This window comes from Pseudomonas sp. Fl4BN1 (genome assembly GCF_009908285.1).
GTDB lineage: Bacteria > Pseudomonadota > Gammaproteobacteria > Pseudomonadales > Pseudomonadaceae > Aquipseudomonas.
Window position 1 is genome coordinate 286,230 of record NZ_JAAARM010000004.1, and the last position, 49,782, is coordinate 336,011.

A 49,782-nucleotide genomic window follows, 5' to 3' on the forward strand; every position below is an offset into this window, starting at 1 on the left:
CAGCGCGAATCGCCCGACCGCCGGTGTAGAATGCCGGTCTGCCAAGGAGACCGTGATGGGTTCTATCCTCACCCTGCGCCACTACAGCCACGACCTGATCGCCCACAGCCATGAACACCCGCAATTGGTGTTCGGCCTCTCGGGCCAGCTCGACTTCGAAGTCGAAGGCCAGGGCAGCCAGGTGCAGCAGCAGAGCTTCGTGGTAGTGCCGGCCGGTGCCCGGCATGTCTGCGGCAGCCCCAGGGGCAGTCATTGCCTGGTGCTGGACGTGCCCGGCGAACACTGGCTGAAGCAGTCCCTGGGGGAACATGCCGAAGCCAGTCGACGCCTGCTCGACAGCCCCCTGCGCCGGGCCCTGGAGCCAAGCCAGAGCCGTCTGGTCAACTGGCTGGCAGACAGTCCCGTGGACGACCCATTGATTGCCCAACAAGGGGCCGTACTGCTGTTGGCCAGTCTCAATCATTCGGCGTGCAGCCACCCCGGCGAACGTCGACTGCCCTACGCCGCCCTGAAGGCCTATATCGATCGCCACGCCGCCCACCCATTGCAAGTGGCCGACCTGGCACGGATTGCCGATATTTCCGCTGCTCGCCTGCACGCACGGTTCATTGCCGAATACGGGCGCACACCCATGGATTATGTTCGTCACCGACGCCTGGAGATGGCCTTGGAACTCTTGCGCGGTTCAACACTGCCCATTGGCGAAGTCGCTAGCCGCGTGGGTTACAACTCTCAAAGTGCGTTTGCCGCGGCAATACTGCGTGAGTTCGGCCATTCGCCGCGCCAGCTCAGGCAGAAGGCGAACGCTAATCTCTCGACAAAAAACGCCAGGATCGCGACAGACGACGCTGCCGGCTCGCTCGTAGACTAATACCTTTACCGTCTCGAGCCATCACTGGCCGTCTTGTTGTTAAGGATAAAAATGACTCCGCGTACCGCCCTTGGCGCGCTGCATATCGGCGCCCTGATGTTCGGCCTGACTGGCGTGTTCGGTAAGCTGGCCGCCGCCTCGCCCGCCGTTATCGTGTTCGGTCGCGCCGCCTTTGCCGTACTTGCCCTGGGCTTCTTCGCCCGTCTGGCGAGCAACACGCCCTGGAAGAAACTGGCCACCGGTGACTGGCAGCGCCTGCTGCTCAGCGGCCTGCTCCTGGCCGGTCACTGGGTGAGTTTTTTCATCGCCGTGAAAGTTGCCGGAGTAGCTATCGCCACCTTGGGTTTTGCCAGCTTCCCGGCCTTCACGGTGATTCTCGAAGGGTTGATCTTCCGCGAGCGGATTCGTTTCAACGAGCTGCTACTGGTGGTCCTGGTGAGTATCGGACTGGTATTGGTCACCCCGGACTTCGATCTGGCCAGCCAGGCCACCACCGGCCTGCTGTGGGCCGTGGGCTCAGGCCTGCTGTTCGCCTTGCTGTCATTGAACAATCGCGCCAGTTCCGGACGGATTCCAGCGGTGCAGGCCGCCTTCTGCCAGAACGTCGTGGTAGCCCTGTGCCTGTTGCCAGTGGCGGCGCCAGAGCTTGGGCAGGTGCGGGCCATGGACTGGCTGTGGATCAGCCTGCTGGGGATTTTCTGCACCGGCCTGGCCCATAGCCTGTTCGTCGCCAGCCTGGCGGTGATCAAGGCACGCACCGCCGCGGTGGTCTTTGCCCTGGAACCGGTCTACGGGATTACCGTGGCCTGGCTGCTGTTCGGCGAAAATCCGACCCTGCGCATGTTGCTGGGTGGAGCGCTGATCATTGTCGCGATCGTGGTATCGAGCCGACTGTCCGTGGGCTCAGGCAACAAGACGGCCAGCGTACAGGCCGAGACTCACTGACTCCGGTCGTTGTGACCGAGGTCTCGCTCTGGGTCGATCTGGTCGCGAACCCGCTGCTTCAGGACCTTGGCCTCGGGAAAACCGCCGTCGGCCTTGCGTTCCCAGATCTGGACCCCGTTGCAGGTGATGCGAAAGGTGCCACCGGTAGCGGGCTCCAGGGATACCTTGCCAAGGTCATCGCTGAAGGTGCTCAACAGCTCCTGGGCCAACCAGGCCGCCCGCAGCAGCCACTGGCATTGAGTGCAATAGGTGATGACCACTTCGGGTTTACGTTCAGTCATGGTACATGCCGACTCCTGAGTTCAAGGGCGTCGCTATAATAGCCGGCTTTATCGCCCGCCCCGAGAACCATGATGCGCCGCCTGCTGTCCTGCCTGTTGCTCTGCCTGCTGCCTCTGATCGCTCAATCCGCAGAAACTCCACGACCGAAAATCGGCCTGGTGCTGTCGGGCGGTGCTGCCCGCGGCCTGGCGCATGTCGGTGTGCTCAAGGCCCTGGAAGAACAAGGCATCCGCATTGATGCGATTGCTGGCACCAGCATGGGCGCGGTGATTGGCGGGCTCTACGCCTCTGGCTACAGCATCGACGAGTTGGAAAAACTCGCCCTGGACATCGACTGGAGGCAGGCGCTATCCGACGCACCGCCTCGGGAAGATGTGCCCTTTCGACGCAAGCAGGATGATCGGGATTTTCTGGTCAAACAGAAGCTCAGCTTCCGTGACGATGGCAGCCTGGGCCTGCCCCTGGGGGTGATCCAGGGCCAGAACCTGGCACTGCTGCTGGAGAGCAAGCTCGCCCACGCCAGCGATACCCGGGATTTCGACAAGCTGCCGATTCCTTTTCGGGCCGTGGCCACCGACATCGCCAGCGGTGAAAAAGTAGTGTTTCGCAAGGGCCATCTGCCCCGGGTGATCCGCGCCAGCATGTCGATTCCTGCCGTATTTGCTCCGGTGGAGCTGGACGGCCGGCTGCTGGTGGATGGCGGCATGACCGACAACATTCCTCTGGACGTGGCCCGGGACATGGGCGTCGACATTGCCATCGTGGTGGATATCGGCACCCCACTGCGCTCGCGCAAACAATTGAACACCGTCGTCGACGTGCTGAATCAGTCGATCACCCTGATGACCCGGCGCAACTCAGAAGAGCAGTTGGCAGCACTGCACAAGGACGACGTGCTGGTCCAGCCGTCGCTATCGAGTTTCGGCGTCACCGACTTTGGCCGTGCCCAGGAGATAATCGATGCGGGCTATCGCGCCACACGCCTGCTCGATGCGCGCCTGGCACGCCTGCGTCCGGCCCATCCGCTGGACGCCGGACTGAGTGCCGCGCGCCAACCCAGCCAGCGCACGCCGATCATCAGCGCAATCAAGGTGGAGAACGACTCCAAGGTCAGTGATGACGTGATCCGCTACTACATTCGCCAGCGCATTGGCGAGCCCCTGGACCTCGGTCGCCTGGAAACCGACATGGGCACGCTGTACGGTCTGGATTTCTTCGAGCAGGTGCAGTATCGCGTCAGCCATAAAGGCCAGGACAACACCCTGGTAATCAGCGCACGGGGCAAACGCAGCGGCACTGACTACCTGCGCCTGGGCCTGAACCTGTCCGATGACATGCGTGGCGACAGTGCTTTCAATATCGGCGCCAGCTACCGCATGAACGGCATCAACAGCCTCGGCGCGGAGTGGCTGACGCGGATGCAGATCGGTGACCGACAGGAGCTCTACAGCGAGTTCTACCAGCCATTGGATGCCGGCTCGCGCTACTTCATCGCGCCATTTATCGCGGCCGAGGCGCAGAATGTCGAGGCGGTGCTGGATAACGATCCGATCGCCGAGTACCGCGTGGAACGCTACGGCTTCGGCCTCAACCTGGGCCGGCAGATCGGCAACAGCGGTGAAGTGCGCCTCGGCGTCGGCGAAGCCTGGGGCAAAGCCGATGTGCGTATCGGCGACCACAGCCTGCCCAGTGAGAACTTCAACGAAGGTTACTACCAGTTGCAGTACTCCTTCGACTCCCTGGACAACGTCTACTTCCCCCACTCCGGCGAAGACATCGGCCTGACCCTGCGCCAGTTCGAACCGAGCATGGGTTCGGACAAGCGCTACCGGCAGTGGGAGTTCAAGCTGGACAAGGCACTGAGCAGCGGCCCCAGCACCTTTGTCTTGGGCGGGCGTTATGGGCGGACCCTGGACAATGCCGAAGTGGTCACCTCCAGTTTCCTGCTAGGCGGCGCCCGACAACTGTCCGGTTTCCGTCAGGATGCGCTGTCCGGGCAAAACATCAGCCTGGCCCGCGCCGTGTATTTCCGTCGACTGACGCCTCGCGCCTATCTGCCGCTGGATTTCCCGCTGTATCTGGGTGGATCACTGGAACGTGGGCGGGCATGGAACAACGATAATGCCTTTGACAGCGGCTATATCAACGCGGCGAGTATTTTCCTCGGCTTCGACACGCCGCTGGGGCCGTTGAACTTCAGCTACGGCTTCAACGACGACAACCAGAAAGCCTTGTCGCTGAACCTCGGCCAGACCTTCTGATCAAAGCGCACAGCGCAATCCGCATCGGAGCCAGGGGAACGGGAGAACAGGACGAACCGGGGTCAGGCAACCCCGGCTGATGGCTTCAGGACTTTTCCAGGTTATCCAGGATGCGCCCGTGAACACGCATGCAAACCCGCAGGTCTTCTTCGTCGACGCCAATGAACAGCTCGTGGCGCAAGGCGGTGGCAATGGTCTCGATCTGCTCGATCAATGGTCGAGCGGAGGGACAGAGAACGATCTTCTTCGCCCGGCGATCTTCTAACACCGATTGGCGCTGGACCAGCCCCTGGGTTTCCAGGCTATCCAGCAAGCGGGCCAGGGTCGGGCCTTCTACACCGACGCTTTGCGCCAGCTCGCGCTGGGTCGGCGCCTCTTCGAAACGGGCCAGGTGCAGCAGCACCAGCCAGCGGGCCTGGGACAGGCCGAGTCCGGCCAGGCGGCGGTCCAGTTCGGCACGCCAGCCGCGGGACATATGCGCCAGCTGCATACCAAAACGGTGTTCATCGGTTAACGGCATAAAACACTCATGATCAGACTGAAAATAAAGAGAACCTAATTATTAGTCAGCTAAGCATGCCCCTTGCTCGGAGGCAAGGCCTGTAAGGGACTGAATCGTTACAACATTGATTCACCCCCTTACATTTCAAACTCCGACTGCAATGCCGCGCGTACGCAGTACAACACCCCTTCAGGCACCCGTCCGGCGAAGGCCTGGAGAACCTCGGCTACCGGCGGCAACTCACCCTCGCCGTCGAGGAAAGCGTCCTGGATTTCCCCCAGCAGGTCTTCCGGTAAATCCAGTGCCTGCTCCAGGGACAACTGCTGCTTGCCAATGGCCTCGGCCAGCAGGGTGTAGACGTTCTTTTCCGTGCACTGCAGTTGGCCGGCGATCTGCACCGGGGTCATTCCGGCACGGGCCAGGGTAATCAACTCGTGGCGAACATCGGCGACCACTTTCGGCGCCTCGCCACCGCCCCCCAGCACGTCGAGGAACGCCGCACCGTAACGCTCCAGCTTGCGTGCACCGACGCCACTGACCTCGGCCATCTCCGACATAGAGCAAGGCTGGCTGCGAAGCATCTCCAGCAACGTCGAATCGGGGAAAATGACATAAGGCGGTACCCCATGCTCTTCCGCCAGTTTGCGCCGCAGGGCTCGCAGCGCCTCCCACTGCTCGCGCTCCTCGCCCCGTACCAGCTGGCTGGCCTGGCTGGAGCCGCTCTTGGGAGTGCTTTGCGGCTTGAGGTCGCGGCGCAGCTCCAGGGTCACTTCCCCCTTGAGCAGCGGCCGGCAGCTGTCGCTCAGGCGTAGGCCGCCGTAGCCTTCCAGGTCGATATCCGCCAGCCCACGAGCCACCAACTGTCGGAATAGAGAGCGCCATTCACCTTCACTGCGAGCCTTGCCAACACCGAATACCGACAGGTGCTGATGGCCGAAACTGCGAACCTTCTCCGTATCCTTGCCCAGCAGTACATCCACCAGATGACCGACGCCGTAACGCTGGCCCGTGCGAAAGATCGCCGACAGTGCCTGGCGCGCCGGCTCAGTAGCGTCCCAAGTCTGCACCCCATCGACGCAGTTATCGCAGTGGCCACAAGGTTGCGGCATGTCTTCATCGAAATAGGCCAGCAGGGTCTGGCGGCGGCAGCGGGTTTCCTCGCACAGCGCCAACATTGCGTCGAGCTTGTGCTGCTCGAGACGCTTGTGGCGCTCGTCGCCCTCGGAGTTCTGCAGCATCTGCTTGAGCATCAGCACATCCTGCAGCCCATAGGCCATCCAGGCATCCGCCGGCAGGCCATCACGGCCGGCACGACCGGTTTCCTGGTAATACGCCTCCAGGGACTTGGGCAAATCCATGTGGGCGACAAAACGCACGTTGGGTTTGTCGATACCCATGCCAAAGGCGATGGTGGCCACCATGATCAGGCCCTCCTCGTTGAGGAAGCGCTTCTGGTTATGGGCCCGCAGGTCGCTGGGCAGCCCGGCGTGATAAGACAGCGCGGTGAAACCCTGCTCACACAGGAAGGCCGTGACTTCATCGACCTTCTTGCGCGACAGGCAATAGACGATCCCGGCATCGCTGCGCCGCTCGTTGAGAAAAACCTGCAACTGCTTGCGCGGCTGCTCCTTGGGCACGATGCGGTAGAAGATGTTCGGTCGGTCGAAGCTCGAGAGAAAACGCTCGGCGTCCTGCAGGTGCAGGCGATTGACGATCTCTTCGCGGGTGCGCTTGTCGGCGGTGGCAGTCAGGGCAATGCGCGGTACATTCGGGAACATTTCCGCCAGTTGCCCCAACTGCAGGTACTCGGGACGGAAGTCATGCCCCCACTGGGACACGCAGTGGGCTTCGTCAATGGCGAACAGGGCGATGTCGAGATTCTGCAGGAACGCCAACATACGTGGTTGAACCAGGCGCTCAGGCGCCAGGTAAAGCATTTTCACCTCGCCACGACGGATGCGCGCAGCCAGGTCACGCTGCTGCTCGGCGCTCAGGGTAGAGTTCAGGGCAGCGGCTGCAACCCCCAGCTCCTCCAGCGTTGCAACCTGGTCATCCATCAACGCGATCAGCGGCGACACCACCACCGCAAGACCGTCACGAAGCAAGCCCGGGACCTGGAAGCACAGCGACTTGCCGCCACCGGTGGGCATCAGTACCAAGGCATCGCCGCCACTGGCCACGCGCTCAATGATCGCACCTTGGCGGCCACGGAAACTGTCGTAGCCGAAGATGTCCTTGAGGACGCGTTGAGCCTGTTCGAGCATGAAAAACTCCAAAAATCGCTGAAATCCCTGAACGCAGACTGGCCGAAAAGCCGGCTCGTTTCACCGACATTTGCGTTAGCGGACTTGTCCGGGCTCGCCGCCATGCCTGCAGGGCATCACAAAACGCGCGAGTATACCCGAGCCCTTCCCGACACAGGGCGCCGACTATGGACCGCCGGTAACCTTTAGAACCGCTCAAATCTGCCCCGCGGCTGGCTTGAGCGCTCAAGAAAGCCTAGAATTCAGCATCGTTTATTCCCAAGGTAGCCCGTCAATGTCCTTCGCTGAGCAACTAACCCGCCTGCAAGTCTTCCTCGACGCAGATGATCTGCATGACGAGGCGCTGGACTACGTGGCCGCTCACGGCTACCTGACCGCCCTGTCGATCTGTTCGGAAAGCGTACCCGACCGTGAGTGGATCGATGCGCTGTTCGCCGAAGAGCCTCACTACCGCGACGACGCCGAGCGCGAAGTGATCGAATCGACCCTGCTGGCGCTCAAGGCGCACATCGCCCGCCAACTGGCCTCCGACGAAGAGTTCGAGCTGCCCTGCGACCTCGACTTGGGCGACGTCCCGGACGACTCCGACCTGCGCGGCTGGTGCATCGGTTTCATGGAGGGCGTGTTCCTGCGCGAAGAGGCCTGGTTCGAAACCGCCGAAGATGAAGTCAGCGAAATGCTCCTGCCGATCATGGTGGGGTCCGGCCTGTTCGATGAACAGCCAGAGTTCTCCGATATCGCCAGCGATGCCAACCTGATGGACGACATGATCGTGCAGATTCCAGAAGCACTGACCGCGTTGTACCTGCTGTGCAACGCTCCCGACGAAAAGCCGGCGCTGCTCAAGCCTCGCCACCACTGAGTCGCCGCCTATGGCCAAGCCCATAGGCCAACGCCCCCTGCTATTGCGTTACGTTCTACTGGCCTGCGGCTGGCTGAGCGTAGCGCTGGGGGTACTCGGCATCTTCCTTCCGGTATTGCCCACCACGCCTTTCCTGTTGCTGGCAGCCGCCTGCTTCGCTCGCAGTTCGCCGCGTTTCTATCACTGGCTGGTGCAGCACCCGCGCCTGGGTCCCTGGATCCGCGACTATCTCGACGGCAATGGCATTCCGCTCAAGGGCAAAGTGTATGCCATCGGCCTGATGTGGCTGAGCATCGGTTTCTCCTGCTATCTGGTACCACTGCCCTGGGCACGGGGGTTCATGCTGACCAGTGCCGTGCTGGTGACGGTGTACATCCTGCGGCAGAAAACCTTGCGGCCTGCTTGAAGACAAGGTGCGATAGCGGAAACTCATAGCCGCTGCGCACCCCATCACAGTCTGCGGCAACGGCTACAGATTGCGGGACAGGATCTGGATCAAGGCTTGAGGTGATTGCGCTGGTAAGTGTGTTCACCCATCGCCGCAATCTGCCCTTCGATCAGGGCTTCGAACGGCCGCAACAAAGGCTCGAACGACAACGGAGCTTCCAGTACCTGCAAGGCCTGGACTATGGCTTCCAGGGTGGACAAGGCTCCAGGCCCCGGAGCCTTGCGCAACCGGTAGCGCGACTCCAGCACGGTCGCCAGGGTCACTCGCGGCAAGGCCGCCAGCAGCGGATTGTGGTGCAACAATTTGCGCGCCTTGCGCCAAGTGCCGTCTGGCACCACCAACAGCAGCGGTTCATCCGACGCCGCATAAGCCTGCAACGGCTGGGCATCATCTGCCGGGAACAACAGGCGCGCCTGGTAACCCGGACGGTTGAGCAACGCGGGTAAATCCTCGAACACTTCGCCGACGACCAACTCCGCATTGCTCAGGCCCAAAGCCGCCAGCCGCGCCGTATTCAGCGCGTGGTTGACCTCACTGGGATGCTGCAACAACAGCACTCGGGTACGACTGGACAGCTCCGGGATCAACAGGCAAAGGCAGTGTTTTTCGGGGCGCAGGCAGCGCTCACAGCGAATTCTCGACATAGCGCCTCCTCAGGCCTGATTGAGCTGGGCTTTCAGCAGATCGCGAAAGGTCTGGATCAGCGGCTCACGACTGCGTCCGCGACGCACAATCATCGAGAACGGCGCTTGATAGCCGAAGGTTGCCGGCAACAATACCCGCAAGTCGCCCTTATCGGCCCAGGCCTGGGCGTAATGCTCCGGCAAGTAGCCAATGTAGGCGCCGGAAAGCACCAGAATCAGCTGTGCCTCCATGCTTTCCACCGTTGCCGCGCTGTGCTTGAAGCCATGCCGAGCCAATTCGGCCTGGCTCCAGTAGCCCCGGCCGACCATGCGCTGCTGGGTGATGACCTGCTCGGGAATGCGCCGCTCGTTGTACAGCGAATGCCGATTGCTGCAATACAGCCAGTGCTGCTCGCGGTACAGCGGCATGTACACCAGGCCGCTCATGCGCGTGGAGAAAGCGCCGATGGCCAGATCCAGGCGGTTGTCCTGCACCCCCAGTTGCAGTTCGTGGGGGCTCATCACCGACAGGTGCAAGTGTACCGCCGGATGTTCCTGGCTGTAGGCACCGATAGCTTCGGCGAACGGCAGGGCCTTGTCGCTGACGGTAGAGTCGATCACTCCGAGATTCAGGGTCCCGCGCAACTCGCCCTTGAGGGCTGCGGCGTACTGCTCGAAGCCTTCCAGCTCAGCCAACAGGCGCAGGGTTTCCTGGTGAAACAGCTCGCCCTTGCTGGTCAGGCTGAAACCGCCACGACCACGATGACAGAGCACCAGGCCCAGGGAGGCTTCCAACTGGCTCATGTAGGTGCTGATGGCCGAAGTCGAGAGATTGAGCTCGCGCTGGGCATTGGCGAATCCCTGATGTCGCACCACGCTGACGAAGATGCGTAATAGTTTCAGATCAGGTAAAGCGTTGGCCATGACAGGCTCCGGTAACAGGTGAAAAGACACCATCCCTGTGGCAAGAGCACTGGCTGCAACAGGGCAGCAATACCGTCCTGAGACACCCCAGCATTTTTCCAGCTCGAGCCCACAACCCTGATTGCGCGGGCTGCGCCACTGAGCGGGAGCACGCCCCCCGACCATAAAGGCTTTGGGGAACAGCGCGGGAGTCTAACGCGCCCACGGCCAATAGTTTAGAAAAAACTGAACTAAGTATTTGTTCGTAGCGATTCTTTCCCCGCACTACATTTCGCAGAATCAGCCCCACTCGGTTGGCCGGGCAGGACCTGCTGCGCCGTCGACCCCATAAATATAAAACAACGATGAGGCCTATCCCGTGGACAAGATTCTCCACCAACCACTGGGCGGCAATGAAATGCCGCGCTTCGGCGGCATCGCCACCATGATGCGTCTTCCCCACTTGCAATCCGCTGCCGGCCTGGACGCTGCGTTCATCGGCATTCCCCTGGACATCGGTACCTCGCTGCGCGCCGGCACCCGTTTCGGCCCGCGGGAAATCCGCGCCGAATCGGTGATGATCCGTCCTTACAACATGGCGACCGGCGCGGCACCGTTCGACTCGCTGTCGGTGGCCGACATCGGCGACGTGGCAATCAACACCTTCAACCTGTTGGACGCGGTCCGCATCATCGAAGAAGCCTACGATGGCATTCTCGAACACAACGTGATTCCCCTGACCCTGGGCGGCGACCACACCATCACCTTGCCGATCCTGCGGGCCATCCACAAGAAACACGGCAAGGTCGGGCTGGTGCACATCGATGCCCACGCCGACGTCAACGAGCACATGTTCGGCGAGAAGATCGCCCACGGCACTACCTTCCGCCGTGCCGTGGAAGAAGGCCTGCTGGACTGCGACCGCGTGGTCCAGATCGGCCTGCGTGCCCAGGGCTATACCGCCGAAGACTTCAACTGGAGCCGCAAGCAAGGTTTCCGAGTGGTCCAGGCCGAAGAATGCTGGCACAAATCCCTGGAACCGCTGATGGCCGAAGTCCGCGAGAAAGTTGGCAACGGCCCGGTGTACCTGAGCTTCGACATCGACGGCATCGACCCGGCCTGGGCCCCTGGCACCGGCACCCCGGAAATCGGTGGCCTGACCACGATTCAAGCCATCGAGATCGTCCGTGGCTGCCAGGGCCTGGACCTGGTGGGCTGCGACCTGGTGGAGGTCTCGCCGCCTTACGACACCACCGGCAACACCTCGCTGCTGGGCGCCAACCTGCTGTATGAAATGCTCTGCGTACTGCCCGGCGTGGCCCATCGCTGAGTCCCGGCCATGACCGAGCACGAGCATATGCCTCGCGCCGCCAGGCCGTTTTCGGCACTCAGTGCCGCTACCAGCTTCATCTTTACCCCGTCCTCGGTTGCTGTTGCGCAATGCCCAGAAGGCATTAGCCGGCCCGATGACGGGCTACGGATGGTTCCGAGGTGCTGTGGTGCACCTCGAACAACGCCGTCGTCCGCCCACAAGGGGACGTCGTCGGGTTGACTCATGACGCAGCCACGAAGCTGCGCATGCAAGGGGAGCAAGACTTCAGCCAGGAACGCGAGACCCTTGGGTCTTGCACAAAACAACAAGGCCTCTGGCTGGCCTGTCACAACTATTTGTCCGCTATGCCGGAAGGGCTGCCACCCCCTTAGCCAATGTGATCGGAGCAGATCATGAATAACAACAAAGAAAAAAGCCTCAGCCACATCGCAACCAGCGGGATCGGACCGATCCTCGAGCACAAGCGCGGCACCAGGCCTTGCGACCTGTTTCGCCTGACCTTCGGCCTGCCCAGCACGGCCATCGACACCCTCAAAGCGACGCACTCCAGCATCGCCAGCCGCAGGCTCAGCGGGCTGCTGGCGGGGCGCGCACTGCTGCCCGGATAACCTCCTGGAGCCGCCGGCCCCGCGATAGAGCCCTTGAGTCCTGCAGAGGATTCAACCCCGCCTCCGCTGAGTAGCCAGCCCCTGCATGAACCGTTTGTTTCACATAAAAAAGATAATCGGAGACACGCCACCATGGCTTTAGATCTATTCGTCGTACTCATCTATGCCGCCGGCATGCTCGTGCTCGGCTACTACGGCATGCGCAAGGCCAAGACCCACGAGGACTACCTGGTGGCCGGCCGCAATCTGGGCCCGACCCTGTACATGGGCACCATGGCCGCCACCGTACTGGGTGGTGCGTCCACCGTCGGCACCGTACGCCTGGGCTACGTCCACGGCATCTCCGGGTTCTGGCTCTGCGCCGCGCTGGGCGCGGGGATCATTGCCCTGAACCTGCTGCTGGCCAAGCCGCTGCTCAAGCTGCGCATCTTCACCGTCACCCAGGTCCTGGAAAAGCGCTACAACCCCATGGCTCGCCAGGCCAGTGCGGTGATCATGCTGGCCTACGCACTGATGATCGGAGTGACCTCGATCCTCGCCATCGGCACTGTGCTGCAAGTACTGTTCGGCCTGCCATTCTGGATCTCGGTGTTGCTGGGCGGCGGCGTGGTCGTGGTCTATTCGGCAATCGGCGGCATGTGGTCGCTGACCCTGACCGACATCGTCCAGTTCGTGATCAAGACCGTCGGCCTGATGTTCATCCTGCTGCCGATCTGCCTGTACCGCGTAGGTGGCTGGGATCAACTGGTAGCCAAGCTGCCGGCGTCCAACTTCAGCTTCACCACCATCGGCTGGGACACCATCATCACCTACTTCATGATCTACTTCTTCGGCATCCTGATCGGCCAGGACATCTGGCAGCGGGTGTTCACCGCCAAGACCGAGAAAGTCGCGAAGTATGCCGGCACCCTGGCGGGCGTCTACTGCATCCTCTATGGCCTGGTTTGCGCACTGATCGGCATGGCCGCCCACGTCCTGCTGCCGGACCTGGACAACGTCAACAACGCCTTCGCCGCCATCGTCAAAGCCTCGCTGCCAGACGGCATCCGTGGCCTGGTGATTGCTGCCGCCCTGGCCGCCATGATGTCCACCGCCAGCGCCGGCCTGTTGGCAGCCTCCACCACCCTGACCGAAGACCTGCTGCCAAGACTGCGCGGCGGCAAACAGTCGAGCCTGGGAATCAACCGCCTGTTCACCTTTCTCACCGGCATCGTGGTCCTGGCCATCGCCCTGGTAGTCAACGACGTGATCAGTGCCCTGACCCTGGCCTACAACCTGCTAGTGGGCGGCATGCTGATTCCGCTGATCGGCGCGATCTTCTGGAAGCGCGCCACCACCGCCGGCGCCATCACCAGCATGGGCCTGGGCTTCGTTACCGCTCTGGTGTTCATGTTCAAGGACGGCCTGGACGCCAACACGCCGATCTACTACAGCCTGGCCGTGGGCCTGGTGAGTTTTGTGGTGGTCAGCCTGCTGTCTCGGCGCCCGGCGCCTCTTGCCAATGCGATCTGACCTGAGGTCGGATGCCTGAAGCTTTTCTTCGACGGTTGCGGCGTCGGTGGCCGCAGCCGTTTTTTTTCGTCGGTAGAAAAGTCTCACGGCGCAGTTGACGGGGCCTCCAGCCCCAACCCTGCCACCCTTGAAGGGACGAATGGTCACCGCATGGGGAAAAAACCTGTGCTGTACTCTGTTTCAGCGACGACTGTTCCTGCAGGAGAACAGTACAAGGATCGCTGGCAGCCTCAATGCGCGCTATCGCTTCACCCTTGGACGGGGTCATAAAACAACAAGAACCTCTACCCTGCCCTGAGGTGTTTATGGACCGTTTCGACATCCAACAAAGCATCCGCCACGCCATCGAGGCGCAGATGGCCTTGAAATGGTCGATTCCATCCTGCCAGGCCCTCAGCAACGATACTTACTCACTGGACTTGAAGGCCCTGCTGCATAGCCTGGAATGCGAGTTCAACGTCAGGCTCGACCCCGAGCACGACTTGTACTGGATCAGCTCCATCAACGACCTCAGTCAATTCATCCTGGAAAAAACCCGCCGCCACGAGCCACACCCCTCCCGCCAGACATGACTGCCTGAGCCTGCGGGGCTGGCTGATGAAGCGCACCGAAGCGCGTCAGGCCGTGTACTCACTCATCCGCCAATGGCTGGGTGAGCGCACTTGCCTGGACGACTGCAGCCGCCTGCAAGCGCTAGGACTGGACAAGGGTGATATCGAAGAGATGCTTTGGCGCCTGGAGGACAGGTTTGATCTATGCGTCCCGGCCCTTGAAGAACAACGAGGAATCAGCACCGCGGAGAGTGTCCACGACCTGATCGAATGGCTGCTGGAAATGTCCCGGCAAAACGAGGATTGACCCGATAACCTCGGACCTATGGTCCAGCACCTCGTTGTCAGGAAAGCCAAGCGAGAGCCGGAGTCTGGACTCCGCTCTCGCGTCAGCTCAACGACGGCGTTGCCGACGGCGCCGCAGCTCTTCGTCGGTAGGAATCGGCACCGGTTGCAGCGGTGGCTCGATCAGGCCCAGTGCGACGCCAAGGTCGTGTAGCCAGCTTTGCAGTTTGTCTTTCATAGTGCCCCCTCAGGGTCGTGCCGAGCAGCGATACTGTGCCGCCTTCAGCAGATGATAGCCCTAACTTTTCCACCGCGCAGCCCTGCAATAGCAATGAACTGTTACTGGATTTAGGCAAATCGGCCATGGGTATTCAGCCCATGGCATGCAGCGGCTGCGCGCCGTTCCCGCCAGCGCCCTGCTGCAGCTCGATCCAGGCATTGAGATTGGCCCCGAGCATGCCCTTGCGCCACATCAGCCAGGTAGTGGCATGGGCGAACGGCTCGGCCAGCGCATGCACCGCTACACTCTCGCGACCCGGCAGGCTGTCGAGCATCGACTGGGCCATCAACGCCACCCCGGAGCCGGCGATCACGCAGGCCAGCATGCCCTGATAGGACTCGATCTCCATCGCCCGCCCCATGACCGCATGGTAATGGGCAAACCACGACTCCAGGCGCATGCGATAGGAACAGCCTTGGCGAAAAGTGAACACCGAGCGCCCCTCAACATCCCGGGCGGTGCGCACCGGAGGGTGATCGGCCTCGCTGATCAGCACCAGGGTTTCATCACACAAAGGCACGCCATCCAGCCCCGCCAACTGCAGCGGCCCATCCACCAGGGCCGCGTCCAGGCGACCGGTGAGCAGCCCTTCCAACAGCTCGCCACTGGGCCCGGACTGCACCTGCAGGTTCACCGCCGGATAGGCCCGGTGGTAGCGCGCCAACAGTTCCGGCAAATGAATCGCCGCGGTGCTATACATGGTCCCCAAGACAAAATCCCCCGCTGGCTGACCGCCCTGCACCGCGGCATGGGCCTCGTCGTGCAGGGCAAACAGGCGCCCGGCGTAATCCAGCAACACCTTGCCCGCCGGCGACAACTGCAGGCGCTGGCGCTCGCGCAGGAACAGCTCGACCCCCAGTTGCTCTTCGAGCTGCTTGAGCCGTGTCGAGAGATTCGACGGCACCCGATGCAGCCGCTCAGCAGCCCGGGTGATAGAGCCTTCTTCGGCTACGGCCTGGAAAATGCGCAGTTGGCTGAACTCCATACCATTCTCCAAAACTGAACAAGTTACTCAGTATTATTCATTTTTAAAGAATTTCAATCAGCCCTAGCCTGGCGGTCATTGTCCTTGCCGATGGAAAACCGAGCATGTCTCCCCTACTGCGCTTACTCGCCAGTTTCATTGCCCTGATGATGGCCATGGGTATTGGTCGTTTCGCCCTGACGCCACAACTGCCGCACTTGATCAGCGAAGGCCTGGTCGACCTGACCGCTGCCGGACTGATCGCCGCGGCCAACTACCTGGGCTACCTCATCGGGGCGCTGGACGCCATGTTCGCCCGACGCCCGACCCAGGTGCGCAAGCGCCTGCTGGGAGGCCTGTGGCTATGCGTACTGCTGACCCTGGCCTCGTTCTGGGCCCAGGGCTTCTGGGCACATCTGCTGCTGCGTTTCGGCACTGGGGTGGCCAGTGCCTGGGTGCTGGTGATGATCACTGCCCTGAGCCAGCCCCTGGCCCTGGCTGCTGGTCGGCCACGCCTGGGGGCCCTGGTGTTTGCCGGTCCGGGGCTGGGCATCATGCTCACTGGCCTGCTGGCCTTGGGGGCCAACGCGCTGGGGCAGAGCTCCGCCAACCTGTGGTTGCTGTATGCCGGTGTCGCCTTGCTGATGTTGCTGGTGATCCTGCCGATACTGCCGCAGGCCCAGACAACGCTCAGTCCCACCCGGCAAAACGCCTCACCAAATGAGCAGAGCGTGTGGCGCCTCGGGCTGGTCTATGGCCTGTATGGCGTGGGTTACATCATCCCCGCGACCTTCCTCTCGCAGATGGCCAACGTACGCTTTCAGGGCCAGTGGCAAGCCGATCTGTTCTGGCCCGCCTTCGGCCTGGCCGCTGCCCTGGGTGTCGCCCTGGTCAGCCTGCGCCGAAATACCCCAGGCAGTACCCGCCAATGGTTGATCGCAACCTTGTGGCTACAGGCCCTCGGGGTTTTCGCCTGCCTGCTGGGCAGTGGCCTGGGGCTGGTGCTGGGTGTATTGCTCTGTGGCACGCCATTTCTGGCCTGCATGCAACTGGTCATGCAGCGCTCCCGGGAACTGGCGCCACAATCAGCCCAACGCAATGCCGGCCTGCTCACTGCCTGCTTCGCCGTGGGCCAGTTGAGCGGTCCATTGCTGGCAGCCCTGAGTAGCCACATCAGCGGCAACCTGCAACTGGCCCTGATGCTGGCAGGATGTGGTTTGTTGATCAGTGGCGGATTGCTGTGGCAACAACGGCCAGTGCCGCAGCACTGCGCAGCGCTGCCATGAGTGCATCGGTCGCAGCCCCCCCGCCGAGGAGAACCGCGGCTCGCTACAACCAGCGCTGGATCCGCCGGCGCAGCCATTGCTCGGCGCTGACAAAGGTAATGCCCAACAGCACCAGCATCGCGCCAAACACAAAGTTGAGGCTCAAGGGCTCACCCAGCAATACGACGCCGAAGGTTACGCCGAACATCGGCGTCATGAAGGAAAACACCGCCAGGTTCGCCGCCAGATAACGACGCAGCAGCCAGAACCAGGTCAAGTAGCTGAAAAACGATACCACCAGGCCCTGGAACAACACACTGGCCACGGCCACCGGGGTCAGGCTGACCTGGGTCACCTGGCCGCTGAGCACAGCAATCAACAACAAGCCGACAAAGCCGACAATCAATTGATAGAACAGGGTCAGGGTTGCCGGCGCCTCGGACAATCGCGAAGCACGTACCACCACCGTGGTAGCGCCCCAGGCCAACCCCGCCAAAACCCCCAGCGCGTCGCCCAGGAGCATGCGCCGATCCAGGTTGTCCAGTGAGATCCCCCCGGCAAAAGCAATGCTGATGCCGACAAAGGCAAGGACAATCCCCAGCCACTGCAAAGGGCGCAAGCGCTCACTGGGCAGCAGCCAATTGACCCCGAGTGCGGTAAAGATCGGCGCGGTATAAAGAAACACCGACATGTGCGCCGCACTGGTCAGTTTCAGGCCCTCGGCAATGCACAAGAACTCCAGGCCGAACAGAGCGCCGGCCAACAAGCCACCGCGCCAGGTACTGGAAACCTGGGACCATCCGCCTTTCCAGCACATCAGCAGGGCCACCAGCAGCGCCGAGATCCCGGAACGGGCGGCAGCCTGCATCACCGGCGCAATATCTGCCGCCGCCCATTTGATCATCACCTGCTGCACGCCCCAAATCAGGCACAGCCCCACCATCACCTTCAGGGCAAATCCATCGACGTTGCGTCGCTCGATACTCACCGCCCCTCCTCACATTGATGCAACAACATGCTACTTACCCGATATATAAAGACAGCTCCCCGAGAACCGCCGGGGGCGAATGATGATGAAAAACCGTCAAGCAAGACCGCTTAGCCCCGTGGCCCAGAACCTGCAACGGGCGCCCAACGACCAGCACAATAGACACCGAAACTGCAGGCCAGGGCACTGACCACCAAGCCCCAGGCCATGTCCATTACGGCCAGCGACGCCGACCAGCCCTTCAAGGTCGCCCAGTTGCTCAGGTCATAAGTGCCGTAGGCCACCAGCCCGAGCAGCGCCCCCAGGCGTGCCGCACGCTGCCAGCCGCCCTGAAGCAGGGCAGGCCGCACCGCGAACAACACACAACCCGAGACGTAGAGGAGATAGAACAGCGCCGCTGGCAGCAGCCGCGGCTGTTCAAGCAGCAGTGAACCCAGTTGGGCCCGGTAGGTGGGGCCCATCATCAGCCCCAGCCACAGTGCGTCGAGCAGCAAAAAAGCCAGTAAGGTGGCGAACCAGGCAACCAGCGTGGTTTTCATGAGCGTCGACCGCAGGATGAAATGCGTTTCAGCTTAGCTCGATGCGATCTGCATGAATGACAATCTGGCCCTGTTTGTAGAGCGTGCCGATAGCCTTCTTGAAGTTACCCTTGCTGACCCCGAACAAACTGCTGATCAATGCAGGATCGCTCTTGTCACTGACCGCCAGGGTGCCATTGCTTTCCCGCAACTTGGCGAGGATCTTCGAGTTCAGGCTGGTGGCCGCCTGTTCACCCACCGGTTGCAGGCTGAGGCTGATCTTGCCATCGGTTCGTACTTCCTTGATGAAGCCCTTCTCTTGCATACCGGAACGCAGGAACTTGAACACTTCGTTCTTGTGAATCAGACCCCAGTGCTTGTTGTTGATAATCGCCTTGAAGCCCATGTCGGTGGATTCTGCCACCAACAGGTCGACTTCCTCGCCCGCCTTGTAAGTGGCCGCAGTCTTGTCCAAGTAGCGGTCCAGGCGGGCCGTGGCGGTGATACGGCGGGTGTGCTTGTCCAGGTAGACATGCACCACGCAGTACTCGCCGGCCGTCATCTGGCGCTTTTCCTCGGAGTACGGCAGCAGCAGATCCTTGGGCAGCCCCCAATCCAGGAACACCCCGATGCTGTTAACTTCGACAACTTTAAGACTGGCGAACTCGCCGACTTGAACTTTCGGCTTCTCGGTAGTTGCGATTAACTTGTCAGCACTGTCCAGATAAACAAAAACATTCAACCAGTCTTCATCTTCACTGGGAATATCCTTGGGAATATAACGATTGGGCAGCAATATTTCGCCATCCGCACCACCGTCCAGATACAAACCGAAGTTAGTGTGTTTAACCACTTGCAAACTGTTGTAGCGCCCGACTAAAGCCATTTCCAATACCCTCATTGCGTGGGCGACATTCTACCTGTTTTCCGCGCCGGCGTTGACGCTCCTGAAACGCCAATGGGGAAAATCCATGAGGAGCCTTGATTTTCTGGCCCTCTTGACGAGCCGCTACCCATTCGTCCGGCGGACAAAGGGCTATCATGCCCGTACAAACGCGTTGCAACGCGTACTCCTGGTAAAAGGTCCTTATTTAAAACAGCCACTTAGGAAGATTTCAGCGAGATAAACTTAGGGAAAAAGCATAAAAGCACGCCATCATTCCCAATAATATTTGCCAAGCAATTGTCAAGCATTTCTGATAAGATGCCTGGCCAAATTAATTTTCCCGACAGGTTAAATGGCCGCCATGCGAGTAAAAGCCTCCAACAGCAAAGCAAAACCAGCTCCCGCCGTTGAAACCAGCGAATCGATCAACGAACAAATCGCGGCCTTCCTGAAATCGGGCGGCGAAATCCAGCAAATTGACAAAGGTGTCAGTGGCCAGACTTTCGGCCCATCCAAACAGATCAGCCTCGGCAAAAAGTAACCCCCCGCACTATTCTGGTCCCTTAGCGCTTTGCCCTCAAAGCGCTAGGACTGGCACCTTCATCCCCCCTCCTATCTGTGAACAAATCGACGAACGGCCCTCATCCCCAGGCATTCGCCGGTATTCTTGCGACCTTCTAGATCAATCGTTTCAACCGACTTTCAGGTTGTCACTCCGCGCAGTCCTGGGAGTGCTGCATGCTCAAACCCTCAGTCCTGGTCGTCAGCCTGCTGCTGGCCTCCCCCCTCGCCCAAGGGCAGATTTTCCAGCGTGAACTGGGCGACTTCGACCTCAAGCTGGGCACCAGCCCAAGCCGCAGCATGGCCCAGGGACTGGTCAAACCCTCATCCAGTGGCTCCTTCCATGGCGGCCTCGACCTGAGCCACGACAGCGGCTGGTACTTTGGACAATGGTCCCCGAGCATGGGCCTGAGCCCTTCGAGCAATCTAGAAGTGGACTCCTACCTGGGCTTCAAGCAGCCCTTCGATCAGACCCTGGGCTACGAGTGGGGGATGATCCACTACAACTACCCGCAACTGCACACCCAGGACAGCCAGGAGTTCTACGGCGGCCTGAGCCTGCTGGGCAGCCGCTTCGGCGCGGCCTTCAGCAATGATCCAGACAAACGCAACAGCACCCTGTTCGCCGACCTGGGCGGCAACCCGCCGTTCGGCATAGGCGTCAGCGTCAAATACACCACTCACCAGTTGAACAATGGCGTGTCTGTAGCCAACGGCGGTTATGTCGCCGGCTTCAGCGACTGGTCGATCAAACTCTCGCGGCCCTGGCTGGGGATCGACCTGAACCTGATCTACAGTGACTCCAGCCTCAACGGTACGGACTGCTCCGCCTACTCCGGACACAACGCCGAATGCGACGGCCTGCTCACCTTCAAGGCCGAGCGGGCGTTCTATTAAGCGGCTGAACTGCCAGAGGTCTTCCGGGTTCAGATGAAAGACCCCGCACTCGCCAGGACTCGAACATGTCGCGCCGGTGGCACCTGCTTATCCCGCTCCTGATCCTCAGCCTGCTGCTCAGTGCCTGCAGCCGGGTCGGCCTGGCCTATCGCAACCTGGATGTGATCATCCCCTGGTCCCTCAACGACTACCTGGACATGCGCAGCGAACAGAAGAGCTGGTTCGACCAGCGTCTGCAGCAGCACCTGAACTGGCATTGCACCACCCAGTTGCCGGGCTACCTGGACTGGCTCGATCGCCTGCAACTGATGGTGCAAGACAACCAGGTCAATGACCAGGCGCTACAGGCCCGTACCCAGGAAGCGAAACAAGCCATCGCCGCAACCGCACGACAAATCGCTCCGTCAGCAGTGGAACTGCTGCAGGACCTGGACGACCAGCAGGTCAAGGACATGAATGCAGCCTTCGCCAAGGACCTGCAAAAGCACCAGGAGCAATACCTCAAGCCGCCCCTGCCACGACAGATCGAGCAACGCAGCCAACGCATGAGCAAGCGTCTGAATGCCTGGATGGGCCCCTTGAGTCCAAGCCAGCAGCAGCGAGTCGAGCAGTGGTCCGCGTCACTGGGGGAGCAGAACCAACAATGGATCGCCAACCGCGCGCACTGGCAGGCACAGTTCAGCGCGGCCGTGGAACAGCGCCAGAACAACGACTTCCCTCAACGCATCGAGCAGTTGCTGGTCAACCGCGAAAGCTTATGGACAGCCGACTACCGCCGGGCCTACGCCCACACCGAACAGGCCGCGCGCAGCCTGTTGGTGGACCTGATGGCCGCAAGCAGCCCGGGCCAACGCCAGCGCCTGCTGCAGAAGATCGACGGCATACGCAAGGATTTCACCGCCTTGAAATGCCTGCAGAACGCCCACCAGGGCTAGCTAGCCCTATCATCGTCTAGGCGATCTGGGCCTTGGACGCCACCTCGTCAAAGGTTTCCGGGGCCAGCCCGTCAACCTGCTCATCCAGCACCTGACGCGGGTGATCATGACCCGGAATACTGCTGTCGATCAGGCACAGCAGACTGGAGCCACGGGGCGTCAGCACGAAGTTCTCGCCATTGCCCCCTTCGACCTCCGGCCTGGCCTGAATAAAGCGCCTGTCCAGCAGCAACTTTTCGTATCCGCTGGCCATGCCTTTCAGGTCATCCAGATTGCCAGAGGGCTCCCCCGCCACCGCCTTCGCGGCGGCATGCTGCTCGGCATAGGCGCGCGGGGTGAAACTGTGGCCGGCACCGTTCTGCACCTCGTGCAGCAGTCGTTCGATCAGATCCCAGTTATACGTCGTCATCCTGATTCAACCTCCAGACAAGAGAATGAACTGCCTTTCACAGGTTGTGACCGGCAGGGCTTTGTGCCGTTCAGCAAATACCCCGCTCCGAGGTGACCCCTGATCGGAAAACCACTGGGCAGCTTGTCGACCCACGACCACGCCAAACGACTAGCGTGTGTAAGACCTATCGCCCCTGCCGTGAGGAGAGACGCCATGAGCATCACCGATCACCCCGTGGTCTCCCGGGAACAATGGCTGCAAGCGCGCAAGCAACACCTGATCCACGAAAAGGCCTTTACCCGCCAACGCGACCAACTCAGTGCCGAACGTCGGGCGCTGCCCTGGGTAAAGATCGACCAGCCCTATCGCTTTCAGGGCCCCAAGGGCCCGCTGAGCCTGGCGGAGCTGTTCGGCGGTCGCAGCCAGTTGCTGGTCTATCACTTCATGTTCGGTGCCGGCTGGGAGGATGGCTGCAAAGGCTGTTCATTCCTCGCCGACCATTTCGATGGCGCCAACCAGCACCTGGCCCATCACGACGTGGCCCTGGTGGCGGTGTCCCATGCGCCCTATGCCGAATTCCAGGCCTTCCGCCAGCGCATGGGCTGGCGCTTCGACTGGTATTCCAGTGCCGGTGACAACTTCAACCGGGACTTCGGGGTCAGCCTCAGTGCCGAGCAACTGGCCGAGGGCAGCGCGACCTACAACTATGAAAGGGCCAGTGGCGGCGAAGAGGAATTGCCGGGGCTGAGCGTGTTCTATCGCAACGACCAGGGTGAGATCTTTCATACCTACTCCACCTACGCCCGTGGCCTGGATCTGTTGGTGGGGGCCTACAACTTCCTGGACCTGACCCCCAAGGGGCGAAATGAGCAGCAGATCATGGGTTGGGTTCGCCATCACGATCGGTATGAGGAAGCATCGAAGAACAAGGGCAGCTCCGGTTGCGGCTGTGAGGATTGAGAGCGCTTTCGCCGATAAACCGGCTCCTACCCCCGTAGGAAGCGGATTGTCGGCGAATGACCAGCACAAACCTGTCGCAGACTGCGACGGCGATCCTGCCCAGCCAACTAAGCTTCAATCATGACCGCCGCCTATCACAGCCTCCACGAATACACCCTGCGCATGAGCCGTGTTCTGGAGCATATCGACCAACACCTGGACCAGCCCCTGGAGCTGGCGGATCTGGCGCGGGTGGCGCATTTCTCGCCCTACCACTTCCATCGCCTGTTCAGCGCCTGGGTCGGCGAACCGCTGGGCGCCTATCTACGGCGCCGGCGCCTGGCCTGTGGCGCCTACCTCATGGCCAGCCGCCCCGAGGCCTCGATCCTGGAAATCGCCCTGGAGGTTGGCTTCGGCTCGGGAGAGGCATTCTCCCGCGCCTTCAAACAACACTTCTCAGTCTCCCCCAGCACCTGGCGCGACACCGAACCAAAACGCTGGCACCGTCGCCTCGACGACATCCGCGAACGCCGTTTGCGGGAATTGAGCAATCCTGATCAGACCCACATCCCCGCCTTCGACGATCCTGACGCCTTCATGCACCTGAAGGACACCACCATGAACGTCACCCTGCAGCAGCTGCCCACCAGCCGCGTGGCCTACCTGCGCTACATCGGCGCCTACGGCCCGGGCATCGGCCTGTTCTGGCGCGAAACCGCCGCGCCCTGGATGCTTGCGCACAACCTGTTCAACCGCGTGCGCTACGGTATCGGTCACGATGACCCGGACGTCACCCCGGCCGACAAATGCCGCTACGACGCCTGCGTGGAAGTCCCTGAAGACTTCAATGCCCGAGCCCCCGCCGTAGTCACCACCCTGCCCGGTGGCCTGTATGCCGTGGCCTCCTACCGAGGGCTTGGCCCGGCCATCGGCGATGCCTGGATCGAACTGTGCCGCGACTGGCTGCCCAAGAGCGGCTTGCAATTCGACCCGCGCCCGGCCTTCGAGCGCTATCCGGTGGATGCCTATTACGACGTCAAGACGGGGGAGCTGGAGTGTGAGATCTGCATTCCGGTGAAGGCGCTTTAGCGCAGAACCCACCCGGAAACGACACGGGGGAGCCAATGCTCCCCCGTATTTTTTCCGCTTGAGCCCTGCGCGCCCTAGAGGCTGTCGCTGGTGGAGAAGCTTCCACCGTCGCGGGAACGGGTACTGCTCGAAGAAGTACTGAACCCAGAACTGCTCGACGAAGCCTCGGAGCCAGTGCCACTCGAGGATGTGCTAGCACCTGAAGATTTCCACGAACCGCTGGAACTGGAGCTGGTGCGACTCGATGAAACTCTTGAGTCTGAGCCTTTCAACAAATCGCTGAAAGCAGAGCTGCTGGACGCACGGCTAGCACCTGAGTCGCCCCACGAACTGCTGGATCTGGAGGGCCCGGAATTAGGGCTGTTGCCCAAAGTCGCTTCGGCTAATGCATTCGCTACCGTAAAGGCACTTTTCACCAAACTCAGCACCGCAGCCCTACCCTCGCCGGCACTGGATTCGTCGGCCTCATCAGCCTCCTCCTCTTCCTCCAGCAGGCGTTCTATCCGCTTGGCCTGCTTATATTCCTTGCGAGCCTTCTTACACTTGCGCTCTAGAAGCGGCACACGAACCTGCAGCTCATCCAGCTCGACACGCATTCCTCGGACTTGCAACACCAGCGCATCATCCTCTGGGCCTACCGTCTGCGCGGCCAGTCGCTCCAACTCCTGAATACTCATATCGTTCAATTGCTCAGCCAGCAGCTGCGACGCCCGGACCAGATGCTGATCACGCCTGAGACTGAAGACCTCCAGTTCGGCGTAGACTTCCTTGGCCTGAACCTTGGCCGCGTCCAATGCCTGCGCTCCTGCTCTGAGAGCCTGCTGCAACTTCACAAAATCAAAAGCTGCGGAAAACCGGCTATGCAAATTGGACACTTTGGCCTGCTGGGCCGCCAGCTCCCGTTCAGCCTGACGGAGAGCCGCTTCGCTGGCCTCCTGAATGGCAAGCAGGGTCTGCTCGGCCTGCCAGTTTGCAGTGAAGTTGCAAAGCTTGGCGACCCACCGATCCAAGCCCCGCCAAGGCGTCCAACGCGGGTACGTCTCGGTACCAAACTTGCGCACTTTAAGGTACAGATACAGCCGATCCACCTGAAAGCTCCGCAACTTGGTCGCGCACTCGTCACGCAACTCTCTACAGGATTCGGCCGCAGCAGCTTGCGCCGCCTCAGTGGCGTGCAAGGCATGAACCTGCTGCTGATACTCAGGGTCTTCAGCCAACTGGCGATCGAGCGCCGCACTCTGGGCCTGAACCTCTGCAGAGACCTCCAGCAACATCTGTTGATGCCGCTCCACGCCAGCCTCAGCCTTCGCCTGACGTTCAGCTACCTGGGCCTCTTCGTTTTTGCGCTGTTCCAACAAACGCGTAATCTCAAGAGACTGTTGCAAATCTCCCTTGAGTTGATAACGGGCGATCTGGGCCAACGCGTAACTGATCTCCTGCCGCAGGCTCAGCTCCCGACTATGGGCCAGGGATAACTCTTGCTGGAGAGCGCGCAGTTCACTGTCATAGCGCTGCAAATCGTCACTCATAGGCATCAGCGTATTATTTGAGCTCATCACCACTCCAGGATGTAGGCAGGCTTGGCGGTGGTCCGCCCTTTGAGGAACTTGAAGCTCAAGGAGTTGGCATCCTTGCTGCCCAGGCGCCGGTTATCCACATGGCCATCGGCAAGCTTGTCGTTCTTGACCTCCTGATAGGTGGCCTGATCGACCCGCACACCGAACATCTTGGCGTAGCGCTTCTCCCCGGTCTCGATACTGGTGATCGGCACCGGCATCACATTGCCGGCCGTGTCGGTAGCCTCGATCAGCAAATACCAGCTCTTGCCCCCGGTGGGGTCGTAGTTGCGCTCGACCATGGATTTCTCGCCGGTACGGCTCACGATATCCAGCGTCAAGGGCGTCTTGGCGAAGGCCAGCAACTGATCGATCTCCTTAAGCCCACTGGTGGTGCCGGCGACATCCAGGGCCTTGATTGCCTGATCGACCTTGGTCAGCAACGGCTGGAACTGCGCCGCATCCGCCTGGCTCAAGTTCATCTGGCGTACGCTGGCCCGAGCCGCCTCAAGGGCGGCGAGGTAGCTGGGGTTCAGGCTTTGCTGATCGGTCAGCCTGACCGCCTGGTCGACCTTGGCCATAGCTACCGCCACGCCCCTGGTATCAGCGTCATCCAAGGCCCCTTGAGCCTCTTTGGCAGCCGCCGCTACCTCGGGCACGACCTTGCTGGCCACGAGAAACTCGCGACTGGTGGTCAGGGTCTTGAGCTTCTGCGCCGCCATTAACAGACTGCCGATGTCGTCCAGTTGAGCCCGCATCGCCTCCAGCGATGTGGCGCTTTTTCTCAAGTCGCTCGTGGCATTGGAGACCATGACCCCGTCGTTGAAACTGCGCTGCTCTTCAGGCAGGGCAAATTGCGGCAACTTGATCGACGCCTGCTCACGGGCTCTCGCCAGCTGGGTCTTGGCCTTATCCAGCAAACGCCCGGCTGCCGCCACTTGGGCGCTCGCTACTTGAGGCTCCAGCTTGGCCAATTGCTCCTGTAACAAGAACACCTGCTGCGTCCGGGTGTGCGCCTCGTTCTGCAGGCTGACCAGATCGGCCTGGGTATAGCGACCTTGCTGTTTGAAGTCGCTGATCACCTGAGTCCAGGCATACAGCGAATACAGGATGATAGGCGTCCAGATCGCCACCCATTTCAACCGCTGGCCACGACGTATGAAAGTATCCGCCAGTCGTGTCTCCCACCAACGCAGCGTCGGCGCTTCGTAGGTCAGGCGCGTGGCAAAGTAATTGCGCACCCCCTGCTCCACCAGGGCGTCCTCGACCTCGACCCCCTTGGCCTTGTAGAACTCACGAATACGCTCGGCCACAGCCTTGCGATGCTGCGGCAGGTCCAGGTGCTTCTGGATCTCGGTCTGGCTGTGGCGCAACTCATCGACCAGCGCCATGGCGCCCATCTGTTCGCTGAGAGAAACCCCGCTCACCTCACACCCCCTTCTGCAGGAGCGCGGTGAAGCGACGCTTGCTGTCCTCAGTCACCGACTCGATCTCGGCGGCGGCCGATGCCGACTCCTTGCGCAACTCCTGGATCAGATTCAGGCTGCTGGCCTGGAACTCCACCACCGCATCCGCCAGGGCCTTCACCGAACTGGCCTTGAGGCTGGCACCGTAACCGGCCTTGAGCGCCGCGTTGAGCTGATCGCCACCAACACGGGCCTGCACTTCAAGGCTGGTGTTGATGCCATCGCTCATGGCATTCAGGGTCTGGGTGGTTTCCGCCAGACCGCCGGACGAGGTGAAGCCCGCCGCCAGCCCAGTGAGCACGATCTCGTTGGTGGCGAAGAAACTCACCGCCCGCTGATACAGGCGCTCCTTCACCGCGTGGTACTGATTGAGCCGGGCAAACACCAGCTCCGCCGCGCCATAGGCGGCCTTCAACTGATCGGCGATGTCGGTGATGATCTGGAAGCGCTTGTCCTCGTCCTGCAGATTGCGCAAGGCCACATCCCGCTCAAGCTCCAGCTTGGCCTGATCCGCCGCCACCAACCCCGCCACTTCCAGGGCGGCACTGGCATCGGCCAGAGCCTTGCGCCCGGCGTCCATCTGCGCCTGGGCAATCTTCTGCACTTCACAGGCATCCACCTCGGCCGACTTCATGGCCAGGCGATAATCCTGATACGCCTCAAGGATCAGGGTTTCCAGCTGGATCTGCTCATTGGCCGACTTGGCCACCGCCAGGTAATTCTCGCGGATGCTCTCGAAACGATCCGGGATCGAGCCACGACGCATGTTCAGCCACGCCAGCTGAATGCGCTCGGAGAACTGCAACTTGCCGTCGGCCATCCACTCCATCATCTGCTGGGCGTCATTGCGGATCGAATCAAAGCTGGTGGCGATATCCGCATAGCGGGTGCTGATGTCCATGCCCTGCAACTTGTCGCGCACTGCGGCGTTGAACACCGTGGACTGCTGCAGGGTGGCGGCGATATTGGTCACCCGCTCGACGTCATACACCGCCACCTTGTCCAGCAGCGCCAGTACTGGCATCTCCTGCTTGGGAAAGGTGATACCGATGGAGCGCAAGGCCGACATGGAGCGTTCGAGGTAATTCATGAGCATGGGCGTATTCCCAGGGTGGAGCCCCGCAGCCGGAGCGCCATCATCCATTGACAGGTGAATAGGCGAAGGGGGCTTCCACCCCCCACTTGAAAATTCAGTGCAGTGTTGCCAGCACCACAGAATCAGCAACCGAAGTTACCCGGCGGCCATCATCAAGCGAGGCCTTGTGCATCCGTGGCAGATAGCCAGCAACCTGGCGTGCGTGAGCATACCACCCGAGTTGAACTGAGAGAATTCATCGCCGCGCCCCCCTTCTCAACGAGAAGGAATGGCCGTGATATCGCGGACAATGAACTTCGGCAGCGTGCGAATGTAGAAACTCTCCACATCCGAATTACCGCTGTTGGTGATCGCCCCCAGCATGGTCTTCATATTGCGCAACTGGCCCATGGCCCCGGCAGGCTGCAAACCATCGCGCTCCTGAGCGAAATGCAGCACCTCGGCGCCGTCGCGCTTGACCTGGACCTTGTAGCCGAAATCGACACTGGCGAGGATCGTGTTGTCATCGACGATCATCGACACCAGCCCGCCCTTGGAATCACTGAGGCGGCGCTTGTATACCGCGTTCACATCCAGCAGGTAGTCGGCGCTTTCCTTGGTGGCAGCGTAGCGATTGGCGTTGCCCAGTTGCCGGATCAGTTCCATGCCCAACTGCTGGCGCAGCTTGTCCTGCGGCAGAAACCGCTCGCTCTCCCCTACCAACTGCAGGTTGAAAGTGTCGATCCAGTAAGTGGCGGTGGCGGGAATCTGTACCGGTTTGGGCGAGATGTAATAGTCCGGGGTTGAAGCGCAACCGGCGAGCAGAGCGAGGGTGAAGAGCAGGGACAGCAAACGCATGGAGGGTCTTCCTTGAGATGGGTTTCAACTGCTGGTTGCCACGCGGGAATGAACCGTAGCGGGCAACGAGGGGCGGCATTGTAAGCCGGGAAAGTCGCGGCGAACCGACTAGAAAAAATCCTCTCGGCAAATTAGGAACTGCCTTACGGCAGAAGCAGACGATCCAGTAGGAATGGGGCTTCAAAGACAGGGGCGATTCAGTTGCGATTGTTCTCGCTGCTGTGGTCGTTCTGCGCGGCGCGGATGTTGAGCTCGTTGCCGGCATCCAGGTCGATGTTGCGTCCGGCCTGGGCCTGGGTCCCGATCAGGCTCAGGTCGTTGCTGGCCTTGAGGTTGATGTCGCGCCCGGCATCCAGTTGGGTGACGGTGGAGAAACCCTGGCTGCTCTCGGTGTTGCGGGTTTCCTCGCTGATGCTGCCTTTGGCCACATCCAGGGTGACGTCGCGTCCTTTGACGTTGATTACGTCCCCCCATCACTGAATGCCGATTTCTATCCGTCCCGCGACAAAGACAATGACTACGCCATCGCCCGTCCCCTGCCCTAGATCAGGCTACGGGGGCTGTGGTTACGGCAGGCAGGGGTTGAGGTGAACGAGAACGTGAGAGTACGGGTGATGAAGGGGTGTTTGGTGATTACGGCGGAGTAAGAAAATCACCCCGGCGAAAGCCGGGGATTATTCCAAGCATAAAAAGTTTAAGACGATTGCTCTGCAAGAACTCAGATAAGTAAGCACTCAGATTAATGGCTCGTCTTGGATGAGAAAAAAACCCTCTCGAAACAAAGCTTTCAGCTCGGCGCGACGCCTGGAAAAAAGAGGAAAGTCATTCACAACATCTTGAATATTTTCTGTAACTCTGACCAAGTAACCACTGCCTATTTTTTCAATAGGAAAGCCTGCTGCTTTAATTCGGTCAGCTTCAACCACCTCTGCAAACTCATCACCATAAAACATTGCCCAGCCAATATTTGACACTTCAGGCTTCAATGCAGCCTTAAAAGACCCTACTTGAAAGCTATTATTTTTACTTTTAGGATCTAGCTCAACTCCATCAAATTTATGAAGCATACCAAGTTGAGGCGAAAATATTTCACACCACAATCTAAACAACGAAAACCAATTAATTTTATCGTTACAGGCTGAAGAAAAATTTACTGAGCCTGGCACCAAATTACCTTTAATATTCTGCGTTTTATGCTGAATACTCCCTACACACTTAATCTTTTTTTTCCGACGCCAGGCAAAATCATCATGAAAGTCTATTAGTGATCCATTGACGCGCATACTTCCTTTAGCAGCCCAATAAGCCTCGCATTCTTCGATACTTACAAATGGCTCTATAAACCTATCTGGATTATTGGATATTTGCTCAGGACAAATAGGTCCTTCTCCCTCGCACAGCGAACGAATCAACTCACGACCAAACTGCCAGTTAAATGTATCTAATTTAGTTCTAATTGAAATTTGTATATATGGCATAATTAGATTATCAATATTCAGTTAACAAACCTGTTTTAGGATTATACCTATAAATCCCACCACCTGTATTCTCAATCCCCCTAACAAGTGGTTGAGAAATAGCCAGTGTTCTCGGGCTAACAACAAGATTCAAAGGCTGCCCAGCATCAGTCGCAACCTTAATTTGTGCTCGCAACTGATCAGACATAGAGAGATTTTTAACATTTTTACCTCTAGCAAACCACCAACACTTTTCCCCCACATATCTGGATATTGTTGTTACCTGCTTTCAATTAGGAAGTTGAACAATTACCAAGTTTATATTTTTCGTGCCCCCCAACGTGACTGAACGCATCAACTACTTACTTTTTAAATGCAGAACCATTCTGGCGGTTAATCGTAATTTGGGGAGTATCTAGCTTTCCAGCAGCCCCACCAGTTCCTTCTGCAGCATCTAAAAATCACAAAATCACTTAATCTACTGTTACGCTTAGAGCTATAGACTTGACATTAATGTCACCTTCCACAAGCGACCATCCTCCGAAAACTCCATGCGTAGGGCATATGTTTTAAACTCATACTTCAGCCATGGCTGTATACACCCTATTAACATATCAACTTTACCTGGTGCCTCTTTGGTAGGCGGGCCTAGCTCTGCAATAATATCTTGAACACGCCATGTTTGAGCTATACGACCAAGCACATCTGTCTTATATGCCGAATACCCTTCGTGACGCTGCACAAAAAAATTAACGTGATTTAACTTCCCCGAACGAAACCCAAGCTCCAAACCGGACTTAATAAACTTATAAAACTTTGTCTTCCCTTCTGGGTCATTATAGCTATCCGGGGTCTCTGAAACGGCTGGCGGCTCTCCGACCTCTCGACACAAGTCAGTTACTATTGAGCCACCTTCATCTTGACCAAGAGCCCGAACAAAATCCGACCAAGTATTCATTACTTAATAACTCCTGCCTTGCGATTTCTTTCCACTATTTTTTGAACAGTTTCATCCACAAGCTTTGAATCATAACCTCGATTGTTCAAATTTGCTCGCAGTGCATCTGTGTCACGACAAACTGCACCGCACAGATCCGCTGCATCTTGCTGAATCTGAGCAGGCGTATTTTTTCCGCCATAGGTAGGACCTGCAATATGTACATCTCGCGGGACCTCTACAGCAGTAGAGTTTTGGTAGAGAGTCTTGGTTTCCAACTCAGTAAGGGGACGGCCCAACTCTGCTTCCTTTGCTGTGCGCAACGCAGCAAATGAAGGGATATAATCGTGCTCTAGACCATCTCCAACAACTTCTCTTGCCTTAAGATTTTTATAGGAGTCTACCTCAAGCTCTTGAACCGCCGTTTTCGAAGGCACGGTTGCTTTTGCAGCGTCACCGCCAGAACCCCCACCACGCTCATTAACTCTGCCGTCGGAAACAGAAACATGAGAGTCACCCTTCCCTCCCTTCTTACCCGGTAACGCACCAGTAAAGATGCTATAGATCAGCTCGCCACCGCCAATTATATATTGCATACCCTTGATGATTCGGATTTAACTCTGTCCCTTCAATGACCTGTGCTGCTGCTTTTCCCGCGTAGGCTTCCACCTTACCCATATTTTCAGAAAACTTTTTACCAAACTCTGTCCCCTCAATAGCCTTCATCACCAGAAACTGTGCAACACCTTTAGGCCCTTGCGCAGCAGCCATAACATAGCCTACAGCTTCCGCTTGTTCTGGATTTTCCTTAATGTATTTCTGAGCTGCCGCAAGACTGTATAAAACCCCCTGAAGTTCCAATATGCCACTGGGATTAACCGACGTTTCCTTTAGTACAAGCGAACCTTGACTAGAAACATAGTTACTGGGTTCTACGACCCTTTCAATTTCCTCCAGAACCTTCGGCTCGATACCATTTAATGAGGCGATACCAACAAGTACACCATCGATGAACTTTTGATCTCCCATCATCGCCATAGCTTCACGGCGACTCTTACCTGAAAGAATGAGTGCCTCAAGAGTGCTTTCTGCCAGGTCCTTACCTGCAACAGCTTCCGCACGGGCGTCCATTGGCCGCCCCAAGATGGTTTCTATGCGGTTAAGCGCCAGATTCAGATCAAGGGCAGCTCTGTCATAGTTATCTTTTGCGGTTCGGTGATATTTGAGCAGTAAGTTAGACCACTGCCGTAACGTTTCACCCGGTTTTAGTGCGGCGTCGATGGAAGAACTACTCGCATACAAATCCGTACGCGATTCTTCATCCTTGGTGATCTCATACGCCTTGCTCACATCCCGGTTCAGCCCGGCCGTTGAATCGGCTCCGGTCTCGGCATCCTTGCGCACCACGATCTCGCCCGCCCCGACGGTCGCGCGCACGATCTGCTCACGGTCCTTCTGATAATCCCAACCGCTGACGCTCCAGCCGGTTTCACCTTCCTTGCCTTTACCCACCTGGCTGCTGTCTTGTGTGGTGTCACTACCGGAGCTGTAGGTGCCGCCAACGTTCAGGTAATAACCGTGCTCCTTGTCCTTGCCGGCGATATCGCTGAAGCCCAGGGTGCCAGTGTCCAGCTTGAGGTTGCCGTTGTCGGCGGCGATTTTTCAACGCTGGTTCTGACCATGAGCTTTCCTCAACGCCTGGCCGCCCTGCGCAAAGAACGCGGGCTGACGCAGCAACAAATGGCCGACACCATCGGCGTGCATATTTCCCAGCTTCGCCGTTACGAGGGAAATACCACTCAGCCCACCATTGAGGTTTTTAGGCGGATCGTTCTGGCGCTTAATGTGAGCGCCGATATGCTGCTATTCGATGAAGACGAACGAGGGCCGGATGATCGGCTGAAACTCCAGTTCGAAGCTGTTTCCAAGCTTGACGACAAAGAACGCGAAGCCTTGGAAACCGTGATTGCCAGTGTGCTGCACATGCACGACGCCAAGCGCTGGACCCAGGCGGCCAGAACACCAAAGAACGAACCGGAAAAACCCGCTCAGACTAATTAATACGCAGGCACCGCCAGAACAGGCGACGAAGGAAAAGAGGTTTCGCGGTAACCCAAAAGACGCGGGCTCAAGGTGCGTCAACACCCTGAGCCCGCTAACCACAAGCAGCTAAACAGGAGCTGAATCATGGCTAAGGCCGATCATACGTCACCTAACCCCGTCACAGAACGCCGGTTGAAAATCGCCGCCGATTTCTACCCGTCCAGCGACAAGGGCAACCACTATTGCCTCGCCCGGCCCGTGCCCTGGATCAGGCTACGGGGGCTGTGGTTACGGCAGGCAGGGTTTGAGGTAAACGAGAACGTTAAAGTGCGGGTGATGAAGGGGTGTTTGGTGATTACTGCGGAATAACGAAAGCCCCCGGCGAAAGCCGGGGGACATGGAATATAAAATAATTAGCGCAACCAGAATGGGAGATCATTAGGAGCAAGATTATCATAATCTTCTAATGGTCGAAGTTTCTCTACCATGTAATCCGGCATATCACAGACAACTGTCCTGACAGGCTTATATATCCCCCAATCCTCATAGAATCCAAGAGCTGACTCAACGCAATATTCAAAACCATCGAAGTACTTTATAAAAACTTCTGCAAAATTTGAACAAGCTATATTTAAAGAACTGCTCTCCATCTCCCACCCTAGCGCCTCCAGCGCAGCAACACTGCCAGCAACATTAGACAAAGACTCTTTAGACTTCAGCATCAATATCCTTGTACCCTCCAGCTCTTCAAGGCGCAAATAACTACGAAACAGTCTATCCAACAAAAACAGTTCAACTTTCAACAATCCTGCCTTCTCTCTAAGTACAGAAAAAAAGCAAACCATATCAGAAGCTGTACCGAGCTCAAAAATTGAACTACCGCCTTGAAAACCTACACGCTTCATTAGTTTCTCTTAAATTCAATAGCTTCAGGTTTAATTGCGCCGTTTGATTTCTGAACAATTCCTTTAATTATGTTCCTTTCCTGTTCAACAGTTACCATTTGACCCCGAACATCAATAACTACTTGCTGCTGCATTCCCTTTGGTAAGTTTTCTGCACGCTGAAGAGCTTGCTTGGAAACATTACTAATCAAACCGCTTTGATTCGTCGCAATGTTGTAGTTTTTCACCTCAACACTGCACACACCACCCACACACCAATCAGGACGAACACTGCCCGAAGTACCGTAAGGAACCTCCTGACCGTTTTTGTAACTGACTTGTGGCCGAGCTCCAGAGCCAAGATCAGAACCGACATCAATCTCAGACTGTTTGTGTGTTGGCCGAGCTGGTTTCCCGGCAGTAGCTAAGTCTTCTACCTTTCCAGCAGCCCCACCAGTTCCTTTTGCAGCGTCACCGCCAGAACCCCCACCACGCTCATTAACTCTGCCGTCGGAAACAGAAACATGAGTCTCACCCTTCCCGCCCTTCTTACCCGGCAACGCACCAGTAAAGATACTATAGATCAGCTCGCCACCGCCAATTACATATGCATCCCCTTGATGATTCGGATTTAACTCTGTCCCCTCAATGACCTGTGCTGCTGCTTTTCCCGCGTAGGCTTCCACCTTACCCATATTTTCAGAAAACTTTTTACCAAACTCTGTCCCCTCAATAGCCTTCATCACCAGAAACTGTGCAACGCCTTTAGGCCCTTGCGCAGCAGCCATAACATAGCCTACAGCTTCCGCTTGTTCTGGATTTTCCTTAATGTATTTCTGAGCTGCCGCAAGACTGTATAAAACCCCCTGAAGTTCCAATATGCCACTGGGATTAACCGACGTTTCCTTTAGTACAAGCGAACCTTGACTAGGAACATAGTTACTGGGTTCTACGACCCTTTCAATTTCCTCCAGAACCTTCGGCTCGATACCATTTAATGAGGCGATACCAACAAGTACACCATCGATGAACTTTTGATCTCCCATCATCGCCATAGCTTCACGGCGACTCTTACCTGAAAGAATGAGTGCCTCAAGAGTGCTTTCTGCCAGGTCCTTACCTGCAACAGCTTCCGCACGGGCGTCCATTGGCCGCCCCAAGATGGTTTCTATGCGGTTAAGCGCCAGATTCAGATCAAGGGCAGCTCTGTCATAGTTATCTTTTGCGGTTCGGTGATATTTGAGCAGTAAGTTAGACCACTGCCGTAACGTTTCACCCGGTTTTAGTGCGGCGTCGATGGAAGAACTACTCGCATACAAATCCGTACGCGATTCTTCATCCTTGGTGATCTCATACGCCTTGCTCACATCCCGGTTCAGCCCGGCCGTTGAATCGGCTCCGGTCTCGGCATCCTTGCGCACCACGATCTCGCCCGCCCCGACGGTCGCGCGTACGATCTGCTCACGGTCCTTCTGGTAATCCCAACCGCTGACGCTCCAGCCGGTTTCACCTTCCTTGCCTTTACCCACCTGGCTGCTGTCTTGTGTGGTGTCACTACCGGAGCTGTAGGTGCCGCCAACGTTCAGGTAATAACCGTGCTCCTTGTCCTTGCCGGCGATGTCGCTGAAGCCCAGGGTGCCAGTGTCCAGCTTGAGGTTGCCGTTGTCGGCGGCGATCAGCGCACCGTCGATCTGGGTGTGGTTTTCGGTGCGGATATCGACCTTGTTCTTGCCGGTGATGCGGGTTTGTTCTTCAACCCAATCAGTCTTGCCGGTGGTCTGGCCGTAACCGACCGAACCACTGACACCGGCGCCCGGGCCGATGGTGGCAGTGACGCTGATGTCGAACTCCTTGCCCTTGACCTTGCCAGTATCGGCGACCGACGCGACGTTCAGGTCCCCCCCGACACGCCCGATAACTTCATCACCACGCAGGTTGGCACCAGAAATGTTGGTGTCCTTACCACTGGTGAAGCCCAGACGGTCCCCGGCATAGAGATAGGCCTCTTGCTGACGCTCGCCCTCACGCTCCAGATTGCCCTTACCCAAACTGACGCTGAGATAGAAGCCGATGCCTTTATCGGTTCCCACGGTGATGCCCATTTCCCCGCCGCCACTGTTGCGATTGTTCTCGCTGCTGTGGTCGTTCTGCGCGGCGCGGATGTTGAGCTCGTTGCCGGCATCCAGGTCGATGTTGCGTCCGGCCTGGGCCTGGGTCCCGATCAGGCTCAGGTCGTTGCTGGCCTTGAGGTTGATGTCGCGCCCGGCATCCAGTTGGGTGACGGTGGAGGAACCCTGGCTGCTCTCGGTGTTGGCGGTGCCGAAGCTGCCGCCAACGCCGATCTTGAAGCCGCCGCTGGTGCCGCCGTGGATGCCGCCCCAACTCTCGGTGTTGCGGGTTTCCTCGCTGATGCTGCCTTTGGCCACATCCAGGGTGACGTCGCGTCCTTTGACGTTGATATCGCGCCCGGCACTCAGCTGGCTGCCCTTGACCGTCACGTCGTTGTTGGCCGTGAGGTTCAGGTCATTGCCGGCCTGCAGGGTTGAGGAGCGGTTGCTCTGCTCGATGATCTCCTGGCTGCTGCTTTGCTTGCTGTTGCCGAGCTTGACGTCGGCGGTCGGCCCGGCGAGGAACTGGCTGACCGAGTCGACGGCCTTGAGGGTGCTGGAGGCTTTGCTGACGTTGTTTTCACCGTCGCCGGCACCATTGACCGCGTCCTTGGTCTTGCCATAGTTGTGGTTGATGGTGACGCCCAGGCCGTTGCGCTCGCTTTCACGCTGCTGCTCGGTCACCCGCACTTCCCGGGCGGCGTCGATCTTGATATCGCGGCCGGCCACCAGGTTGATGTCGTGATCGGCCTTGAGGTCGGAGCCGATCTGATTGATGTCGCGCTTGGCGTTGATCGACAGGTCTTCACCAGCACTGATCTGACTGGCGGCGGCGGTCTGTTGCTCGACGCGGTTCTTTTCCTTGTTGCGCTCGGCACCGGCGAAGAAGCTGACACCGTTGTCGTCGCTGCTGACGCCCACGCCGACTTGCTTGCTCTTCTTCCAGTCCTGCTCCGCCGAACTGTTCTGCGCCGCCACCACGTTGACGTCGCGTCCGGCGTCGAGGCTGACATTGCGCCCGGCGCTGATGCCGCTGCCCACCACATTGATGTCACGCTCGGCCTTCAGGCTCGCATCACGATCGGCCAGCACTTGGCTGCCCACGCTGGTGCTGCTTTGCGCCTGGCGCCCGGACTCCTTGGCCGAGGCGAAGGAAACACTGGCCCCTGAGGTGGAAAGGCCGACCTTTTTCTTGTACTGCTCGCTGCGGCTGTAAGCGCTGTCGTTGGCCGAAACCAGGTTGATATCGCCTGTGTCCTTGACCAGCCCGGCGCGCAGTTCAACATCGTTGCCGGCCGCGGCCTCACTGGCTCGCAGGCGGATATCGTTACCGGCGGCCACCACCACATCGTTACCGGCGCTCAGCTCGCTGCCGACCTGGGTCGCGGTGGTTTGCAACTGGCTCTTGCCGCTTTTCGACAGGCCGAGGAAACCGGACTTGGTCTTCTTGCTGTAGGAACCGTGCTCCTCGACACCAGAGAGGATCGCCACATCGCCAGTGGCGCCGATCATCAGGTCTGTGCCGGCCTTGAGCTGGCTGCCGATCACCGTGACATCACGGCCACCGTTGATACTCATGCCGCCATCGGCTTTCTTGCTGGTGTTGAGGGTCAGGTCTTTACCCGCCTCGACCACCGAAGCGACGTTGGTGCTGTGGTAGCTCTCCTGCTGCTTGCTGCTGCTCTGACCAAAGGAGCCTTTGCCCTTCTTGGACATGAAAGAGGCACTTTCATCCTTTGCCGACAGCACATTGAGATCGCGAGCGGCATCCAGAGCGACGTTCTGCGCACCTTTAACCTGGCTGGCCACCAACGTCAGATCCTGGCCTGCCTTGATCGACAGATCACCACCAGCCTCTATGCGTGAAGACTGCTGGCGAACCTGATCGTCAGAACTTCTACCGTTGCTGGTTTTGAACGAGCTATGACCTGTATTGGCCGCAGACTCGATGGCAACATCTCGTGCCGCAACCATCGACAGGCTTTTCTGGGCAGCAACCTTGCTGGCCACTACTTGAATGTCCTGACCCGCTGTTGCCTTCAGACTGCCAGCTATCTGAACATCACCGGCATTTTGCGTGGTTTGACTACGCGTCCAGAGGTCCTTCTTGAACCGGCCATTACTGCTGTTCGCCTGTTCGGTGGACATAATGGACAAGTCACGTCCAGCGCTGAGTACCGCATCACCGGCCGCGGTCAATGCGCTACCCGTATTTTTCAGGTCTCGGCCAGCAGTCAGGGTCAGATGGTTGCCGGCCTCGATACGCGCTGCACTATCAACAAAATCGCGTTGCTCATTACCGGTGGCGGTGGAGCTCTGATGACGAGTCAAGGTCCGTTCGTTGACCACATCCCCCTCAGTTGCCGTCAAGGACACATCATGTCCGGCTATAACACCGCCGGCCTTGTTCAGCAGATCCTTGCCGGCCTTCAGCTCCAGCCCCTTCCCCGCCTCCACCAACCCACTATTGACCAGGTTCTCCCCCGCCACCGCCGACAGGTCATTGCCCGCACGCAAGGTGCCGACGTTGTTCAAATCCTTGCCGGCAATCAGGCTCACGTCCTTGCCCGCGATCAGCGCGCCATTCGGCGCCAGGCGGTTGTTCGAGTGGGCCAGGTACAGCACCGGCACCAGCACCTGTTCGCCATTCACCTCATGGCTTTCCAGCCAGACGATATCGTGGGTCAGGGCGGCGACCTGTTCCGCGGTCAGGGTCACGCCCACCGACAGTTCAAGCTGCTGCTTGCTCTGCAGGGCGTTGTCCATCAGGTGCTTGAAGAGTTTTTCGCCGCTGTCCTGGCCGTCGATAAAGCGCTGGCCGGTGCGGGCAACCATGGCTTGCTGGATCAGTTTCTGTTCGTAGAAACCGTCACCCAGGCGCTTGGCACTGTCATCCGGGTTGTAGCCAAGGTTGGACAGCAGGTAGTCCGAGTTAATGAATTGCTTGAACAGTCAGTAAGGTGTTTCCAGAGGTTTTTTACTCTCTTCACGAGTTGCTACCACTCTCCTTCCACGTTACCCTTCGGCCTTCGCTGCAAATGCGGCGATTGGACTTGGCGGTCCAAACAGATATAGGCGCAACAGCGCCCCCAATACGACTGCAGGCGCTTTTTTTGCGCCCGCATTCTCGTGTTATGGCGGGTTGCGCAGGGACTCCTTCGGGAGTGCCAGGTCCTATATCCCTGGTCCGCCAACCTTGTGCAATCCGTCACCCTTACTCTGCTTGGCGGCAGAAGGTGATGGCTCTGATTGATATAGGAGTAAGATCCATGACGACTCTGAATCGATACATGCCGATTACCGGCCATGACTGCAACATTCCCTCGCTGTTGATCGATACCCAATCCCCCATTGACGTCCTGCACGATGCAGCGGCGTATCGCATTCGCGCCGTGACTCAACTGCTGGAGAACTTTGCGATTTCTGACGAAGCGACCAAAGGTGCAGCGGTACTACAGGAACTGTCGCTGGTGTGCAGCATTTTGCTGCGCGATGGGTGTGACTTGTTGGATGTGACAACAAGGCGAATGCAGGAGCAGGTGCTTCAGTAAACCAAAAAGGGCGGCTTGAAAGTCGCCCTTTTTCTCTCGCAGTAGATCGAATACCAATCGATCAAAGGCTTACTTGCTCTCTTTGGCGATAGTACCTAGAGCAGCATCCTTGACCAGATAACGACCTTCCACATCGCTCAGCACCTTCAGGCTGTTACGCGCCATCATTACGCCAACTTCAACCTCCTGTTTCAGGTAGACAACCTCACCCGCCTTGACTGTCACGGGCATATCCGCCCAGTTTTCAGCTTTGGAGCTGATCACGTGCTGACCGGGCGTTACGTAGAAGTAGATGTATTGGTTACCACGGTTGTAGCCCATTTCCGAATCGGCTTCCTTATCATCGAGGAAGACATTGAAGCGCACCATCATTCCCACATTGCTAGGACGAACGACGTATACCAGCCCCTTGTCGGCTACTGCTGGTTTGGGTAGTGAGTACTGTGCAACTTCAGCTTGCATCTTTTCCATTGATGGGGCTGATACGCAGCCGTAAAGCAAAGCTATCGAAAGAATAGCAGCGGTCTTGCAGAGGATCTTAATCATATAAATCTTCCTTATTACACGTAATTTTTACCAAACCAGACAAAATGCTCCACTGCTCAAATAACATTAAAGCTCTCATTAAACAGCAGTACAAACAGTCATCTCATGCCACGCCCCTCTAAAACATCTATCCAACTTAGTCTTCCCCGAGCTCAAAAAACTTAATATACAACGTTTTAAAATCCTCAATCAGTTCCAAAGCGCCCTCAACGTCATGTGCTTTGTATCCACTTCTGTTTATGCACTCAATCGGGTAATTATCGCCAGAACGTAAAGCATCTATAGCAAAATCAAACGTCCTCAAATAATTCTCATGAAACCCCGGATAACAGAAGCTCAAAGAAGCCATTTCCTCAGCAGCCTCTTCAAGAGTTTGTTGATTCACAGTACCAGCGAACATATCAAGCAAATGTTCCCTCCACTCAAACCCAGCCATATTTCTCTCCATTAAAACTCAGGATGCGCAGTATGAATTATATAACTGCCTTTGCCGTCAGACTTCAAAACCAAATTCACATTAGGCATCGGCCTAGTTATTTTAGATATTGAACCACCTTTAGTTAAAACTTCAAATCCACGCCCCAGATTCCCCAACCCCGGGTCAGCCATAAAGGGTTTAATCAAACCCGCAGGCGGAGAAGAGGCTAACCATGAGCGCACGTCTTGCGCCTTAATTGACAATGTTTTTGCTATAGCATCCTCCATTTGCCCGCGATCATTGAATGCTGTTCTCGAGCCTATTCGATTACTATTAATTAACTCATTTTGGACCCTATCTTTGAGATAAGCATCGCTAGCATCTGGCCCATGCTTTTCTAAAGGATGAGTTGGGTTAGACAACTTCCCATTTGGCTTTACCACTTGGCTACCTTCAGTAGAGGCCAACCCTCCAGGCTGAGACAAATCTGAATGCGGAGGGTTGATACCTACTCCGTGGACTGAACAGCTCCCATTATTACAGATGTAGCAAGGTCCAACGTTGTGCACCCAGGTACCAAGCTTGCCAACATAGAACGTATGGCCAATATCTACCGTCAGGTTATAGGTCTGCCCCTGAGGTTGCAGCAATTCAACAGAATCCACACTGATCGAACTGCCTTCCCCTTTCCCATCCCCCAAAGATTGCAGGCGATCGCCAGTCTTGAGCTCAATAAGGGGAACAAAACCCTTCTGCGCTGGCACATAGAACGGATGTCCAGGAGTCACCTCCAGTGTCTCTGACGATACAATGCCGTCAATGCCGTCTTTTTTCAGACCCAAGCGATAAATAGGCTGATCAGTACGGATATGAGTCGCGGTGATGGCTGCGGCAAAGGGCTCCCCCCCTTTTTCGGGCTTACTCCAAACTAGATCCCCCACTTTTAGGGTCTCAATAGCCCTTTCACCAGTAGGCGTTGCGACCATAGTCCCAGCCGCGAAGCAACACGGTTTATAGCCAGCAAGCTTGGCTTCAGCCTGCGAAACGATTTTACCAGCAGCCTGACCTACATCACGAGACACCAACTCTTTCAAGACACTGAGAATGCTTCCCTTACTCGCCCTACCCACGGGTAATACAGCGAGAAGCGCCTCTAAATCAATGTTCGAGGTCAGTCCACCAGTTGCATAGCTTCGCAACATCTCCCATTGAGCGCTCGTAAGCTCTACATCATTACTAATAGCTCCAATCTCTCGAAGTTTCTTGGTAGCTATTGCTTCGCCGTATTGATCAATCCATTTATCTGGAACAACCCCCACACCACCAGGGGCATTATTGTATGTTGTATTACTAGCAGAGTTGAACAACAGAGGGTCTGCATATTGCTTTGAAGTCGCTGCAAATGCATACACCTTGTCACCATTAGCTATAACAGGTGAGCCATCTGCCCAAGTGAGAAGAACTTTCTCACTCTGAAGTTGCTTAACAACATCTATAGCCCTCTGAAGATCCTCAGCCAAGTTTAGACCTTCAGGATTATTTGGCCTATAAGCTGCAAAGATGGCTTGAAGCTGTTTATTGTCCTGCGCATCAAGCTCGCCATCAGCGGCATAAGTAAGTAAAACGTCCCAACCGAATCCAGAACGACTTTTACCTAAAGACGCCTCCATCTTTTTAGCTTCTTCGGCAATCCGTTTTTCTTCAAATGAATGAAGCTTGCGGTTATAGGCTTGTGCATTACCCGCAATCTGCGACCCTATTGCGACATCGCCATTGACACTGGCTGCAGCCAGCAGCCCCACAAGCTTGGAGGCGGCATTTACAAGCTGGTCATGCTCTACCGGGTTGGCACCACTCAGGAGAGGACTCTTCTCAAGAGTCATCATGAGTGCTTCGTTAGCTCCCGCTGCAATAGCACCGGTTTTAAAATCCCCGCCCATGGCCTCCGAAAGCAATCCACCAACAACTGCATGCAAAGCAGTTTTGCTTAGGCCACTTTCTTGAAGATCGAGTTTTGCACCTAAATCCCCTGCACCTGTAAAGGCTACCGCTTGAAGAATGTCTAAGAACGCACCTGTCATCGCATCCTTGAACTTCCCCTGCCCTAAAGCCTCTGACAGCGTTCCTCTGACTACACCTCCAGCCAGCTGAGTCGCCCCAAAGCGCCCTATCGCGGCCGGATCCGTCAGATGAGGCGCAACACTCGGGCCACTGACTTTATTGGTGACTGGGTCGGTTTGAGCTCCGAACCAGTTACCGCTGGCGTAATTGACAACCCCAGCCGATGCACTGGCAATAAGGGCCTGCTTTATGCTATCGCTGCTGAAGGTTTCCTTAAACGCTGCGCCAAGATTGCCCTTGTTGTTGATGACGCTGACAGCACCAGTGCTGGCCATTGAGGTCAGCCCCGCCGTAACCATGGCATTACCCCAGCCAGCCGCAACGAAAGTGCCCGCGGAGGCACCCACAGTCGAAACCCCACCAGCCGCCATGACGGTTCCGCTACCTGCAGAGCCTGCACCCGCAAACGCCGTACCTACTGCGCCACTCGCAGCCCCGGCAGTCAGCACCGTCACGATGATAATGATCGCCAGCATCGCCCCCTGGCCAAGCCCGGAGTGGCTGTATTTGAAGCTATCGTGGGTTTCCTGCACTTTGCGCCAGTCCACATCGCCGCGCTTCTCGGCCTCCTTGAGCCACCCCAGTTGCGGATCGGCTTGCACCATGGCGTCGATGGTTTGACTGATGGATTTCTGGTCGATTTGCTTGAGGTCGATAGTCAAACCGTCGGTGGCTTTGATGATCAATTCGCCCTTAGCTAGCAACTGACTCTGGCGCAAGGTCTCATCGGTGTTGCCCTTACCCTTGGCACTGGTCCAGGCAAGGCTGTTGCTGCTTTGCTCATGACTCTCCTGATGCAGGTCCTTCACCCCTTCAAAGGTGATGGCGCCGCCACTGTCCAGGGTCAGGTCCTTGCCGCTCTCCAGCTTGGCGACCTGATACCTTTGGTCCCCTGCACTCTTGAGAGTCAGATTGCCGCCGGCACTGATCTCACTGCCGACATGGGTCACCCGGGTGACTTCGTCACGCTTGGTTTCCTTGCTGCCCCAGCCCCCCTTCTTCTTCATGTCATACAACGAGTGCTCGCTGTCCTGCTCCGCCAGCAGGTTCAACTCGCCACCGGCCACCAGATAAGCTTCCTCACCCGCCTTGACCCGGCTGGAAATCAGCGTCATGTCCTTGCCGGACTTGAGCAGCACATCGCCGCCCGCCGTCACCGTGGTGGCTTGCTGCTTGACGCGATCTTCTTCGCTCTTGGTGGTGCCGGTCTTGCTCGCCCAGTGCTGTTCGTTCGCCGCCGAGGCCAGGGTCAGGTGCTCCTTGGCCGTCATCGACACATCGCCCTTGGCGTCGATCTGGCTGGCAACGGCGGTGACGTTGCCACCGGCATCGATGCTCAGGTCGCCGCCGCTCTCCAGGGTCGCGCCGTGTTGGGTTCGGCTCTGGTCGAGGTTGCCAATGCCACGGTCATTGCTGACCACTTGCTCGACTGCGCTCAAGCTGACGTCGCGACCGGCCTTTATGGTGGTGTTGCCGCCGCTGTGCAGCACGCTGCCGTTGTTGTCAAAGTCCCGTTCGGCACCGATGCGCAGGCTGTTGCCAGCTTCGACGCGCGCGGCGCTGTCGAGGAAGTCGCGCCGTTGCTCGCGGACGTAGTCGCCGCCACTGCTTTGGTGGGTAGTCAGGGTGCGGTCGTTGATCACGTCGCCCTGGGTGGTGGTCAGGGTCACGTCCTGTCCGGCGATGATGCCGCCAGCGCGGTTGACCAAATGGTTGCCTGCCAGCAGATCCAGTCCCTTCCCCGCCTCCACCAACCCGCTATTGACCAGGTTCTCCCCCGCCACCGCCGACAGGTCATTGGCCGCACGCAAGGTGCCGACGTTGTTCAAATCCTTGCCGGCAATCAGGCTCACGTCCTTGCCCGCGATCAGCGCGCCATTCGGCGCCAGGCGGTTGTTCGAGTGAGCCAGGTACAGCACCGGCACCAGCACCTGTTCGCCATTCACTTCATGGCTTTCCAGCCAGACGATGTCGTGGGTCAGCGCGGCGACCTGTTCCGCGGTCAGGGTGACGCCCACCGAGAGTTCAAGCTGTTGCTTGCTCTGCAGGGCGTTGTCCATCAGGTGCTTGAAGAGTTTTTCACCGCTGTCCTGGCCGTCGATAAAGCGTTGGCCAGTACGGGCGACCATGGCTTGCTGGATCAGTTTCTGTTCGTAGAAACCATCACCCAGACGCTTGGTGCTCTCCTCGGGGTTGTAGCCGAGGTGGGACAGCAGGTAGTCCGAGCTCATGAATTGCTTGAGGTTGGTCAGCGCCGGGTTGGTTTCCACCAGGTATTTGTGCGGCCGGGACAGGCTCGCGGCGTCCGGCAGGCCGGCGATCTGTGCCGGGGTCGGGGCTTGTGCAGCGCTGCTGCCCTGGCCGCTGAGGCGGAACAGGCCGTTGCCGCTGGTGGGCAGGGTGAAGCCCGGCAGTACCAGCGGGTTGACCTGTTGCTGGGCCAGTTCCGGGGGCAGTTGCGGGTTGATCCGGATCGGCGTCGAGTAGCCGTTGCCAATGCCGGTGTCGGTCAGGGTCTTGCCGGCGCCGACGTACTCGTAGAAGGAGCGGATCACGCTGTTGTCGAGGGTTTTGTCAGCCTTGAGGTTGACCTTGCCACCGGCCTGGATGGTGGCGGCGAAGGATTGGTCGCCATCCACCACTTTGCTGCTGGAGCCCAGCATCACCCCGGTCCAGCCGATAAAGGCGCTGAGGTCGGAGGCGAAGCTGGCCGACGGGGTCGGGTTGTTGCGGGCGTTGAAGGCGGCAGCCTGGGCGGCGGCGTTGCCGGTTTCGTTAACGAAGCTCCAGTAGCGCCGCAGGGTGGTGATTTCCTGGGGTTGCAAGCCCTGGTTGAGGATAGTGATGGCGTTGACGTTGAGGTCACCGGCCGCGGTGATCAGGCTGCTGGTGTTGGTCAGTACCTGGGTGTCGATCTGCAGGTCGGCGCCGCTGTTGAGGCTGGCGGCGGCGCTGCTGTTGGTCACCCGCAGGCGGTCGGTCTCGGCCACTTCCCACAGGCCGTTGATGCGGCCGCCACCACGGTCGTCGCAGCCGGCGCCGGGAATCATGTTGCAGGACAGGCGGGTGATGCCGGCGGCACTTTTTTCGTGCTCGATGTACTCCAGCACGTCCATCACGTTGTTGACCGTGGTGGCGGCAATGGTCAGCTTGCCGAGGCTTTCGATATCTCCGGAGCGGTTGTCCAGCAGGTCGGCCTTGGTTTGCTGGTTGTCCTTGGCAATCAGTGTTGTGCCCAGGCTGTACACCTGGGCGTAGCGGTTGGTGAAGCTCGTGGTCAGCAGTTGCAGGTTGCCGCCGCTGGAGATCAGGCCTTGGTCATTGACCAGGGTGGCGGCAGTGAGGGTCAGGTCATCACCACTGCCCAGGGTGCCGCGGTTGTTGATGCTGGAGGCGGTGAGGTGCAGTTTCTGGTTGCCGGTGATGCGTCCGGCGCTGTTCAGCGCGCCATCGATGTTGACGCGGGTGTTGCCGCCACCGGCGATGCTGGCGCTGTCGGTCAGGTCCAGTTGAGCGGCGTGCAGATCCAGTTGGCCAATACTGCTCAGGCGACCCTTGCCGGCGTAGTTGCCACTCAGGTCAACACTGATCGCAGCGTCGCTGCCGATCAGGCCGTCGTTGTTCCAGTGAGTACCGCTGCCGGTCAGGCCATTGCTCGCCAGGAGCTGGCCGTCGGTGGTCTGGGTCAGGTGGTCGACGTTGACTGTCAGTTGCTCGGCCTGGATCGAGCTGCTGTTGGTCCAGCGCTCGGCTTCCAGGGTCAGTTGGCCCGCGGTCTTCAGGCGGCCGCCGACGTCTTCGAGGTTGGCCATGGAGATGCCGAACACGCCACTGCCGTTGTGCAGCAGGCTGCCGCCACGGTTGTTGAAGCCGCCGGCGTCGAAGCTCAGGTCGTGGTTGGCGGTTTCCAGGGTGCCGTCACGGTTGTCGAAGGTGCCGCCGATGTCGAAGCGAGTTTTGCTCGCCAGACCTAGGGCCCGCAGTTGCCCGCGCTGGTTGTCCAGGCTGGCGGCGGCGGTGGCCAGGGTGCTGCGGCTTTCGATCAGGCCCTGGCGGTTGTCCAGGGCACCAGCCAGTTCCAGCTCGATCTGCCGGGCGCTGATCTGGCCGGCGCTGTTGTCCAGGTCCTTGGCGCTGATATGCAGCGCCTGCAGGGCGAAGAGCGCGCCGTCGCGATTGTCGAGGCGGCCATCGGCGGCGGTTTCCAGGGTGGCGCCGCCGCTGAGGGCCGAGACCTTGCCCGCGCGGTTGTCGAGGTGGGCCGCCTTGAGCGTCAGGTCGCCCTGCTGGGCAATCACTTGCCCGCCTTGGTTGCCGGCGTCGGCCGCCACATCGAGGCCCAGGTTGGTCTTGGCCTGCAGCAGGCCCTTGGCGTTATCCAGGCGCTCGGCATTGAGTTGCAGGTCGGCTTCGCGGCTGAGGATCTCCCCGCCATCGCTGTTCTGCACTTCGCCACTGGCGCTGATCAACACTGAATCATTGGCCGCGACCCGGCCCTTCTGCCGGTTGTCCAAGTGCTCGGTGAACAGCCGCAGCCACTGCTGGCTGGAGAGTTCGCCTCCCTGGTTCTCAACCTTAGTGCTGCGCTTGAGCAGCAAGGGGCCGGCGGCAGACAGCTTGCCCTGCTGGTTGCTCAGGCGCCCCAGCAGGTCGAGGGTGACGGCGGCTTTGCCGCTGAAGGTGCCGTGGCGGTTGTCCAGGTCGCTGCCGGTGAACGTCAGGTCGCCGCCAGCGTTGACGGTGCCGCCGCTGTTGCCCAGGGTCAGGGCGTTCAGGGTCAGGCTCGCGGCGCTGTCGATCGAACCGCCCTGGCTGTTGTCCAGCAGGTCGCTGAGTTTGAGGCTTTGTGCGCCAGCGCTGGAAATCACCCCTTTCTGGCTGTTGTCGAGGCTCGCGGCCTTGACGTCCAGGGCTTGCTGGCTGACCAGGGCTCCGCCCTGGCGGTTGTTCAAGGCGTTGCTGAGGGTGATGTCGACACCGCCCTTGAGGCTGGAGACGGTGCCTTTGTTGCTGTTGTTCAGGCCGATGCCCTTGAGGGTCAGGCCCTGCCAGCCCGACAGCAACCCGCCCTGGTTGTCTAGCTCAGCGCTGCCGGTGATGGTCAGGGTCTGTTGCGCCAGTACCACGCCGGTGAGGTTGTCCATCCCGGCCAGCACCAGGGTGCTGCTGCCCTGGCTCGACAGTTCGCCGCCGCTGTTGCCCAGGTGGCCCAGGGTGGCATTGAGGGACTGCTGGCTCTTGATCAGCCCGCCCTGACCGTTGAGCACCTGATCGGCATTGAGTTGCAGGCGCTCGGCGCTGAGCAGCTTGCCCTTGTTCTGGTTGTCCAGGGTCCCGGCGCTGACCGTCACCTGGCGTTGCCCGCTCAGGGTGCCGCCCTGGTTGTTCAGGGTCTGCTTGGCCGTAACCGTCAGATCACGGCTGGCCACCACGCTCTTGCCGCTGTTGTTGAGGCTCTTCGCGCTCAGCGTGACATCGCCATTGGGGTTGCGGCTGTTGTCGAAGTTGACCCCGGCTTCGATGATCCCGTGGTTGTTCAGTTGCCCGCCGCTGCTGAGGTTGACGCTGTTGGCCGCTGCCAGGGTGCTGTGGTTGTTCAGGTCGCCCTGGGTCTGCACCTCGAGATCGGTCCCGGCGTACACCGCGCCCTGGGCGTCGAGGCTTTGGGCCTTGATCGCCACCGCTCCTTTCTCGGCGCTCGCCTCGGCCATGCGCAACTGGCCATTGGCATCGAGTTGGATATCGCCACCGCTGGCGATCATCTTGCCGTCGAGTTTCACCCCGACCCCAGCCTCGGTGCCCACCAGCTTGATGGCCCCGGCGTACATGCCGCCCAGGGCGCTGCTGTCGATGGCCAACTGTGGTGCATCCGCAGGGTTTGCTGCCCGCGCCGTGGCCTTGAGGGTCTGGGCGTCGACATCGTTGGCCCCGGCGATCACCGCCAGGTGCTTGGCCTGGATCTCGGCATTGATCCTGGCGCTGCGGGTGATGATTTCGAACTGGTCGATATTATTCGCGTTCAGCCCCGCGCCTTCGATCGCCACGCTGCCCTGATCCACCTGATAACGCTGGAGCTGGCCATTCTCGATCACCGGCTTGCCGGTGGTCAGGGTGGCCTTCGGGGTGTTGATAAAGCCGCAGCCGTTGCAGGTCACGCCATAGGGGTTGGCAACGATCACATGGGCTGACTGCCCGGCCACTTCGGTGTAGCCCTTGAGCTGGCTGGGGCTGCCGCCGTTGACCTCGTTGAGGATCACATTCGCTGCGCGGCCACCCAGATTGGGGTTGCCGAGGATGATCCCGCCAAGCTGGGTTTGCTGGGTACGGTTGGTAGCGTTGTTGAGAATGACGCCCTGCTGGCCAACGTTGTAGTCGCTGAACTGGTTGTGCGACAGGCCACTGCCGTTAGGCGTGGCGATGTTGACGATGGGCACGCCATTGCCGGCCTGGCCGAGGGTGGTGCCGCCACCGTTGACCACGATGCCGTCGGCCATCGCCACCACGGGCTGCCAGAACATCACGTTGGCCAGGATGAACGCCAACCCGCGTTTCGACAGGCCCCAGAACGAATCACGGGATTGCAGGGCAGCCGAGGGCTGACGGACCAGGAAGGCAAACTGACGAACATCCATGTCATGTTTCTCAGGTAAAGAGCGTAATTAGAGGAAAAAGTCCAAACGGAAGTAGATCGGTGCTTCGCGTTCACTCAGGGCCTCTGGCCGCTCGAGGGAATGGGCAAAGGTCACGCTGGCAGCCAGGTTCTTGCCGCGGGCAAACAATTCGATGGAGTCGCTGGAGA

The 49,782-nt window shown here is 58.7% G+C and carries 43 protein-coding genes and 4 pseudogenes; 21 read left to right on the forward strand and 26 right to left on the reverse strand.

Features of this window, described 5'->3' with window-relative positions; all coding sequences use genetic code 11:
* Positions 1-55 precede the first annotated feature (55 nt).
* Positions 56-871, forward strand: coding sequence for a helix-turn-helix transcriptional regulator (locus GV818_RS06865; protein ID WP_161776125.1), 816 nt, complete (start codon positions 56-58; stop codon positions 869-871).
* A 51-nt stretch (positions 872-922) separates the two neighbouring features.
* Positions 923-1,816 (forward strand): DMT family transporter, encoded by an 894-nt coding sequence (locus GV818_RS06870; protein WP_161776127.1) that lies wholly within the window; start codon positions 923-925, stop codon positions 1,814-1,816.
* Here the strand turns inward: GV818_RS06870 and GV818_RS06875 are convergent.
* On the reverse strand, positions 1,810-2,097 hold the full coding sequence (locus GV818_RS06875) for a SelT/SelW/SelH family protein (RefSeq protein WP_161753826.1): 288 nt from the start codon (positions 2,095-2,097) through the stop codon (positions 1,810-1,812). The genes GV818_RS06870 and GV818_RS06875 overlap by 7 nt on opposite strands.
* A gap of 72 nt (positions 2,098-2,169) precedes the next feature.
* Here GV818_RS06875 and GV818_RS06880 point away from each other — a divergent pair, with 72 nt between their 5' ends.
* Entirely contained in the window at positions 2,170-4,359 is a 2,190-nt protein-coding gene (locus tag GV818_RS06880) for a patatin-like phospholipase family protein (RefSeq protein ID WP_161776179.1), read from the forward strand.
* Between the two features lie 85 nt (positions 4,360-4,444).
* On the opposite strand, the gene GV818_RS06885 is transcribed toward GV818_RS06880, so the two are convergent.
* Positions 4,445-4,879: a MarR family transcriptional regulator gene (locus GV818_RS06885; RefSeq protein WP_161753828.1), complete on the reverse strand. Its 435-nt coding sequence runs from the start codon at positions 4,877-4,879 to the stop codon at positions 4,445-4,447.
* Positions 4,880-4,998: 119 nt separating this feature from the next.
* Positions 4,999-7,125, reverse strand: a complete 2,127-nt coding sequence (gene recQ, locus GV818_RS06890) for a DNA helicase RecQ (RefSeq protein ID WP_161776129.1) — start codon at positions 7,123-7,125, stop codon at positions 4,999-5,001.
* Positions 7,126-7,399: 274 nt separating this feature from the next.
* Between recQ and GV818_RS06895 the strand changes: the two genes are divergently transcribed.
* Positions 7,400-7,987 (forward strand): YecA family protein, encoded by a 588-nt coding sequence (locus GV818_RS06895; RefSeq protein WP_161753831.1) that lies wholly within the window; start codon positions 7,400-7,402, stop codon positions 7,985-7,987.
* A 10-nt stretch (positions 7,988-7,997) separates the two neighbouring features.
* A complete protein-coding gene (locus GV818_RS06900; protein WP_161753833.1) occupies positions 7,998-8,393 on the forward strand; it encodes a YbaN family protein in 396 nt (131 codons plus the stop codon).
* An 89-nt stretch (positions 8,394-8,482) separates the two neighbouring features.
* Here GV818_RS06900 and GV818_RS06905 read toward each other — a convergent pair whose 3' ends face one another.
* Positions 8,483-9,079: a tRNA-uridine aminocarboxypropyltransferase gene (locus tag GV818_RS06905; RefSeq protein ID WP_161776131.1), complete on the reverse strand. Its 597-nt coding sequence runs from the start codon at positions 9,077-9,079 to the stop codon at positions 8,483-8,485.
* Positions 9,080-9,088: 9 nt separating this feature from the next.
* Positions 9,089-9,982, reverse strand: a complete 894-nt coding sequence (locus tag GV818_RS06910; protein ID WP_161753837.1) for a LysR family transcriptional regulator — start codon at positions 9,980-9,982, stop codon at positions 9,089-9,091.
* A gap of 358 nt (positions 9,983-10,340) precedes the next feature.
* On the opposite strand from GV818_RS06910, the gene speB reads away from it, so the two are divergent.
* From speB to GV818_RS06935, 6 genes and pseudogenes are all read left to right on the forward strand, one after another.
* Positions 10,341-11,291, forward strand: coding sequence for an agmatinase (speB, locus tag GV818_RS06915; protein ID WP_161776133.1), 951 nt, complete (start codon positions 10,341-10,343; stop codon positions 11,289-11,291).
* A gap of 140 nt (positions 11,292-11,431) precedes the next feature.
* A pseudogene (locus tag GV818_RS34370) lies at positions 11,432-11,665 on the forward strand (DUF4440 domain-containing protein); the annotation flags it as partial.
* A gap of 21 nt (positions 11,666-11,686) precedes the next feature.
* Positions 11,687-11,902, forward strand: coding sequence for a hypothetical protein (locus GV818_RS06920; protein WP_161776135.1), 216 nt, complete (start codon positions 11,687-11,689; stop codon positions 11,900-11,902).
* A gap of 132 nt (positions 11,903-12,034) precedes the next feature.
* Positions 12,035-13,414: a sodium:solute symporter gene (locus tag GV818_RS06925; RefSeq protein ID WP_161753843.1), complete on the forward strand. Its 1,380-nt coding sequence runs from the start codon at positions 12,035-12,037 to the stop codon at positions 13,412-13,414.
* 305 nt (positions 13,415-13,719) lie between these two features.
* Entirely contained in the window at positions 13,720-13,986 is a 267-nt protein-coding gene (locus GV818_RS06930) for an acyl carrier protein (protein WP_161753845.1), read from the forward strand.
* 25 nt (positions 13,987-14,011) lie between these two features.
* Positions 14,012-14,272 carry a hypothetical protein gene (locus tag GV818_RS06935; RefSeq protein WP_161753847.1) on the forward strand — a complete coding sequence of 87 codons (261 nt, stop codon included), beginning with the start codon at positions 14,012-14,014 and terminating at the stop codon, positions 14,270-14,272.
* 87 nt (positions 14,273-14,359) lie between these two features.
* Here GV818_RS06935 and GV818_RS34375 read toward each other — a convergent pair whose 3' ends face one another.
* Positions 14,360-14,488, reverse strand: coding sequence for a PA1414 family protein (locus GV818_RS34375; RefSeq protein ID WP_256667336.1), 129 nt, complete (start codon positions 14,486-14,488; stop codon positions 14,360-14,362).
* A 133-nt stretch (positions 14,489-14,621) separates the two neighbouring features.
* Complete coding sequence (gene ptrR / locus GV818_RS06940) at positions 14,622-15,515, reverse strand: putrescine utilization regulator PtrR (RefSeq protein WP_161776137.1); 894 nt, start codon at positions 15,513-15,515, stop codon at positions 14,622-14,624.
* Between the two features lie 104 nt (positions 15,516-15,619).
* Between ptrR and GV818_RS06945 the strand changes: the two genes are divergently transcribed.
* Positions 15,620-16,780 carry an MFS transporter gene (locus tag GV818_RS06945; protein WP_161776139.1) on the forward strand — a complete coding sequence of 387 codons (1,161 nt, stop codon included), beginning with the start codon at positions 15,620-15,622 and terminating at the stop codon, positions 16,778-16,780.
* 43 nt (positions 16,781-16,823) lie between these two features.
* Here the strand turns inward: GV818_RS06945 and GV818_RS06950 are convergent, their stop codons facing one another.
* The 3 genes from GV818_RS06950 to GV818_RS06960 all read right to left on the reverse strand — a co-directional run bounded on the left by GV818_RS06950 (position 16,824) and on the right by GV818_RS06960 (position 19,151).
* On the reverse strand, positions 16,824-17,747 hold the full coding sequence (locus GV818_RS06950) for a DMT family transporter (RefSeq protein ID WP_161753854.1): 924 nt from the start codon (positions 17,745-17,747) through the stop codon (positions 16,824-16,826).
* 110 nt (positions 17,748-17,857) lie between these two features.
* Positions 17,858-18,286: a DUF2177 family protein gene (locus tag GV818_RS06955; protein ID WP_161753856.1), complete on the reverse strand. Its 429-nt coding sequence runs from the start codon at positions 18,284-18,286 to the stop codon at positions 17,858-17,860.
* A 28-nt stretch (positions 18,287-18,314) separates the two neighbouring features.
* Entirely contained in the window at positions 18,315-19,151 is an 837-nt protein-coding gene (locus GV818_RS06960; RefSeq protein ID WP_161753857.1) for a CvfB family protein, read from the reverse strand.
* Positions 19,152-19,503: 352 nt separating this feature from the next.
* On the opposite strand from GV818_RS06960, the gene GV818_RS06965 reads away from it, so the two are divergent.
* From GV818_RS06965 to GV818_RS06975, 3 genes are all read left to right on the forward strand, one after another.
* Positions 19,504-19,692: a hypothetical protein gene (locus GV818_RS06965; protein ID WP_178124751.1), complete on the forward strand. Its 189-nt coding sequence runs from the start codon at positions 19,504-19,506 to the stop codon at positions 19,690-19,692.
* Positions 19,693-19,889: 197 nt separating this feature from the next.
* Positions 19,890-20,609: a TorF family putative porin gene (locus tag GV818_RS06970; protein ID WP_161776141.1), complete on the forward strand. Its 720-nt coding sequence runs from the start codon at positions 19,890-19,892 to the stop codon at positions 20,607-20,609.
* A gap of 65 nt (positions 20,610-20,674) precedes the next feature.
* A complete protein-coding gene (locus GV818_RS06975) occupies positions 20,675-21,544 on the forward strand; it encodes a DUF6279 family lipoprotein (RefSeq protein ID WP_161776143.1) in 870 nt (289 codons plus the stop codon).
* Between the two features lie 16 nt (positions 21,545-21,560).
* On the opposite strand, the gene GV818_RS06980 is transcribed toward GV818_RS06975, so the two are convergent.
* Positions 21,561-21,953, reverse strand: a complete 393-nt coding sequence (locus GV818_RS06980) for a transcriptional regulator (RefSeq protein ID WP_161776145.1) — start codon at positions 21,951-21,953, stop codon at positions 21,561-21,563.
* A gap of 195 nt (positions 21,954-22,148) precedes the next feature.
* Here GV818_RS06980 and GV818_RS06985 point away from each other — a divergent pair, with 195 nt between their 5' ends.
* Positions 22,149-22,895: a DUF899 domain-containing protein gene (locus GV818_RS06985; protein WP_161776147.1), complete on the forward strand. Its 747-nt coding sequence runs from the start codon at positions 22,149-22,151 to the stop codon at positions 22,893-22,895.
* Positions 22,896-23,015: 120 nt separating this feature from the next.
* Positions 23,016-23,963: an AraC family transcriptional regulator gene (locus GV818_RS06990; protein WP_161776149.1), complete on the forward strand. Its 948-nt coding sequence runs from the start codon at positions 23,016-23,018 to the stop codon at positions 23,961-23,963.
* 74 nt (positions 23,964-24,037) lie between these two features.
* Here GV818_RS06990 and GV818_RS06995 read toward each other — a convergent pair whose 3' ends face one another.
* The 5 genes and pseudogenes from GV818_RS06995 to GV818_RS07015 all read right to left on the reverse strand — a co-directional run.
* The gene (locus GV818_RS06995; protein ID WP_161776151.1) at positions 24,038-25,519 is read right to left on the reverse strand and encodes a hypothetical protein; all 1,482 of its coding nucleotides are present in this window, start codon (positions 25,517-25,519) and stop codon (positions 24,038-24,040) included.
* On the reverse strand, positions 25,519-26,946 hold the full coding sequence (locus tag GV818_RS07000) for a DUF6384 family protein (RefSeq protein WP_178124752.1): 1,428 nt from the start codon (positions 26,944-26,946) through the stop codon (positions 25,519-25,521). Before GV818_RS07000 ends, GV818_RS06995 begins: the two co-directional genes overlap by 1 nt.
* Before the next feature lies 1 nt (position 26,947).
* Positions 26,948-28,075 carry a merozoite surface protein 3b gene (locus GV818_RS07005; protein WP_161753908.1) on the reverse strand — a complete coding sequence of 376 codons (1,128 nt, stop codon included), beginning with the start codon at positions 28,073-28,075 and terminating at the stop codon, positions 26,948-26,950.
* Positions 28,076-28,336: 261 nt separating this feature from the next.
* A complete protein-coding gene (locus GV818_RS07010) occupies positions 28,337-28,918 on the reverse strand; it encodes a hypothetical protein (protein ID WP_161776153.1) in 582 nt (193 codons plus the stop codon).
* 200 nt (positions 28,919-29,118) lie between these two features.
* Positions 29,119-29,388, reverse strand: a pseudogene (locus GV818_RS07015) (hemagglutinin repeat-containing protein); the annotation flags it as partial.
* A gap of 75 nt (positions 29,389-29,463) precedes the next feature.
* Here GV818_RS07015 and GV818_RS34940 point away from each other — a divergent pair.
* Entirely contained in the window at positions 29,464-29,565 is a 102-nt protein-coding gene (locus tag GV818_RS34940; RefSeq protein WP_161776183.1) for a SymE family type I addiction module toxin, read from the forward strand.
* A gap of 87 nt (positions 29,566-29,652) precedes the next feature.
* Here GV818_RS34940 and GV818_RS07025 read toward each other — a convergent pair whose 3' ends face one another.
* The 5 genes and pseudogenes from GV818_RS07025 to GV818_RS34950 all read right to left on the reverse strand — a co-directional run.
* Positions 29,653-30,396: a hypothetical protein gene (locus tag GV818_RS07025; protein ID WP_178124753.1), complete on the reverse strand. Its 744-nt coding sequence runs from the start codon at positions 30,394-30,396 to the stop codon at positions 29,653-29,655.
* A gap of 10 nt (positions 30,397-30,406) precedes the next feature.
* The gene (locus GV818_RS34945; RefSeq protein ID WP_161776157.1) at positions 30,407-30,583 is read right to left on the reverse strand and encodes a putative toxin; all 177 of its coding nucleotides are present in this window, start codon (positions 30,581-30,583) and stop codon (positions 30,407-30,409) included.
* A 288-nt stretch (positions 30,584-30,871) separates the two neighbouring features.
* Positions 30,872-31,333: a hypothetical protein gene (locus GV818_RS07035; protein ID WP_161776159.1), complete on the reverse strand. Its 462-nt coding sequence runs from the start codon at positions 31,331-31,333 to the stop codon at positions 30,872-30,874.
* Positions 31,333-31,908 carry a hypothetical protein gene (locus GV818_RS07040; RefSeq protein ID WP_161776161.1) on the reverse strand — a complete coding sequence of 192 codons (576 nt, stop codon included), beginning with the start codon at positions 31,906-31,908 and terminating at the stop codon, positions 31,333-31,335. Before GV818_RS07040 ends, GV818_RS07035 begins: the two co-directional genes overlap by 1 nt.
* Before the next feature lie 669 nt (positions 31,909-32,577).
* Positions 32,578-32,971, reverse strand: a pseudogene (locus tag GV818_RS34950) (toxin C-terminal domain-containing protein); the annotation flags it as partial.
* A gap of 21 nt (positions 32,972-32,992) precedes the next feature.
* Here GV818_RS34950 and GV818_RS07050 point away from each other — a divergent pair.
* Together GV818_RS07050 and GV818_RS07055 are read left to right on the forward strand one after the other, a co-directional pair.
* Positions 32,993-33,373, forward strand: coding sequence for a helix-turn-helix domain-containing protein (locus GV818_RS07050; protein ID WP_161776186.1), 381 nt, complete (start codon positions 32,993-32,995; stop codon positions 33,371-33,373).
* A gap of 126 nt (positions 33,374-33,499) precedes the next feature.
* Positions 33,500-33,724, forward strand: coding sequence for a SymE family type I addiction module toxin (locus tag GV818_RS07055; protein ID WP_161776163.1), 225 nt, complete (start codon positions 33,500-33,502; stop codon positions 33,722-33,724).
* A 44-nt stretch (positions 33,725-33,768) separates the two neighbouring features.
* Here GV818_RS07055 and GV818_RS07060 read toward each other — a convergent pair whose 3' ends face one another.
* A complete protein-coding gene (locus GV818_RS07060; RefSeq protein WP_161776165.1) occupies positions 33,769-34,260 on the reverse strand; it encodes a hypothetical protein in 492 nt (163 codons plus the stop codon).
* Positions 34,260-39,293 (reverse strand): annotated as a pseudogene (locus GV818_RS07065) (hemagglutinin repeat-containing protein); the annotation flags it as partial. The gene GV818_RS07060 and the pseudogene GV818_RS07065, both read right to left, overlap by 1 nt.
* Positions 39,294-39,625: 332 nt before the next feature.
* Between GV818_RS07065 and GV818_RS07070 the strand changes: the two are divergent.
* Positions 39,626-39,898, forward strand: a complete 273-nt coding sequence (locus GV818_RS07070; RefSeq protein ID WP_178124780.1) for a hypothetical protein — start codon at positions 39,626-39,628, stop codon at positions 39,896-39,898.
* Positions 39,899-39,967: 69 nt separating this feature from the next.
* Here GV818_RS07070 and GV818_RS07075 read toward each other — a convergent pair whose 3' ends face one another.
* The 3 genes from GV818_RS07075 to GV818_RS07085 all read right to left on the reverse strand — a co-directional run bounded on the left by GV818_RS07075 (position 39,968) and on the right by GV818_RS07085 (position 49,615).
* Positions 39,968-40,360, reverse strand: coding sequence for a DUF2846 domain-containing protein (locus GV818_RS07075; RefSeq protein WP_178124781.1), 393 nt, complete (start codon positions 40,358-40,360; stop codon positions 39,968-39,970).
* Between the two features lie 220 nt (positions 40,361-40,580).
* Positions 40,581-40,880 (reverse strand): hypothetical protein, encoded by a 300-nt coding sequence (locus GV818_RS07080; RefSeq protein ID WP_161776171.1) that lies wholly within the window; start codon positions 40,878-40,880, stop codon positions 40,581-40,583.
* Between the two features lie 11 nt (positions 40,881-40,891).
* Positions 40,892-49,615 (reverse strand): DUF637 domain-containing protein, encoded by an 8,724-nt coding sequence (locus tag GV818_RS07085; protein ID WP_161776173.1) that lies wholly within the window; start codon positions 49,613-49,615, stop codon positions 40,892-40,894.
* Between the last annotated feature and the right edge of the window lie 167 nt (positions 49,616-49,782).

Bases quoted from the DNA above. Each gene is read 5' to 3' on its own strand.
- GV818_RS06865 (WP_161776125.1), top strand. From the start codon at position 56: ATGGGTTCTATCCTCACCCTGCGCCACTACAGCCACGACCTGATCGCC.
- GV818_RS06870 (WP_161776127.1), top strand. From the start codon at position 923: ATGACTCCGCGTACCGCCCTTGGCGCGCTGCATATCGGCGCCCTGATG.
- GV818_RS06875 (WP_161753826.1), bottom strand. From the start codon at position 2,097: ATGACTGAACGTAAACCCGAAGTGGTCATCACCTATTGCACTCAATGC.
- GV818_RS06880 (WP_161776179.1), top strand. From the start codon at position 2,170: ATGCGCCGCCTGCTGTCCTGCCTGTTGCTCTGCCTGCTGCCTCTGATC.
- GV818_RS06885 (WP_161753828.1), bottom strand. From the start codon at position 4,879: ATGCCGTTAACCGATGAACACCGTTTTGGTATGCAGCTGGCGCATATG.
- recQ (WP_161776129.1), bottom strand. From the start codon at position 7,125: ATGCTCGAACAGGCTCAACGCGTCCTCAAGGACATCTTCGGCTACGAC.
- GV818_RS06895 (WP_161753831.1), top strand. From the start codon at position 7,400: ATGTCCTTCGCTGAGCAACTAACCCGCCTGCAAGTCTTCCTCGACGCA.
- GV818_RS06900 (WP_161753833.1), top strand. From the start codon at position 7,998: ATGGCCAAGCCCATAGGCCAACGCCCCCTGCTATTGCGTTACGTTCTA.
- GV818_RS06905 (WP_161776131.1), bottom strand. From the start codon at position 9,079: ATGTCGAGAATTCGCTGTGAGCGCTGCCTGCGCCCCGAAAAACACTGC.
- GV818_RS06910 (WP_161753837.1), bottom strand. From the start codon at position 9,982: ATGGCCAACGCTTTACCTGATCTGAAACTATTACGCATCTTCGTCAGC.
- GV818_RS06920 (WP_161776135.1), top strand. From the start codon at position 11,687: ATGAATAACAACAAAGAAAAAAGCCTCAGCCACATCGCAACCAGCGGG.
- GV818_RS06925 (WP_161753843.1), top strand. From the start codon at position 12,035: ATGGCTTTAGATCTATTCGTCGTACTCATCTATGCCGCCGGCATGCTC.
- GV818_RS06930 (WP_161753845.1), top strand. From the start codon at position 13,720: ATGGACCGTTTCGACATCCAACAAAGCATCCGCCACGCCATCGAGGCG.
- GV818_RS06935 (WP_161753847.1), top strand. From the start codon at position 14,012: ATGAAGCGCACCGAAGCGCGTCAGGCCGTGTACTCACTCATCCGCCAA.
- GV818_RS34375 (WP_256667336.1), bottom strand. From the start codon at position 14,488: ATGAAAGACAAACTGCAAAGCTGGCTACACGACCTTGGCGTCGCACTG.
- ptrR (WP_161776137.1), bottom strand. From the start codon at position 15,515: ATGGAGTTCAGCCAACTGCGCATTTTCCAGGCCGTAGCCGAAGAAGGC.
- GV818_RS06945 (WP_161776139.1), top strand. From the start codon at position 15,620: ATGTCTCCCCTACTGCGCTTACTCGCCAGTTTCATTGCCCTGATGATG.
- GV818_RS06955 (WP_161753856.1), bottom strand. From the start codon at position 18,286: ATGAAAACCACGCTGGTTGCCTGGTTCGCCACCTTACTGGCTTTTTTG.
- GV818_RS06960 (WP_161753857.1), bottom strand. From the start codon at position 19,151: ATGGCTTTAGTCGGGCGCTACAACAGTTTGCAAGTGGTTAAACACACT.
- GV818_RS06965 (WP_178124751.1), top strand. From the start codon at position 19,504: ATGGCCGCCATGCGAGTAAAAGCCTCCAACAGCAAAGCAAAACCAGCT.
- GV818_RS06970 (WP_161776141.1), top strand. From the start codon at position 19,890: ATGCTCAAACCCTCAGTCCTGGTCGTCAGCCTGCTGCTGGCCTCCCCC.
- GV818_RS06975 (WP_161776143.1), top strand. From the start codon at position 20,675: ATGTCGCGCCGGTGGCACCTGCTTATCCCGCTCCTGATCCTCAGCCTG.
- GV818_RS06980 (WP_161776145.1), bottom strand. From the start codon at position 21,953: ATGACGACGTATAACTGGGATCTGATCGAACGACTGCTGCACGAGGTG.
- GV818_RS06985 (WP_161776147.1), top strand. From the start codon at position 22,149: ATGAGCATCACCGATCACCCCGTGGTCTCCCGGGAACAATGGCTGCAA.
- GV818_RS06990 (WP_161776149.1), top strand. From the start codon at position 23,016: ATGACCGCCGCCTATCACAGCCTCCACGAATACACCCTGCGCATGAGC.
- GV818_RS06995 (WP_161776151.1), bottom strand. From the start codon at position 25,519: ATGAGCTCAAATAATACGCTGATGCCTATGAGTGACGATTTGCAGCGC.
- GV818_RS07005 (WP_161753908.1), bottom strand. From the start codon at position 28,075: ATGAATTACCTCGAACGCTCCATGTCGGCCTTGCGCTCCATCGGTATC.
- GV818_RS07010 (WP_161776153.1), bottom strand. From the start codon at position 28,918: ATGCGTTTGCTGTCCCTGCTCTTCACCCTCGCTCTGCTCGCCGGTTGC.
- GV818_RS07025 (WP_178124753.1), bottom strand. From the start codon at position 30,396: ATGCCATATATACAAATTTCAATTAGAACTAAATTAGATACATTTAAC.
- GV818_RS34945 (WP_161776157.1), bottom strand. From the start codon at position 30,583: ATGTCTGATCAGTTGCGAGCACAAATTAAGGTTGCGACTGATGCTGGG.
- GV818_RS07035 (WP_161776159.1), bottom strand. From the start codon at position 31,333: ATGAATACTTGGTCGGATTTTGTTCGGGCTCTTGGTCAAGATGAAGGT.
- GV818_RS07040 (WP_161776161.1), bottom strand. From the start codon at position 31,908: ATGCAATATATAATTGGCGGTGGCGAGCTGATCTATAGCATCTTTACT.
- GV818_RS07050 (WP_161776186.1), top strand. From the start codon at position 32,993: ATGAGCTTTCCTCAACGCCTGGCCGCCCTGCGCAAAGAACGCGGGCTG.
- GV818_RS07055 (WP_161776163.1), top strand. From the start codon at position 33,500: ATGGCTAAGGCCGATCATACGTCACCTAACCCCGTCACAGAACGCCGG.
- GV818_RS07060 (WP_161776165.1), bottom strand. From the start codon at position 34,260: ATGAAGCGTGTAGGTTTTCAAGGCGGTAGTTCAATTTTTGAGCTCGGT.
- GV818_RS07075 (WP_178124781.1), bottom strand. From the start codon at position 40,360: ATGCAAGCTGAAGTTGCACAGTACTCACTACCCAAACCAGCAGTAGCC.
- GV818_RS07080 (WP_161776171.1), bottom strand. From the start codon at position 40,880: ATGGCTGGGTTTGAGTGGAGGGAACATTTGCTTGATATGTTCGCTGGT.
- GV818_RS07085 (WP_161776173.1), bottom strand. From the start codon at position 49,615: ATGGATGTTCGTCAGTTTGCCTTCCTGGTCCGTCAGCCCTCGGCTGCC.